This is a genomic window from Streptantibioticus parmotrematis, assembly GCF_019890615.1.
GTDB lineage: Bacteria > Actinomycetota > Actinomycetes > Streptomycetales > Streptomycetaceae > Streptantibioticus_D > Streptantibioticus_D parmotrematis.
Window position 1 is genome coordinate 1 of record NZ_JAINVZ010000039.1, and the last position, 42,836, is coordinate 42,836.

The window sequence follows — 42,836 nt, forward strand, 5'->3', positions numbered from 1 at the left end:
CACCCCCGGATCAACGGCCCCAGAGCGATCCAACCATCCAGAAGATCATTTCGTTAGGAGTTCTAAGACGTGGTTTCTAATGGCTCGCCGATCGGGGCAGGTTCGTTCAGCGGGCCATGAAGCGGCTCAGCTCGCGGGACTGAGCCTGGAGCCGGTCCAGGCGCGTGCGTTGGTTGGCCGTGTCCGATGCGGGCCCCGACACCTGCACGTCCCTGGTGCTGCCCCAGGTCGCTGGGTCACCAGTAGGCAAGGCGAGTTCGATGCCGGCTCGTTCGGACAAGACCAGCATGGTCGCAACGAAGCCTTCGGAGAGGGCGATCATGACGGTGTGGCTTGTTCGCAGATGCTGCTCCAGCAGGGCCTCAGCGAACGTCTTCAGGGCTGCGGGGTCGATCTGGCACTCGTCATCGCGCATCTGCCCGAGGCCGGAGGGCAAGCCGAGTTCCGCCTCGAAGACGTAGACCTGTCGCAGGAAGAGCCTGGCCGCCCCGTTGGACGGGTTCCAGAGCGTCTGCTTGCCCAGGTCGAAGTACTGGCTCACCGCTGCGTTTCCCTGTTGTCCACGACGGAATCGTAGTCAAGCCGCCGCGAGGCGCCGGAAGCAGATGAACGCGGCGGCGATGCCGACGAAGCCGAGGAAGTGCTCGGCCTTGCGCTCGTAACGGCGGTGGAGCCGTCGACATCCGGCCAGCCAGGACACGGTTCGCTCCACCACCCAGCGATGCCGGCCGAGTCTCTGCGAGGACTCGACTCCCTTCCGGGCGAGCGGTGGGGTGATGTGGTGGCTGCGAAGCCACCGCCGGAGGCCGTCGTAGTCGTATCCCTTGTCGGCGTGGAGCTTGCCGGGGCGTCGGCGCCGCGGTCCGCGGCGGGAGCAGATCGGCGGGATGCCTCGGATCAACGGTTCCAGGGCCTGGCTATCGTGCAGGTTCGCGCCGGAGATGCCCAGCGACAAGGGCAGACCGTTTCTGTCTGTGACCAGGTGGATCTTCGATCCCAACTTTCCCCGGCCGGTCGGATTCGGTCCCGTTAGCTGCCCCCTTTTGCAGCTCGAAGACTCACGGAGTCGACCGCGCATCTCGACCAGTCCAGCTGGCCGCGGGCACCCAGCTCGTCCAGGATCACCCGGTGGAGGCGAGCCCAGACCCGATCTCGGCTCCAGAGGGCGAAACGCCGGTAGACCGTCTGCCAGCACGGGCCGAACATTGGCGGCAGCTGCCGCCAGGTACACCCAGACGTTGCCACGAAGACGATCGCGGTTAGAACCTCGCGGTCACCTGCACGACGTCGACCGCCGCCCTGCGGGCGCACCACTTCCGCCGGCGGAACTACCCGGCGGAATAGTTCCCACAGTTCGTCAGGCACCAGACGCTCAGCAAGGGTCGTCATGTCCTGTCAACGAACGCCACGACCAACAGAAACGACGTTCTAATGCTCAACGACATCTTCACCACGGCCACCGCCCAGGTCGCGGGGCCAGACCGAACAACTCCGCCTCGACACCACCGTCGACCCCGAACAGGTCACCGAGGACGACATCCTGCGCGTCCACGCCGGCCAGTTCGCACCCTACCTGCTCTGCTCTCTCCACCTCGCGCTCGCCCTTGCGGGTCACCGCGCGGTCCACCGGGACCGTGTCACCACCGACCTGACGCCGATGTGCCAGGCATACCATGTCCACAACGACCTGACCGGCTACCAGGAACTCGTTCGAGTGCTCGCCACGCGTGACGACGAGGGAGCCGTGTTGACTCTCGCGAATACCAGCGACCTCGCCCGCCGCCGCCTCACCCTGCTCGCCCACACCGTCCACCGCCTCGCGCCCCCGCCCGACCGCCGCTGGCTCCACGCCTTCCTCACCGGGCTCACCGACGACGACCTGGTCTCCATCACGGGCCTGATCGCCGACACCGGCGTCCCCGACCACATCACCTTCCGTGTCCCCGAACTGCACCAGCAAACACGCGGGTTACTCGATGCCGACGCGCGCCTTCCCGCAGCGCTACGGACAGCGCTGGCCGCCACCGTCCGGTACATGGGCGACCTGTACGATGCGGACACCCCGACGAGTCGCCTCTACCTCCAAGCCCGCGACGACCTCGCCCTGGCGATATGCGAAGTGGATCCGGTCTGCATTCCCGCCACACACAAGCCGGCTTCAATCGGAGGTGTAACTAGCTCGTTGCGGAGCCGGAACACCAGGCTTGGCGGCTGGTGAATCTGCAGCGACGAACACGATTCATCGCATACCTCATGAAACAATTACTTCGACCACTGTCCTGCTGCGCCCCGACTGGAGTAGACGCCCCAGAGATTTGCAAGGCCTGACTGCATCTATACTGCGCCAGTAGCCCTGTGCCAGCGCTCTTTCGAGCAACTGTCACCGTCAGGAGTTCACCCTGCTCCGGAGGTTCAAGCGAGCCAAGCTCTGGTTGTACACGTCGATGGGCAATGATTGGCTGCGTACGCCCGAACAACGACACGCTTGAAGCTCTGGCGACGATGCCAGGAATCCTGAGCGAGCACGAATACGTCGCCTAGAAAACAAAGAGGTGGATATCGTGGGCATTACCGTGGCAGCGTCAGCAGCCGTGCCCTTTTGCCGACCTGAGGTCGTGGCGATGGAGGACAGCACGCATGACAGTAAGGCGCGGCGGACATGACGGCAGGTTCCATTCGTGGTCTTTTTTCTCGCACACGCTTGCCATTGGTACTCGGATTGACCGATGGGCTGCTCAACGCGCTGACGTTGGCAGCTGGTTCTCTCATCGGCGGTGGCGGGTCGATCAGCTACGGCCTCGCCGTCCGAGTCGCGTTCGTTGCGTTGGTAACGGCCGCCTTCTCCGTCTTCGTCTCAGACTATGCTGAGCGACGCGCACAACTGGTACGGGCATCACGAGAACTCAACTTGACATCTCGGGGGCATTTGGCAGCTACGCGGCTTGGCCGACTGGCGCTCGGCCGGTCGCTGCTCGCCATGGCAGTTGCTTGCCTTGCCAGCTTCGTCGGTTCTGTCGTACCGCTGCTCGCGGGTGCCCTGCTTCCCAATTTGTCTTGGCTGGTATTGGTATTGGCCATCGGCGCACTAGCCGTCCTCGGTGCGGCCCTGGGCCGCACCTTGTCCGCAAGTGCATGGCGCTGGTGTGTGTTGATGGGATGCGGAGGGATCGCGGTGACGTGGATCGGCGTATGGCTGCACATCACATAGGAGCACCGCAGTCGCGACAGGCTCCTTTCACTTGCGACCTGGCGGGTCGCCTGTGGAGCAGAGCACAAAAGCTGATCGCTGCGTGTGTTCCCATGAACCTGCTGAGCTTCAAGTACGGGCAGCCGTCGCAGGCTCGTGGACGGGCCACAGACCACAGCCCTCCCGCTACCGGGCCGGGTGAACGGGCCCCGGGTCCGAGCCGAATACCTCGCGATAGAGGTCCTCGCCGTAGCCGGTCGGCAGGGGCTCCCCGGGCTCCAGCCTGAAGGTACGGGTACCTTCGGCAGTGCGCTGTGCGCGCAAGAACACGGCATCCTCCGAGTGCTCCGTGTGGAGACGATGCGCGAGGTCGAACAGATGGGTGACGATGACGGCCTTGACGTCGGACTCGACCAATGCGCGCAGAATCTGGCGGGCCAGTTCCGACCCCTCGCGCTCATTGGTGGCTGCGAAGGACTCGTTGAACAGCACCATGTCGTGTGAGGACACCTGGTTCGCGATGGTGCTCATCCTCGCCAATTCCTCGTCCAGCTTCCCGCTTTCCATTTCGGCGTCCTCTTCGCGCCGATAATGGGTGAACATCTGCCCCCGCAGGTCCGTGGCGTACGATTCCGCACCCGCGAACATCCCAGCCTGTGCCATCAACTGTGCGAGGCCCAGGCTGCGCAGGAAGGTGGACTTGCCGCCTTCATTCGCTCCGGTGACCACCACCAACCTCGCGCCGGCCGCGTCGATGTCGTTGCCGACGACTCGCTCTGTTTCCCGCAGGCTGAGGCAGACGTCGTAGAGTCCACGAGCGATGAGGACAGGGGTACCGGGTGGATGCGGTTCAGGAGTGCAGAGTGGTTCGCCTTTGTCTCGCAGCCTCTCGTGGAGATTCAGGCAGCCCACGTAGAAGGCCAGTTCGCGAGCGAGCATCGTGAAGAAGCTCAGGATGTGGTCAGTGGAGCGGGACAAGGCGTCGGCGGCCAGAGCGATACCGCGATCCCGTAGTTCGGAGAGGGCTTGGGCACCCGCCTCGTCACGGTCGGGAACGCGGTAGCTGTAGGAGGGAGGGCTGTTGTGGGTGATGCGGTCCTTCAGAGCAGGCTTTGGGTGTGGGGTGCGCAGGGTGTAGTCGGCACCTCGACACCCAGGGCCCAGCTGTGCGCTGACCAGCACCCCGTTCTTGAACTTCAGCCGATGCAGGTGTTCATCGACGATGCCGAAGTAGTCATCGTCGAGTTCCCTCTCGACCATCTCGAAGAACTTGGTGAAGCCGGGAGAGGCCACTTGCGTGCCGTACTCGTCACCCAGGTTGCGCAGCGCGTGGAGACGCTCGATGAACATCTCCATCACCTGCACGGCCCGGTACATCGTCGATTCAGCGCTGCGCACGAGGCTGGGCCAGATCCTGTGCTCAGTGGCAATGGCATCGAGCGCGAGGTTGAACAGGTCCCGGGCCATGCGCGGCTGTTTGAGGCAGTCCGCGAAGACCTTTTGCCGGTGGCGCACGGAGTCAGGGTCGGTGAGAGGACGGAACAGTACGAGCCGGCAGACACCCCGCATGAAGGAGTCCTCACCAGCCATCGCGTCGAACAGTACGTCCAGGCCGAGGTCCCGAGTGAGGTCTTCGGCCTCGGGCGGGCAGTCCGCTTCCCAGAGGAAGTCCGCGTCCTCGTGGAGCAAGAAGGCTTTCATGACTTGTCCTTCGCCGGTCGAGAGCTGCTGCCGTCTGACGCGTCCAGCCTTTTGATCCGTTCGGCGAGCTTGTCGTGAGTGAGGCCGTACTTGTCCGCTACGGCCAGGGCGTAGGAGAGGCCGTCGGCCGGTTTGCGCACAATCCGAAAGGTCCGTCGGGCAGGGTCGTCCGGCACCACGGTGCTGACCATGCTGACGGTGGCCGGCCCGAGTTCGGACAGCTCATCCACGAATGTCACGCAGACACCCAGCGCACCGGCGTCGATGACCTGCCGAAGCACTTTTGTCCCGAGGTCGACCGCGTCGTGCAATGTGGTGGAGGTGAATACCTCGTTCATGATGACGATGCTGTTCTCAGTGACGCGCTCCAAGATGTCATGGATGCGCACCAGGTCATCCTTGAGCTTGCCGCTGAGGTCCTTGAGGTTCTCGCCTCGCTCGAAGTGAGTGAAGACGGCGTCGCACATCAGCAGGCCGGCTTCACGTCCTGGCACTGGGCAGCCGAGCGCGGCCAGATGGTGCAACTGCCCGATGGTACGGGCGAACGTGGTCTTGCCACCCTGGTTCGGCCCTGAGACCACCAGGATCCGTTCGGGGGCCTCGAGACGGAAGTCGTTCGGCACGACGGTGGTCCGCGTCCGGGCCAGGCGGTCAGCCAGCACCACGTCGAAGACCCCCTGGCCCTCCACTGTCGTGGCTCCCGCCATCATTCGCGGGTAGCAGAAGTCCAGTGCGGCTTCTTTGAGCGGCACGAGGGTGTCGAGGTAGGCGAGGTAGAACTGGGCCTCACGATCGAACGTGGCGATGGCCTCGGCCACGAAGTCGCCGTGTCGTTCGGCGTAGGCGTCCAGTTCCTGGAACTCCTCGGGGAAGAGCAACGCCACCCGGTCGAGCACAGCGGCCTCGACGGAGTTCAGCTCCACCGGCTCCCGGAACCGGACGGAGTGGTCCTGGGTCTGTCCCTGCGAGAACTTCTCGAAGCCGGCGACCACTTCGGCGCCGTAGTCCGGTTCGTCGTCGTAACGCGTCACCTTGACCTTGCCACCCGTGATCGTCAGACAGTAGCGGACCGCCGTGAGACGTTCTTGCGTCGTCGCCGTCTCCTCCAGCAACGTGGTGTAGGCGGTACCGCGTTCGTACTCGACGAGGTGGTCCCGGAAGGCGCGGAGCCCCCGTGAGCCGAGGTCGGCTTCTTTCAGCGTCTGCACCAGATGGGAAACGGCCTGCCGATAGGAGTCCACTGATCGCAGCAGCCAACTCTGCTGCTGGTAGCGGTGCCGAAGCCGGGCGCCCTGCCGTAGGCGGGCTCGTGTCTCACGCATCCGCTCAGCAAAGGCCTTCACGCCCTCGGCGAGCGCGGGATTCTCCAAGTCGCGGAAGACCTCCTGGCGGTAGAGCACGGCGTCCGCCGTGCGCAACCGTCGCCGGTACAAGGGCAGCAGGTCGTACCCAGGGCGATCTTCGGTGACGACCTCGAAGAGCTGGTCCAGGTTGAGGTCGGTGAAGTAGTCCGGGTCATGCGTCTCAGTGCTGCCCGCACCGCCGGCCCCCCGTGTGCTCGGGCTCTCGTCAGCGGTCTCGAACAGGATGCTGGGAAAGGTCTCGACCATCTGCGCCTCCAGGCTCAGTCCACGCGTACCCGCGAGACCGCGGTATCACGCGTGGAGGCGCGCCAAGGCACTCCTGGTAAGTGCTCCGTTCTGGGAACCCACCGGAAGCGCCTTGGCTCTCACCCGGGGCGGTCGGGGGGACGTTCACACGTCAGTGGTAAGTCGGCCGTCGCGGCGATGTCACTCCGCTGGGGCACTGAAGGAGGTGGCATCGACGTGGTCGTCGCCCGTTCACGGTACGGCTGACGAGAGTGTGTCAGCCGAGGGCTTCGTGCCCGGCGACCACAAGCAGCAGTAGCCCGCCCACCAAGGGAGCGTACGTTCCCACCAGCTTCGAGAGGAGGCCGATCCCCAGTACGTTGCCCAGCCAGATCATCACGTAGCCCCACGCGGTGATGGCGATCACGATCGACCACAGCGGCGCCGAGGAGGCAACGGTGGCTCCGAAGCCGTTGGCGACGTTGGTGATGGACAGGCCAAGCCCGAGGAGCACCCCTTGGCGCCAGCCGGGGTGGGGAAGAGACACATCCCGTTTCTGCTTCCGGAGTCGCGGGCGCACGTAGGCGGAGTACCAGTAGATGAGGCCCACACAGGCCAGCACAGCGCTCGCTGTCCAACGTGCCGCCGTTTGAGGAAAGTAGCCTGCAGTCGCGTCACCGACGTAGGCACCCAGAAACGCGCTGGCGAAGCCGATGGCGTTCACGAGGGCGTTGATCCGGTGGGGAAATTTGATTTTCGCGGTGCCGTAGGCGACTCCGATACCGGAGTTGTCGAAGTTGGTGCCGATGCCGATCAGGTTGGCGGTGATGAATCCGTTCACCCAGCTCATCGGCGCCTCTGCTTGCCGCGCGTCATGTGTGGACCCACCCTCTGGCTCGGAGAAAGCGCGACCAGGACGAACCCGCTGACCGAACAGGAAGCGATGGCGGACGGCGACCGTCGGCGGCTCCCATGGGCACTTCCCACGGGCCGAACGTCAACTTCGTCCGTGTTCCATGGTGTTTTGCCCAGGGGGGAGCAGGGGGCGGCCCGACGATAGTCGTCGGTCGTGGTGAAGGTGGAACGCACGAAACCGTTCCTCCTCGGTTCTTGGCCTGAGTCCACGACGGGGGCCGACGTACAGGGGTGGCGTGCACCTCGCCCGGCGCAGGGCTTTGGCCGCAGGCGACTCGAGCCGGCCGGACCGTTCTCCGGAACCCGAGGTTCTCTTCCAGTACCACGCCGCACGCTCAACTACTCCAGAGCACGGATCCCGGCTCGACCGGCTCAGGTAGGCCGAAAGCAGGACACACGCCTCCTGCGGTCCTGGCGGGGCATGGCGCGACGGCGTCTTGGCGGGTATCACGTGCGGGTAGGTGATTCGCTGGCACAGAAGGTGCAGGGAAGCCGGAGCGATGAAGGGGGCGGTGAGGCTCGGTGAGCGTCGACGACGGACAGGCGGACGTCAAACGGGACCTCGAGCGGGCGAGGTCGCGACTGCGCCTGCTGTCGGACGCCAGTGTGGCGCTCGCGAGCATTCTCGACGCGGACGAGGCGCTGGGCCGTCTCGCGCGGCTGATAGTGCCGCACCTGGGCGACGCCTGCGTGATCGACTTGGTGGAGCACGGCCGGGTGCGCCGGGTCACCACTGTGCACCGCGACACCGCGCGTCGTCTCCCGCGTCCCCCGCACAACCCCCCTCCCGGCCCCGGTGACTCACCCGCTCCGTTGGCCAGGGTGCTCAGGGGTGCCGGCCCGTTGGCGACTACCGACTTCGGGCCGCCGGCGGAACCCGGGTCGCTCCAGGCCGCTCAGCTGCGTCTGTACCGGGGACTGGACGCCGGAACGGTGCTCATCATTCCGCTCAAGGTACATCGAGAGGTTCTCGGCGCGTTGAGTCTGGTGCGGCCGGCGTCCTCCGGACCGTTCGAGCAGGAAGTGGTCGACATCGCCGGCGACCTGGCCTACCGCGCGGGCCTGGCTCTGGAGAACGCGCGCTTGTACGCCCTTCAGCAGAACACCGCCGAGCAACTGCAACGCTCACTTCTGCCGGAGCTCACCGACTTCAGCCGGCTCCAGCTGACAGCCCGCTACGTACCCGCCCGCAAGGGCGTCGAGGTCGGAGGCGACTGGTACGACGCGTTCGCCCTGCCCGACGGCTCGACGGTACTGGCGATCGGCGATGTCGTGGGGCACGACTTGACCGCGGCGGTGCGGATGGGCCAACTGCGCAACATGCTGCGAGCCCTGGCCTTCGACAGCGGCGACTCGCCCGCAGGCGTCATGCGTCGCCTCGACGGCACCATGCAGGGCCTGAGCAGCACCGAACTGGTCACCGCGGTCATCACCCGCGTCTACACCCCGCCCTCCGGGCCCTGGCTGGCCCACTGGACGAACGCCGGTCACCCGCCGCCCCTGCTGACCAGCCCCACGGAGGGCAGCCGACTGCTGGAAGACGGCTTGGCGCCGGTTTTGGGGGTGGACACGTCGATCGCTCGCGGCGATGCCCTCACTCCCCTTCCACCGGACAGCACGCTCTTGCTGTACACGGACGGGCTCATCGAACGGCCTGGTGAGAACATCAGTCGCGGCTTGACCCGGCTGCGGCAGCATGGCGCAAGCCTGGCCCACCTGCCGCTGGAAGAGTTCTGCGACGGCTTGTTGGAGCGTCTCACCGACGGCCACCAGGATGACGTGGCCATTCTCGCTCTGCGCGTGCCGGCTCAGACACAGGTCCTGTCCTGATGAAGATGAACGCTGTCTCCGCGCGAGCGCTTCCTGCTTGGGTGGGCGGGTTGCCCGACGTACGCGTCGGCCGCTGGCAGCCGGTGAGCTGGCACCCCACCGACAAGTGGCTGCATGACGGCAAGTCCTTCGAGATCGGCGAACTGCTCTACGAGGACGAAGGCGGCCGGCCCCTGGGCGTTCGCCTGCTCGTGGACCCGGGCTCCGAACGGATGCCCCTCCCGGACGTGTACCGGGGGTTGGACCTGTTGTGGAGCTCGGGGTTTCGAAGCCCTTCGCCCTACCGCGTGCCCCGGCCATTCACGTACGACCAGGACACAGGCGTACTCGTCCGGGAGTTCATCCCGGGTAGCACCTGGGCCGACACCGTCCTGGGCGGCGACGGGCGGGACGCGGCCTCGGACGGTGTGGCCCGGTGGCTGTGTGCACTGCAGCGACTCCGCGTGACGCCTTCCGTCGCCGAACTCCCCAGGACGCCATACCCGTATCGCACAGCCGAACAGGTAGCGGAGCTGCAGGACCAGATCGGCGACAGGGCGGCAGAGCGCCGCGTCGAGGCTGTCGGGCGAGAAGTACGCGAGCGGCTCGCCAGTTCGGCGGGCAGGCCGTTGGTGGTCTCGCACGGGGACCTGCACCCGAAGAACGTCCTCATCAGTGGTCACGCCGTCGTGGCCATCGACACCGACAGGCTGGCCCTGCGCGACGAAGGCGCCGACCCAGGCCGGGCCATGGCGCAATTGATCAGCATGTCCGTCGCACGACGGGGACACGCCAGAGCCGGCGAAGCCGCCGCCGGAAGATTCTGGCGTTCCTACCGACGGTCCGGCGGCGCGGCAACGTGGCCGAAGACGGCGCCTCACGTAGTGGCCACACTCATCGAGTGCGTCCATTACCGGGTCGCGCTCGGTGACAACACATGGCCAGGACCTCATCACGGGTGGATCGCCTCCTGGGAACGCATCCTCCGTGGGGGCAAGCCTTGGTGAGCTGAAGACGCCTGTCTTGAGAGCCGCCTACGGCAGGGAGGCCTTACGGCGGAGCGGAGGAGCGGGGGGATGGGATTTCGCGATGGGCGGTTTGCTGAGCACGGTGGCGAGGTACGCAGCTAAGTGGCGGTGGGGCCCGCCTTCAACCGCGGAATGTCCGCCAACGGTCCCTGCACTCGTGATTCGGCGTGCAGGAGGACGGGTTGGTCTCGGGCCGGCAGCAGCGAACAGAACTCATCAGGACGCTCGACGAGCTCGGGCAGCTTGACGGCACCCAGGGGACCGCGACAGCAGGAAGACTGCTCCGCCGACTGACGACAGACTGCCTGCGGGTCCTGGTCGTCGGCGAGGAGGAACGGGGCAGAGGAAGCCTCGTCGAGGCGCTCGTCGGGCGGGCTGCGGTGCTCACGAACGCCTCGACTTCCACGTCGATATCGGCCACGGTGCCGGTGGGCTCCCCCGAGGGCGTCAGCGGGAGTGTGGAGCTGATCGTCGCGCCGCCCGCCGACTCCGTCTACGACGGCGCACAGGCAAGCCAGGCGTGGGCGGCTGTGGACGTCGTGATCGTCGTGCTCACCGCGGACTTCCCTCTGTCGGCCACCGAACGCTCACGGCTGACCAAGGCCGGCCAAGCCGCGGTACCCGCGCTGGTCGTGCTGAACAAGGCAGACCGCCTTGGCGCCGAGGAGTTGGCCGAGACGGTCTTGGTCGCCAGATCCTGCGTGGAAGCCGCCTACGGTCGTGAACTGGCGGTCTACCCGGTCTCAGCCGAGATCGCGATGAGCGGCGGCGGCCGCGACACCCTCTCTGCCCTTCGCTGGTCCGCTTTCATGACAGCGTTCCACGAGAAGGTCCCGGCGGATCATGGTCGGCAACTGACCGACGCCGTCGCTGCCCAGGCGTATCACGTGATCAGCACGCTCCTGGACGAGACCCGACTGCTGCTTCGGGCCCATGCGCTGCGAGAGTCCGGCAACGGGGCACAGGTTCGCCACTTTCAGGCGCAGTTGACGAGAATCCGTGCGTCTCGCCGGAATGTCACCGAGGCCATCACCGAGGAGGTCAGGCGCCTGTCCGAGGAGACGGACGCGGCAGCGAGAACGCAGGCCCAGCGCCTGCGAGTAACGATCGAAAGGTCCTTGGACACACGGCTGTCCGGAGACTGGCAGGACCTGCCGACGGGAGAGCTGGACGAACAAGGCTTGGCCTTTCTCACGCGCACGGTCGCTGAGGGTACGAACTCCTGGTGCCGTCGGCAGGCCGTACGGCTCCAAGAAGCCATGCACGAGCTGGCGCGGGCGGCCGAGGCAGGCCAGGAGTCCCAGTTGACGACGGTGAGAGCAGCGGCCCGAGACCTACTGGACCTGGATCTGAGGATTTCTGCCGAGCCGATCGAGCCGGACGACAACGGCTGGTTCGCCTACTCGCCACCGGATACGAACAGTCGGCCGAACTTGCTGGCTTACGTGGCCCGAGGCCATCTTCCCGGACGGCTCGGACGTGGCCACGTCTCACGTCATCTGAGCGACTTGGCCCGTGACTTGACGGAGCAACAGGTAGGGCGGGCTCGGTCCAGCCTTCGACACCAACTCTCCGAGGCCGCGCAGAACCTCTCCCAGGCCCTTCTTCGACGCGTCACCGCCTGCGTGGCAAGTCTGGAGGACGCTCTGACGGAAGCCGCTCACATAGCCGCGCTGCCGAAATCCCAGGCCGCCACGCGACTGACCGCGGCCGAAAGACGCGAGAAGGCGCTGGGCGAACTCGCCCAGCGCATCCAGGCGCTCCGCACACGCTCCTGACCGCGTGTTGCTCTTCGCGCCAGGCACGGACGCGCACTCATACCGACGACTCGAAAGAGACCGAGGAAAGACAGGAACAGCCGTGACCACAGACGAATCGCGAGACGCCAAGAACCGGCAGCTGGATGGCTTCCGGGCCCATCCCGAGCACAGCGCCCTCACCACGGACCAGGGGGTGCGTATCGACGACACCGACAACGCGCTGCGCGCCGGGACACGTGGGCCGACGTTGCTCGAGGACTTCCACAACCGGGAGAAGATCACCCACTTCGACCACGAACGCATCCCCGAGAGGGTTGTGCACGCCCGCGGTGCCGGCGCTTACGGCTACTTCGAGGCCTACGAGTCACTGGCCGAGTACACGTGTGCCGACTTCCTCGGCGAGGCCGGGCGGCGGACGCCGGTGTTCGTGCGCTTCTCCACGGTGCAAGGCCCACGGGGCTCGGCCGACACCGTGCGAGACGTGCGCGGTTTCGCCACCAAGTTCTACACCCGGGAGGGCAACTACGACCTTGTCGGAAACAACTTTCCCGTGTTCTTCGTCCAGGACGCGGTCAAGTTCCCGGACTTCGTGCACGCGGTGAAGATGGAACCGGACAGCGAGATGCCCACCGGCGCCTCCGCTCACGACACGTTCTGGGATTTCTGCTCGCTTCAGCCTGAGTCCACCCACATGCTGATGTGGCTGATGTCGGACCGCGCCATCCCCCGCAGCTACCGCATGATGCAGGGCTTCGGGGTGCACACCTTCCGCTTCGTCACCGACGACGGTCGCGGCACGTTGGTGAAGTTCCACTGGAGGCCGAAACTCGGCGTGCACTCACTGGTGTGGGACGAGGCTCAGATCGCGGCGGGCCGAGACCCTGACTTCAACCGGCGTGACCTGTGGGAGGCCATCGAGTCCGGCGACCACCCCGAATGGGAGCTGGGTGTGCAGTTGGTACCAGAGGGGGACGAGCACGCCTTCGGCTTCGACCTGCTGGACGCAACGAAGATCATCCCCGAGGAGCAGGTGCCGGTGCGTCCGATCGGACGCATGGTGCTCGATCGGAACCCGCAGAACTTCTTCGCCGAGACCGAGCAGGTCGCCTTCCACACGGCCAACGTGGTGCCGGGCATCGACTTCACCAACGACCCGCTGCTCCAGGGCCGCAACTTCTCCTACCTCGACACCCAACTGATCCGGCTCGGCGGCCCCAACTTCAGCCAGATTCCCATCAATCGGCCCCTCGCGGAGGTGCACCACAATCACCGCGACGGCTACGGCCAGCAGGTCATTCACCCAGGTACCAACTACTTTCCCAACTCGCTGGGAGGCGGATGCCCAGCGCACGCCGGGGCGGGCGGCGGTGCCGGAGTGTTCCGGCACTACCAGGAGCGAATCGACGGCGAGAAGATCCGCGTACGCAGCGCCAGCTTCGACGACCATTACAGCCAGGCCGCTTTGTTCTGGAACAGCATGGCCGACTGGGAAAGGCGCCACATCGTGGAAGCGTTCCGCTTCGAGCTGGGCAAGGTCGAATCCGCCGCTGTGCAACAGCGGATGGTGGACAACCTCGGCAACGTCGACCCCGAGCTCGCCGCTCAAGTGGCCGACGGCCTCGGCATGACTGCACCTACCCAGTCGCGACGTGGGAGCGAGGAAGTCTCGCCGGCCCTCAGCCAGGAGAACCTGCGCGCTCCCGGTATCTGCACCCGCAAGGTGGCGGTGCTGGTGGCGGAAGGCACAGACGCAGCCCAGACGGATGCCATGCGGGAGCGACTGGCTGACGAAGGGGCGGTTGTGGAGGTGTTGGCTGAGAAGGGCGGCATCGTGGGCGGCGCCGACGGCACCGCGATCGAAGTGGACCGCGCCCTGCGCACGGCGGCCTCGGTACTCTACGACGCGGTCGCGGTACCGGGAGGAGCCGAAGCGGTCGAAACCTTGGAGGCCGACCCTGCCGCGGTGCGGTTCGTGGCCGAGGCTTACCGGCACGGGAAACCGTTGGCCATGCTGGGCGAAGCCAGCAGGCTCATGCACGCCGCCGGGCTCCCTGTGACCGTCGTGGACGATCCCGCCCCGAGCCAGGGTCTATGCGTCGGCGCGGGTGAGGTCGCCGACAGGGTCACCAGGGAGTTCGTCTCCGCCATTGAGCAACACCGCTTTCCCGTGCGGCCCGGTATGTTCGGCTGAACGACGGCGCTCCCGACGGGGACCGTTGTGCTCGCGGTGCCGCTCGGTGGGCTGTGGTCGAGGATCAGCGTCGCCGTTTGCCACGCTCACCGGACCACAGCCCGCTCTCCTTGCCCGGGGGCCAGGGAGGGACCACCCCGTCGGGCAAGAGCAGGAACCATTGGCCGCAGTCGGCGAGGAGGACCGCTTCGAGGCGGTCCGGCGGGTTCCAGCGCCAATTACCAGGATACCTCCAGCGGCTTCGGGCAGAAGGGCGTTGCCTCGTGCCTCGAGCAGCCGGACCGACCGCACGCCCCCGGGCGCCGCAGTCTCCCGACCTCATGGTGTATTCGGGTGCTCTCCGTGGTACCGGGAGGCATCGACCGTTTCCGAGCACCATTCCGACCGGAGGCACTATGCCGATCCGCCGTCTCGTCCTCGACATCGACAAGACCGTCCAAGAACCCGATCTCGTCCTTCTGGCCCGTACGATCGAGGCGTCGGAGGGCGTTGACGCCGTGAGTGTCATCGTCACCGACATCGACATCGAGACGGTCGGAACGGACGTCACCGTGGAGGGACCGGACATCAATGTCGACGTGCTGATCCATTCCATCGAGCACATCGGAGCCGTCGTGCACAGCATTGACCAGGTGGTCGCCGGTGACCGCCTGATCGAGGGCAGGCTGCGGCGGCGGTGAGCCGCGAGACGGAGAAGCGGGCGGGACGGCCGGACCTCGGCTCCCCCGTCGCAAAGAGCGGCTCACAGGAGGCATACACACGGACGAGGCCGGGCAGACTCCTGGCGGCGATGAGGCTCGCCGTTACCCGCACCAGCCGGTGCTGATGGCCTCTACGAGGAACGCCGCAAAGTCGAATGGGCTCTGCGGCCGATCACCGTGGAGGCCATTCGTATGTACCCGCACACGCCATTCGGTGTGCAGATAGCATCCACCTCTCGACACCCTGGGCGCGCGGCATCCTTCTGTGCCCCGCAATGGCGAGGGCTCACTGCCCTCCTTCGGGACCAAGCAGTACGCCCGATACACGTGGATGCCCGCGCGATGCATGCGCTGGGTGGCTGAGGTGGCTGCCACCGAGTACGAAGACGCGGCAGCGGCGATAGTCAGGGTTGCGCAATGCACGATTGTGAACGCCAAGTGGCATCTGTGTCAGGAGTGGGCGATCGCCCGTTTGGCCAAGCACCGTGGGCTCGCCTGCGTAGCGCTCTTCCCCGACCACCCGGTCGTCCAGCTCATTGCATACAACGGGCAGTTGCTCGGCCGCGCCCGCTGGCACCGAACCGGGACCACCGCTCGTTGGATCGCTACACAGGAACCAATCGCACACGAAATCGGCAACTACCGTTCCCTGCACGGTGCGGCACGAGCACTGGCCCAGGCAGCCGGCATGCCACACCGCGTGGTCACCTGCCTGCCGGATCAAGCGTGGGAGTGAGGAAAACTACCTGTCACCCGGTCCACGCCTCTCCCGCCCGGCCGGGCGGCGGCACGCTCGCCGGATCAACGGCGCCGCAGTGGCGGGCGCCCAGGGAGGACGACAACGGCCCAGCCGCCGTACTCGGGCCGGAACACCACTCGCGCGGTCGTGCCCGACTTCCACAGCTCGTCCGCCCGGTGCTCTGCCGCCCTACGCGCCTGCGGACCGACACCGAACTGCTCGATGCGTCGTGACTCCAGCGGACCAGCCGCAGAGCCCCCGCGCCTTGAACCCTCGTCAGCCACCGTGCGCCTCGTTCTCGCGGTACGCCGCAAGCACTTCCGGTACGCCGCCGTCCATACGCACACGACCCGCTTCCATCCACACCGCCCGCCCGCAGCTCTCCTCGATCGCCGCCAGCGAATGGCTCACCAGGAACACCGTCCCCGCCTCCGCCCGCATTTCCTCGAGCCGCCGCGCGCTGCGGTGCCGGAACTCCGCGTCCCCGGTGGCCAGTGCCTCGTCGATGAGCAGCACTTCATGCGGCGCGGCGGTGGTGATGGCAAACCGCAACCGCTGTGCCATGCCGGTGGAGTACGTGCGCAATGGCCGGTCCAGTGCCTCGCCGAGCCCCGCGAACTCGGCGATCCCGGCGAAGGCGTCCCGCACTTGGCGCGCCGACATTCCCATCGCCAGACAGCCGAGCACGATGTTGCGTTCACCGCTCAGGTCGCCCATCAGGCCTGGATCAACGCCCAGCAGCGACGGCCGCTCCCGCACGTAGACGCGTCCCGCGTCCGGCGGCAGAAGACCGGCGATCGCTCGCAACAGGGTGGACTTGCCGGAGCCGTTACGGCCGATCACGCCGATCACATCGCCACGGCGGGTCATCAGGCTCACGCCGCGCACCGCCCGCACCGTACGCGTTCCCGCACCGCGTTCACCGTGCAGCATCCGCCATACGGCCCCGGGGGCACCGCCCCTGCGTCCCCCTGCCATGGGCACTCGGTAGGTCACATGGAGATCGTCCACGAGCACGGACAGCTCGCCCGGCGCGGCCGTGGCCGACCCGGCCGGGGGCGCCGACGACGTCGGGGACGTCGTGGTCGTGCCACCAGGCCCGCCCGGGACCTGGATCGAGCCGGTCGCGTCACCCGGGTCGTTCGCGGCACAAGTGCTCATCCGGTTCCCGCCTCTCAGCAGGGACCGTTGGCGGCCTCCGGCCGCGGTTCGGCGGTGAGCCCCTCCACCGTCTTGGACACCACGGTAAGCGTGCCCCACGGTGCCTTCCAGCCGAAGGCGTACGAACGGGCCCATTGGCCGGCTCCTCACGCCTTCGTGCCCATGTACACCTGTAGCCCGTAGGCGGCTGCTGACGCGGCAGCGATCGCTGCGACGAGGCAGGGTCGTGGCCGCGGCTCCTCGTCCGTTCGGACATCCGGTGTGCCGTGGCGCACAATGGAGTTGTGCGTGGCGAATACCATCCGGTGGTGGTTCACCCGCCCGGCCCGAAGGGGCGGCGTGTGACGGTTGACGGTGTACAGGCCGGGTACGCGCTTTCGCGGATGGACGTCCTGTGGATGTTGTGGGAAGCCGGGTACGAACCGGATGACATCGAACTGGATGACACGGAACTCGTCGATTGGCGCGGCGGCGGCCCTGACGCATGGGACGGTCCGCCGGGTGTCGCGGCAGCCGGATAGCCCGCCCCCGCGTCCAGTGTGAGAGCGGGTCCGGCGCGCAGGGCGCCGGGTTCACACCGCCTTGTCCGCCGCGAGGCCGAGCGCCTTGGCGGCTGCCTTGGGGCTGTGGAAAGTGCCTGCCGTCATCAGTTGTCCTTCAGGCACCGCGACCCAGCTCGCCTGCCGGGCAGGTCCGCCGGCCAAGCGGATCGATCCGAGGTACTCACCGTCGTACGTGACGAGCTGGATCGCGTCGCTGTGCGGGTACAGCTTGCTGCGCACCAGCCCTTGGGTGTCATGAGCCTTGGCGAGTACCGAATCGCGCTGTGCGGCCGCCGCGTCCGCCCGACTCTTCGCCGCATGGGTAGTGGCTCCGCTGGTCATGACCGCCTCCCAGGATCTCGCGCCTGCTGGGTAGGACGCGGCCGACCTCGCGGGACCGCCTCGGGCGTCCGATGAGGTGCGCCCTGCGGCCGGGCCACGACCTACACCCCCACCTACGGGCGGTCCAGGAGCTACCGCCGCCCGGGGCAGGCCAGGAACCATCGGCCTTACGGCGTGTCGACCGCTCATCCGCGGTCTGGTGGGATCCACCACCACTTCCAGGATAGCCGCGCAGACGACCACGCGTGCCGTGCTGCGACGGCGGTCTTCGTACGGATCCAGCGATGGCGCTGCTCAGCCATGCACCCCGGCACCCTTCACGTAGGACTCGTAGCCCTCCTCCTCCAACTGCTCGGCAAGTTCAGCACCGCCCGATTCCACGATCTTTCCATCGGCGAAAACGTGGACGTAGTCGGGCTGGATGTAGCGCAGGATGCGGGTGTAGTGCGTGATCAGCAGCGCAGCCACCCGGCCGGTGGAGCGGACCCGGTTGATGCCTTCCGAGACGATGCGCAGCGCGTCGATGCTCAGCCAGGGGCTGTGAGTAACCGGCCGGCGAATCCCGCCTCCAGGGAGCAGCATCTCGGCAGAAGGGGTCTGGCTGCGTTCAAGGCCTGCGTAGGGGTGACTGCCTCGACGACGAGAGCCGTCGACCACCCGTAGTTCCGTCAGCGCGACGGCTACGTGTGTTGTCCCGGCGTGGCGGGCGGCGGATGCCCTGCCGCGAGGGCACGCGGGTTTACGCTCCTGGTGGGCGTGCGGTCCGCGGGCCCTGGGCGGTGGGGCTCGCCTGCCTCGAACCTCGGCATCTGATGCCGACAACGGTCCCTACTCGTCAGCACGCGCTCGTCGCGGGCGCAGGACGAGTGGGAGCGTGACATGCGAACGTTCAGGCAGGCGGTGACGTGCGAGTGACCTCCTATGCGCATCGCCAGGGCGAAGAAGGTTCCGTTCTCGACGCTGATCAGTGCGCCGAGCTCATCAGCAGCACCGTGCCCGAGATCGTCGTGGGGCTGTGGAGCCTGGACGAGGTTGCGGTGACCAGCGTCGAGGATCATGCCGGTACGTGGCTCATGTCGGTACGCGCCGGGTTGACCGACCACGTCGTGGGAGTTTCGAGAGCGCAGGACCTGGTGATCAAGTTCGGTCACCGTAAGGAAGGATGGCATGCCGACCGCGCCTCACGACTGCTGCACGCCGAGGGCCTGGGGCAGCCGCCGAACATGGTGGTCCGGAGCCTGGGCGTCGGCAGCGGGGGCGTGTTGGTGACCGAGGCCGCCACCGGGCGTCCGTGGGCCGACTGCCTGGCCGGCCCTGACGCGGGCCGGACAGCGGACGCCGTCGCCCGTTTCCTCCTCGCTCTGCAGAACGCGGACGCCTCCTTGCCGCTACCGGCCGGAGAGCAAAGCCGCACCACCATGGAGATCAGTGCTCTGCTCAGCCTGGCGGGACGTGAACTCCCCAGAGTAAGTGGGTACTTGGAGGAACTAGCGGGTCGCCTGGAGCGTGCGCTGGTCCCAACCGCAGGAGAGGCTCCCGTTGCGAGCCATGGCGACTTTCATCCGCGCAACGTGCTCGTCGACTGGTCGTCGAGCACGGACCAACCATGCGTCACGGCCATCGATCTCGATCACGCCGGTCGACGCGAACCGGCCTTCGACGTCGGGTACGCCTTGTGGCAAGTGCTGGTAACCGCCCATCACCTTGGCCTGGAAGTGGAACAGGCAGCCCCCGCGGCACATCGCTTGTGGACCTCCTACCGGGATGGCGGCGGTCTTGCCACGGAGGAACGAGTAACAGTGCAGATGATCAGGGCCTTCGTCCAGGTCACGCACTTCGAGCACCTGGGATTCGGAGGTGCGCCATTGGCCTCACTCCTCGAGTGGGCCCGGATCGCCGCGCGGATCTCGCGGCATGGCCCAGACATTCTCGCGAATCCGGATATCGGTGCGGGCCGTGACAGCGCAGGAGCACGATGAACCGCGAGGACAAGCAGGCCATGGCCTTCGTCCACCACGCCAACCAGTTGGTCATCGGAGACGGATACGCCGATCGCGATGGCATCAGTGAGATCTGCCGGGGGTACGAGCGGGTCCTCACCCTGCACCACGACCATGGCGTTCCCGCGGCCCTGCATCTGTCGGGGACGTTGATCGAGGCTCTGGCCTGGCACCGGCCGGAGTTCCTCCACCGGGTTCGTCAGGCCGTCGCGGAAGGGTGCCTGACCTTGCTCGGCGGTCCCTACTCCGAGCCCATCATGCCCTTGCTCGCGGCTGAGTCGAACCGTCGGCAACTGATCACCATGGCAGACCTGCTGGAACGTCACCTCGGCGTGCCGGAAGGCGCCGTGCCCACAGCGTGGCTTCCGGAGCGAGTGTGGCACCCCAGCCTCATGCGCGTGCTGACCGACCCCGGTCTGCCAGGAGGCGGATACCGGCGCGCCCTCGTGGACGACCGCCTCTTCCATGACGATGTCGGCGGCGGCGCACGATCAGCGGCCGAGAACCCCGGCCCCTACGAGTGGCACAACGCACTTCCGTCCAGCGTCGCCGGGCTGGTCGACCCCGCCCTCACCGTCGCCCGCACGGTGCCGGGGCCTCGCCCACTCGAACTCATTCCCATCAATTCCTTTCTTCGCTACCTCATTCCGGCCCGCACTCCTGACCACCTTCGTCTCCTCGACGAATTCGTCGAAGACCTGAGGGGCAGGGCAGCCGACCCGGGGGCGTCGTTGTTGGTGTACGCCGACGATCTGGAACGCACGGCGGGGGTCGCCGGCTGGGAAGCGGCGCTGGATTCCTATGAGCGCGTCGTACGGTGGGCCGCAAGCCCTGCCGGACCGGTGCACCCAGTGCACTTGGACACCTGGCTCGACAAGCATCCGCCGCCGGTGAACCCCGTTCCGTCCGCGGGCAGTTACCACGAGCTCGCGGTCGCCTGGAGTGCCGGGGAGACCTACCAGGGCTGGGCCGGCAGTCCCGAATGGCAGCCCTATCAGCGGTTGATCGATGACACTGGGGCACTGGTCACGGCGGCCCGGGACCGCCCGGCTGACTCCCGTTTGCTCGATCTCGCGGAGCGTCTGGTGATGGTCGGGATGCATGAGACCGCCTGGCGTGATGCTTCTCCGGAGGGACGCCACCTCGCGCCCTGGGTGAAAGCCGTGGCCTCGCACAGCAGGCTTGCCCGCCCGCTCGTGGCTGCCGCACGCTGGTCCGCCGCACAGGCACCGTCGATGCCTTGCGCGGCCTTGGTCGACGTGGACGGAGACGGCGATGAGGAGCTACTCCTCGCCGGGCAGACCGTCTGGGCATTGGTGTCGCCCGGCGAAGGTGGCCGCGTCTGCCTGCTCGCGCACCGCCCTGCGTCGCACCCCGGTGACCAGTCCGGTAACAAGGCCGCGTTGATCGTGGGCAATCCCATCGACCACTGGAACTTCCAGGAAGAACTCCACCGCTTCATGGACGTCCCACCCGGCCACCCGGGGGCGCTGACCGAACCCACTTTCCGTCATCTGGCCTGGGCACCGCGGCAGCCCAAGCGCCACGCGCATGCGGTCACCGTGGACCTGCACCCGCGCAGCGACACCCCTCAGGCAGGCACGCGCCGATACGCGGTGCTCGACGGCGTTCCCGCGCTGGCTGCCTGCCTCCGCGCCGGGAGCGCGAGTCGGCCGCTCGACGTGGAGAGCGCTCTGGTCCCCGATTACCTGCGCGCGCTGCTCAACGGCCGTGCGGGTTTGCGGCGGACCGGCGGCCACGGCTGGGCCGGATGGTCACTCGGAGACCGCACATGCTGGGTCGGCTACGACCCGCTGCAGGCGTGCTCGATCCCGCCCCGCTGGACGGCAGCCGGGCACAGCTGCCCATTCGCGCTGAGGTCCTGCACGGGACACCTGGACGTGCTCATCGGTGCCGGGCCGGTCACCGATTCCCACCTCGCCAGTTGGCTCGACACCAGTCGAGCGGTTCTCCACGCGAGGTGACGTGGCAGGTAACCGCACCGGAGGGACGTGCTTCGGTGGCCAGTTCACCGCAAGAGGCACGTTCATGGTGGCCAATCAGTCACGACGAGCGAAAGGGAGGTACGTGAGCACCAGAAGCGCGTAGCAGAACAGGACCGTGACGCCGATGGCGACGAAAGAGTCCATCCCGATGCAGATGCCGATGACGAGCATCGCGAGACCTGCGGCGAGCGGCACCATGGCCGCGGCGACTCGGACGAACGGCACCAGTCGGCGCGCCCTCAACCGGCCCCTGAGCCAGGCCATGGTCACGGCAAGACGCAGATCGTCCTGCAGAAGTTGGCTCTCCAGCCGATCGAGCGCACCGCGTTCCTCTTCGGACAGCCCCATGTCAGCGGGCCCGCAGGCTCAACGCGCACCCCGCAGTGGGCTGTCCCGCGCGAGGCGATGACGTGACGATGAGCATGCCTGTCCCCTGTCTCCGTTGGACAGGGACCGTTGGCGGTGTTCCTACCGCGGATATCGGCGAGCCCCACCGCCGTTCGCGCTGCGTATACCTATCACAATGATAGGAGCTCGCGAGGGAAACCGGCCCGGCCGCGACGGTGGATGTCCTCTTTGTCGGTCATGCGCGACCTACGGCTGGAGGGGCGCGGGAAGCAGCGCGCCCGCGCCGAAACGTGGGTGCAGACGGGCAAAGGCGAACACTTCTGTGAAGTGATTCATTTCAGGACACCTTGGCGGGGCGGCCGCACGTCCCCCCGCTCGGCGCCTAGACTACGCCCAGGCGATGGAGCCCGCCTGGCCCCCGGGATTCGGGGCTGCCGAACTGCCGTTGAGTTGCTGATGGCGCCTGTCACTTGCTGTGGCCTTGAGGCCACCACTGTGCCGGGAGTGCCTCGTGCCTGGATTCGCCCCTTCAGCAATGCGCCCATGGGTGTGCACCGTTGACGACGAGAACAGCTCAGTCGTGAGCCGCGTCTGTCATTCGTACGTCTGCGAACGCCTCTCGGTGGCGGAGATCGCTCGCAGGACCTGCTTGTCGCGAGGTGAGGTGACGAGCATCTTGCTGGATGCCCACATCACCGTGGCGCCACGTGGTGCGGGCCAGCGCCACGGCGCGGGCAGTTCAACGGCGTTCGGCGAACTCCTGGTCGAGCTGTACGTGGAACGGGGCCTCAGCAGCGCGGAGATCGGTGACCTGCTGGGCATGAGCGGCCGTGCGGTGAGAAGACGGCTGGCAGAACACGCAATTCCACGACGGCGCAGAGGACGCCCCGGTCTGACGGGGCGTGCCCAGCTCCCCGGTCAGGACCTCACCGCGCTGTACGTGGAGGCCGGGATGAGCGCGGAGCAGGTCGCCGCCAGACTCGGCAGCACCCGGGGCGTCGTGCTGCGGAACGCGCATGACCTCAACCTGCCGGTGAGGCTCGGCGGGTCCGAGCCCCGTGGAGAGCCGGCGACCATCCAGCTGGTCACCGCACTCTACGCCGACCCGTTGGTCGCCGCCGCACTTCGACGGCATCGCGTCCCTGTCGTACCTGCTGAGCGAGGGCGTCTGCATGACCGCTTCCCAGTGCCGGTTCCGCTGACGAAGGACCTGCTCTCCGACCTGTACCTCGAATGCGGTGTGGCCAACACCCACATCGAGCTGCTCACCGGCCAACCCGCTGTCACGGTGGGGCGACGTCTGCATCGCGCCGGAATCCCCGTGCGAGGACGCGGTGGACGGTGCCCGTTTCTCCGTCGCTGGCGAGCCGCGTTGTAGAAAGCGGGCCAGGCAAGTGGAACAAGCAGCCTGCGGCGCCTTGACCTGATGGGTGGCGAAGCTGTTCACTCTCCCCAGGTGATGGACCCCACCCGGGTATTCGAACCCGAACCGCCCCCCACGGGCTGATGGCTCCTGACAGTGTTCGCCCATGTCGGTCGGCGCACGTCGGAGGTGCCCATGGATCCATCCCAGCCCGCCCTCGCTCTCTTCACCCCAGGGCTCGGCGCGCCTCGTACGACGACCGCCTCCTCGCTCCCGGTCGCTCACCGCGCCGGAACGGGGGCCGGCCGATGAACTGCTACGACTGCGTGCTCGACGGAACCATCGCTCCGGCGGTGGCCGTGTGCAGCCGCTGCGGCTCAGGCGCCTGTCTCAACCACGTGCGCGTGACAGCCGAACATCCGCACCGCGTGACCGGCACCGGTGTGGCGACCATGCCGAGAACGGCCCGCCGTGCCACCTGTCCCACTTGCTACGCGGCGGAGCGTACCTGACCCTCTCCTGCGCGGGTCGGCATGCCCCGCAGCGGCGCCGTCCGCACAATGGATTCCACAGAGGTGATGGGGCTCACCTGACGAACCGCGGTCAGCCGCTGACGGTCCCTGGGAGATGCGACCAGGGAGAGGTGTGCATGCGATCTGCCGGTCCCCGTGTGGTGGCATCGCGCCCAGCCGTGGCATTCGCCCTACTCCTGGTGGCCGCGCTCGGCATGGCCGCGCGCCCCACCGCGCCGCGCCGGACACACGCTCTCGACGGCACCGCGCTCGGGGTGGTGGCGATGGGGCTCGCCGTGGTCCAGATGGGACTGCTGGTGTGGCTGGTGCTGTCCGGACGGCGCTGGCGCAGGCGCCGGGACGACGAGAACGAACGGCTGCCTCAGCCGGTGCCCATGAGTCGTTGGGCACGGCCGACGGCGCTGCTGGGCGTTCTCGCGATGCTGGTGGTGCCGTGGGTTGTCCTGGTGGCGATCGGCCGACGTACGGGTGCCGGAGGCAACGCGGTGGTGCCACGACGGCCGGTCTCGTCGCCCGTACCCACGGCCGACGCCTCCCCGGCTCCCCGTATCCCCTCGGGGCACCATGTGGCCTCGGCGCAGGAGACCGGGTGGCTGCTGTGGATCCTGGCGTTGAGCGCGGTTGTGGTGGTGTCGGTGGTGGTCGGATTCCTGTGGTCGCACGGCTGGAGGAACGTCCATGTGGAGGGCGCCCCGGGTCGGCGGGGCGCCCGATCGGGTTTGCTGACTCCGGCAGTTGACGGCACCGCGGCGCCCACGGGGGATCGGTCCGATCCCCGCCAGGCCGTCATCGCCTGCTGGAGCGTGCTGCGCGACGAAGCGGCCCGGCGCGGCGCACGCCCCTCCCCCGCCGACACCCCGGAGCGGCTGTTGCGCCGAGCCGGGGACGTGGGACTCGCAGGCGGGGAGGCGGGACCGCGGCTGGCCGGCCTGTTCCGCGAGGCACGTTTCAGCACGCATCCCATCACCGAGGAGCACCGCGTGCGCGCCGAGGACGCTCTGCGCCGAATCACCAGGCATCACGCCGACGTGGACGTGGATGGGCACGATGCCCTGTGAGACGCGGACTGCTCGCCATGGGGACGTGCGCGGCTGTCGTCGCCTGTGCCCTCGGCGGCACGCTGCTGGGCCTGTTCGGCTTCGTGGTTGCCGTGGACCTGGTCGCGGTCGTGGTGCTGCTGAGTGTCCGTCTCACTGTCGCTCCCGTTCCGTCGGCCCGGCCGGTCCCGCAGGCGACGCCGGGGCCGGCGCCTCCTCCGCGGGAGGACCCGGACCTTCCGTTCCGCGATCACCGCGACATCGAACTCGCCCTCGGCTGGGCCGATTCGTCGGCACGGATCTACGATCACGCCGCGCGGCCATTGGTGCGCGACATCGCCGACCGGGTGCTGGCCGCCCGCCGTGGCATCGACACCCGCCATGATCCTGACGCCGTTCGAGCGCTCGTCGGCGAGGAGTTGTGGCCGCTGCTCGACCCCTCCCGGCCCGTCGCCGACGACGACCGGCTGCCGGCGCCGGGGCTGACCGCGTTGGACCGTCTCGCCCGTCGATTGGAGGAACTGTGACCCCGCAGGAGACCCACGTGCGGTCGGCGGCCGTGCTGGACGAGCTGGAGCGGGTGGTGGTGGGGAAGCGCCGTGCCCTGGAGCTGGTGTGGTGCGGCATCCTGGCGTCCGGGCACGTGCTGATCGAGGATCTGCCGGGGCTCGGCAAGACCCTGATCGCCCGCTCGTTCGCCGCCGCGCTCGGACTCTCCTTCACACGCCTGCAGTTCACCCCCGACATGCTGCCCGCCGACGTGACCGGTGCGAGCGTCTACGACAGGGCCGAGGCGCGCGAGGTCTTCCGCCCGGGCCCGCTGTTCACGCAACTGCTGCTCGCCGACGAGATCAACCGCACTCCGCCCAAGACCCAGGCGGCGCTGCTGGAGGCGATGGGTGAGGGTCAGGTCAGCGTGGACGGCCACACGCACGCGCTGCCCCGGCCGTTCGTCGTCCTCGCCACCGACAATCCCATCGAGTACGAGGGCACCTACCCGCTGCCCGAGGCACAGCTCGACCGGTTCGCGCTCCGCGTCCGGCTCGGCTACCTCACGGCTGACGAGGAACGGGCCATGCTCCGTCGCAGGCTGGAGCGCGGGACCCCGGAAGGTGAGGTCGCGGCGGTGACCTCGGCGGAGGAACTGCTCGCCATGAGGGAGTCGTTGGAGCGGGTCGAGGTCGACGACGACCTGCTCGCCTACGTGGTGGAACTGCTGGCCGCGACCCGCGATCACCCCGAGGTCGCGGTCGGAGCGAGCCCGCGCGGCGGCCTGGCCTTGGTCCAACTTGCCCGCGCGCACGCCACGTTGGACGGCCGTGACTTCGTCGTGCCAGAGGACCTGCACGCCTGCGCCGGGTCCGCGTTGGGCCACCGGATCAGCCTGCGGCCCGAGTTGTGGGTGCGCCAGGTGACGGGCGACGACGTGATCCGGCGGCTGCTGGAACGGCTGCCCGCCCCCGGGCCGGAGCGCGCCCGGTGAGCACCCTGCGCCTGCGGCCACTGCCCTCCCCCTACGCACGAGCCCTGCTGACCGTGGCCGTGGTCGCGTTGGCACTCGGCATCGTGCTCGGGAGACCGGACGCGGCGGTGCTGGCCATCCCGCTGGTGTGGACACTCGCCCTGAGTGGCCACCGGGCGCTGCCACGCGAGGTGACGGTCGTGGCCCGGGTCGAGCCCCCGGTGTGCTTCGAGGGCGAGCTGAGCGTGCTGCACGTCACCATCGACGGCTGGCCCGGTCCCTGCCGCATGGATCTCGACCTTCCTTCCGGCCTGCGCATGCCACCGGACGAGCGGCGTACGCGCAAGTGGCTCGGCCTCGCGCCGCGCGCGAATCCACGACAGACGTACGGGCCACGCGGTGAATGGCATCTGCGGTCCACACGGTGGGGACGCTGGTCGGCAGGTCCGCTGACGCTGCGGCTACGCAGCCCGGACCGCCTGTGGCAAGCCCGGTTGAACCCTGCCCCGGCGGTGCTCACGGTCTACCCGCACGCCCAATTCGCCGTGCTGGCAAGGGACATGGCAGCAGGCACCCATCCACGCGCCGGCGAGCACACGACACGGCTGCCGGGCTCAGGGGTCGAGTTCGCCGCAATCCGTCCCTGGACGCCCGGCGAGTCCCTGCGCCGTGTCAACCGCCGCGCCAGCGAGCGTTCGGGACGCCTTCAACTCAACGCCTTCGCGGACGAGCGCGCCGTCGACCTCGTGGTGTGCGTCGACGCCTACCAGGCCGTCGGCCCACCCGGTCACACCACGCTGGACGTCTCACTGCGTGGCGCGGCCGGACTGGCGCAGTCCTACGTGCGGGCCCACGACCGGGTCGGTGCGGTGGCGTTCGGCGGAGCGCTACGCTGGCTCGGGCCCGACGTGGGCGACCGGCAGTTCTACAGACTGGCGGGCCTGCTGCTGGACGTCCGGCGCGACGAGACGTTCCTCGACCCGGACGTCGGACGCATCCCACGTACCGCCCTGCCTCCGCGGGCCCGGGTCGTGGTCTTCTCTCCGCTGCTGGACCCCAGGGCGGTGGCCGTCCTGCGCGACCTGCGCATGCGCGGCCACTCGGTGGTGCTGGTCGACCCGCTCGTCACGCGACCGCACGGCAGTGGGCAGCTGCGGCCGGTGGCACTGCGCTGGTGGCGGTTGCACCGCACGGGTCTGGAACACGAGATCGCCAGGCTCGGGGTGCCCGTCGTGCACTGGGACGGCACGAGACCGCTCGAACTGCCCTTCCGGTACGTTGCGGTGGCCCGGCGGTGAGGAGTGCGGTGGTACGGCTGGCGGCCTGCCTGACGGGAGTGTCGGCGGCGGCGGTGGCCGCCGCTCCGTGGCACGGTGTGTCCCTGGCTCCGGCAGCGGCGGGCGCGGCACTGATGGCGACGGCGACCGTGCTGGGAGGCCGCTCCGCGGAGGCGGTCAGCCGGGCCGCGGGCACATCGGGGGCGTGCCTCGTGGCACTGGCTCAACTGCTTTCCGGCGGTGGCGTACACCACGCCCTGAGTGGCGGCGACGCGTGGCGGGCCGCCGTCACCGCCTCGGCACTCTTCGCGTTCCTCACCCTGCTCGACCAGGCGAACGTACCAGGACCGACCCCGGGAACGGCTGTCCTGGTCGGCGCCCCGGCGGCCACCGCCGGGGTAGCGGTGGTCGCATGGCTCGGCTCAGGGTACCGGTGGTCCAGCTGGGTGGCAGCCTGCGCGGTCATCGCGGCGACGGCCGCCATCGTGTGGGTCAGGCCTGCGTCCCCTCGCCAGCAGGGCTGAGTTCTTCCTCGTTCACACCGGAAACCGGGCAGGCACTCGGGACGGGCTTCGATCCCGTCCGCATCTAGGCAGCGATCCGTCAATGCGCGACACGGCGCACTCATCGTTCGGACGGTGGCGTGGCCAAGCGCGCGATGACCGGTCTCGTGTCCTGGCCCGCGGCTATGGTGTTGAGGAGCCAGCCGATTCCAGGGGCGAGGACGTCGTAGAGGAGCACGGTCTGGTCGTCGTCCGCGGGCGGCTCGACGGGGAGTGCGCCGAGGCCCACTTCGTGCCATCGGTACCGGCGTCCGGCGAAGGCGTGGCGTACTTCCTTTGCCGTGACCTCCAGCACGCCTTTCCCCTCGGTGACCACGCGGTGGGCCAGGGCGATCGCGGGGTCCTCGCTCTCTGTCGAACGGAAGGGTCGGCACCGCGCGAAAATGGGCCGTGCGGCCAGTTCACGTGCCCACAGGGCGAGTTGTGCGGTGTCTCCTCGACCGGTCGAGACCTGCCGGGCGAGCGCTTCGACCAGAGAGACCAGTTGGGGTGTTGAAGGCGATGTTCCCGGGGCGTCTTCGTGCGAGGGCATGGCGTGCTCCGTGTTCGCGTGCGGTCGGTTCCCACCCACCCCTCGGCAGGCGGGACTTCTAGCGATTCGCCGGTGCCGTGCCGGGGCCGGGTGTGCCGGAGGCCGCGTAGATCGCCCACGTCACCCAGCCGTGGGTGCGGGGAGCCGGCGTGAGGGAGACAGTTCCCTGCTGGGGTAATCGGCCTCTGTAGAGGGCGTCACCGCAGGTGATGCGGTGCGGCTCGGGGCTGCCGGGAAGGACGGCGTCCAGCGAGCCGGTGCCGGTGCACGCCACGAGGATGCTGTACGGGACGTCGCCGTCCGAGGGGTTCCAGGCGATGCGAGCCGGGCGCGCGGCGTCCGCGGTGCCGTACCGCAGGAGCTTCCAGGTCGCGGGCACGCTGTGGCGCAGCCGGCCCGCGAACTCGTTCTCCGCCTGTCGGGAATCGGAGGGTGATGCGGGTGGCTCGATGAGACCGCGCGTCGGGCTGCGGTGGTGTGCGACGAGGAGCAGGTAGGCGTCGGCCACGATCAGCAGAGCGACGGCGATGACGTACCACGGTCGGGTCAGCCGGAAGCCGCCTGCGCGCCGTTCGCGTCGGTAGCGGTGCTTTTCCCAGTGCTCCACCACGCCGGGGTATGGCTCTTCGTGCGGGGCCCGAGGCTCGCGCGACGGGGTGCGGCGTAAGGGGAAATGCATGTCCGACTGACCCTCCGAGCATGTCGCGGTCGCATCGAAGGGGAAAGTGCGCGCGTTTCAGAGGTGGTTGAGCGCCCCCGAGATCAGGTGGTCTCGTTCCGGACCATAGATCGCGAGGGATTGCAACTCTGCGAACGCGTCGGCGTAGAGCTTTACTTCGGGCGACTGGGAGACGGTGAGAAATGCCGATACCAATTCGACGTGGACGATCGCGTCGTCGTAGATCCAGAAGTCCTCGACCGGCCAGAAGTGCGTACGGTCGGCGGTGCGAGGGATGATGCCGATACTGACGTAAGGACGGTGGGCGAGACTGAGAAGGTGGAGAAGCTGCTGCCGCATGACCTCGCGGTCGCCGATCCGGTGCCACAGGACCGACTCCTCCAGGACCACGAAGAAGCGCCGGTCGTACAGCAGTCGCGTCTTCTCCATCCGCGACTCCACCGCGGCTTCCAGGCTCCCCTTGGTCTTCCGGCGTCGGCAGAGGGTGCCGAGGACCTGTGTGACGTACGGGCGGGTCTGGAGCGGGCCGGGAACGAGGGAAGCGGAAAAAGCTCTGAAGTGCTGGGTGTCACGCCACAGGGGCAGGACGGATTCCTGCACGTGGGGCAGTCCCCGCTGCTCCTTCCGCTCCCAGTCGACGTACATTCCCTCGATGTCGTGTGCCGCGGCGATCAGCGCGTCCGCCTGTTCCGGAACGCCGCAACGCTCGGCCCACACGCGAATCGTCGCGTCGGAGGGCACCGTCTTCCCGTTCTCGATCCGGCTGCATTTCGAACGGTCCCACCCGGCTTGTTCAGCGAGGGCTGTCGCTGTGAGACCGGCCCGGCGCCGCAGTTCACGCAACTGCCGTCCGAAGTCGCGTTTGGCTTGCTCGATGCTGTTCAAGGTGTCCATGCCGTCCAGTCTGACGGCAGCCACCTCCAACGGACGGGAAGCTAACCGTCGTTGCCCTGCTCGACCGGGGCTATCGCCTGGACTAATGCCCCATCACACGAGTAGTACTCGCCGTCCTTGAGCTGCGGGAATAGCCCCAACAAGCGCTTGGGGAACTCGATGATGGTCTCGTGCTCCGGGATACTGATCCCCGAGATGCGTCGTGCGTCCTGAATCTTCCACGACTGGAAGAGGAACGTGTCGGCTTCGTCGTCGTAATACAACGTCGGGCTGCCGTTGTTCGGACTTTCCGGATCCTTGCACAGCTGATGAATCGTCACGCCGCCTCCATTCGGGCTTGGGGCTACCGGAATCGAGATTGCTTCAGCACTGCGCGTGACCGCTACACCTGTGCACACACTTGCGGGCGACTGCGACATTTGACAGCTTTACCCCACCAGGCTGCTCATATGAGCGTCCTGCTGAGCGTGTCGACTGGGTGCGTGCGTGCGGTGCCAGGCCGCATCGCGCAGCAGCCGCAGTCCGTTCAGGCCGACGATGACGGTGGAGCCTTCGTGTCCGAGGACGCCGAGCGGCAGCGGCAGGTGCCCGGCGAGGTCCCAGACCGTCAGGCCGGAGATGAACGTCGCGGCGATGGCGAGGTTCTGCACCACCAGGCGGCGGGCGCGGCGGGAGAGGGCGACGACGGTGGGAACCGCGGCGAGTTCGTCGCGGACGATGACGGCGTCGGCGGTCTCCAGTGCGAGATCGGAGCCGGCCCGGCCCATGGCGATGCCGGTGTGGGCGGCGGCCAGGGCGGGGGCGTCGTTGACGCCGTCTCCGACCACCAGCACCTTGCGGCCGGTCTCCTGGGCGTTCCGCACGGCGGTGACCTTCTCCTGGGGCAGCAGCCCGGCACGGACGTCGGTGATGCCGACCTCGGCGGCCAGGCGGGCGGCGGTCGTGGGATTGTCACCGGTCAGCAGCATCGGGGTGGCGCCGGTCAGGTGCCCGAGGGCGGTGATGGTGGCGGTGGCGTCGGGGCGCAACCGGTCGGCGATGCCGAGGACGCCGACGGGCACGCCGTCGCGCTGGACCAGCACGGCGGTGTGCCCGCTGCCCTCCAGCTCGTCGACGGTCCGCGCGGCGTGGGCAGCCGCGTCGGCGTCGTCGAGTGCGGTCGGCAGGCGGGCCGGGGCACCGACGGTGATGGTGGCGCCGTCGAGGGTGGCGGTGACACCGACGCCGGGGGTGGCGGTGAAGTCCCGGACGGTGGGCGCCTCCGTGCGGCGGTCGCGGGCGGCGTCGACGACGGCACGGCCCAGGGGGTGTTCGCTGGGGTGCTCGGCCGCGGCGGCCAGCCTCAGCAGGGCTTCCTGGTCGAGGCCGCTACCGGCCAGGGGGCGGATCGCGGTGAGGCGAGGGGTGCCTTCGGTCAGCGTGCCGGTCTTGTCCAGGGCGACCGTGTCGACCTGGCCGAGGCGTTCCATCACCACGGCGGACTTGACCAGGACGCCGTGGCGCCCGGCGTTGGCGATCGCGGACAGCAGCGGCGGCATGGTGGCCAGGACCACCGCGCACGGCGAGGCGACGATCATGAACGTCATCGCGCGCAGCAGCGACCCGGCCAGTGCCGCGCCGCACGCGACCGGCACGAGGAAGACCGCGAGGGTGGCGGCGACCATGCCGAGGCTGTAGCGCTGCTCGACCTTCTCGATGAACAGCTGGGTGGGGGCCTTGGTCTCCGAGGCTTCCTCGACCATGGTCACGATCCGCGCGATGACCGAGTCCGACGGATCGCGTTCGACCTTCACCCGCAGCGCACCGGAACCGTTCAGCGTGCCGGCGAAGACCTCGTCCCCGACGCCCTTGGCAGCCGGGAAAGGCTCACCAGTGATGGTCGCCTGGTCGACGTCACTCGCCCCGTCCAGGACCCGGCCGTCGGCGCCGACCCGCTCGCCCGGCCGCACCAGAATGACGTCGCCGACGGCGAGGGCGGCGGACTCGACGCTGGTCTCGCTGCCGTCGTCGGCGAGACGTGTGGCGGTGGCGGGAGCGAGGTCGAGCAGGCCGCGCACCGCGTCCTGGGTGCGGGCGGTGGCCAGCGCCTCCAGGGCGCCGGAGGTGGCGAAGATGACGATCAGCAGCGCACCGTCCGTGATCTGCCCGATCGCGGCGGCGCCGAGCGCGGCGACGATCATCAGCAGGTCCACGTCCAGGACCTTGCCCCTCAGGGCCTTCAGCCCGGCCCAGCCCGGTTCCCAGCCACCGGCGAGGTAGACCAGCGCGAACAGCGGTGCCGACGCCCAGGCGGGAGCGCCGGTCAGTCGCACCGGCAGCGCGATCAGGAACAGCACCAGGGCGGTCGCGGCCCAGCGCGCCTCGGCGAGCGCGAGCACCCGCGTACGCCGACGCGGGGTGGAAGCGGGCGTGCGTGTCGGCGGAGCCTGAGGCGGGCGGTGGGCAGCGGCGGAAGGCATGACGGCAGCGGTCCTTCACATGAGGGCGGAGCGACCTCCTCACGGTAACAGGAACACTTGAAGACTCGTTCATGGGTTCATTTCGTAGGATGGGGCCCATGGGCCACGCAGCGAACGCCTCCGACAGCGCCACGCCCCCGCGCACCCGCCTGACAGCGGCCAATGCCGGGCAGGTCGCCACCACGCTTCAGGCGCTCTCCACGCCCTCGCGGTTGCTGATCCTGGCCCGGCTGCGCGAAGGGCCGTGCGCGGCCACCGAGTTGGCCTCCGCGGTCGGGATGGAGCAGTCGGCCTGCTCCCACCAACTACGGCTCCTGCGCAACCTCGGCCTGGTCACCGGCACCCGCCAAGGCCGCTCCATCGTCTACGCGCTGCACGACGACCACGTCGCCGCACTGCTCGACCAGGCCGTCCATCATGTCGAGCACCTGCGCCTCGGCATGATCGACGCTCCGGCGTCGGCCGGTGGCCCGGTCGAGCCGGAGTCCGCCCTCCCCTGAGCCGCCGGCCCATCCGACGAGACAAGGCCCTGGCGCGACTTCACGCAGGCCGTCCGGCCCACCCCTCGCGAACGATCGGGCCCCGGCGGAGGCACCTCGGCCCTGTGCGAGCGAGATCGATGGACAGGAGGGGGTTGCCAGAGATCAGCAGACGGCCTTCGCAGTGACGCCCCAGAATCCATCACTCACTGTGAACGCGGCCGCTGGCCGACGAGGACCGCGGGAATGCGCTGCTGGACGCCGACTGCTCGGGCATCGCCCGACAGGTGGAAAAGGTCGCATCGTCGCCCTGGCCACCGGCCGTTACCTGCTGCCACGCGCCCGGAAGCGCGATCCGGTGCGGGAGTTCGACCTCGCGGGTGCCCTCCTGCTGGCGACGGTCACCACCTCCGGGCTCCTCGGGAGCTCCGCCGTGATGGTCAGCGCCAGACTCTCCGCGTTCGTCACCGGGTCACCCAATCAAACGGACCGGGTGCCGGGGCCCGAGGCACCCACCATGCCCTGCGCGCCCCGCCCTGGTGAGTTCCTACGCGACGTCGCCGTGCTCGGAGCCGTCGATCGGCTCGGGCCAGTCCTCGGTGAAGCGCTCTGTTTCCGGGAAGACATGCATGACGCGATCCTCACTTCCGGAGACGGGTCCACCACGGGATATCCGGGGCACACCGGTGGACTCCCGTTCACGCGCCCCTGATTCGGGCCCGTTCGTCACTTCGGCGGGCAGACGCGCGACGGCCCGGCCGCGGGCCCTGGTGGGGCGGGTGCGGCCGGGCCGTGCGCAGGTGCCGGGGTCAGGCGGTGGTGGTGGCCTTGGTGAAGCGGTCGGCGACGTCGGTCCAGTTGCCTCGGGCCCCGGTCGGCAGGCGGCACACGCCGCGCCGGCCGCGGCCCGCGCCGTGTGCGCCGGGGTACGAGACACCACCCGGTCTTATTGCACAATGGTTGCAGGTACTCATTGAGCGCATTAAGTCAGAGGTGTCGGGAGGCCGTGGTGGCGGGTTCGGATTCGCCGGTGGTGCTGGGGATCGAGTCGTCGTGCGACGAAACAGGGGCGGGCCTGGTGCGGGACGGGGTGCTGCTGGGGCACGCGGTGGCGTCCAGCATGGACGAGCACGCGCGGTTCGGCGGCGTGGTGCCCGAGATCGCCTCCCGGGCGCACGTGCACGCCATGGGCCCGGTGGTGCGGCAGGCGCTCGCGGAGGCGGGTCTGCGGCTCGCCGACGTCGGCGCGGTGGCGGTGACCACGGGTCCCGGCCTGTCGGGGGCGTTGCAGGTGGGCGTGGCCGCGGCGAAGTCCTACGCGTACACCCTGGGCGTCCCGTTGTACGGGGTCCACCACCTCGCGGGGCACGTGGCCGCCGACACCCTGGAGCACGGCCCGCTGCCCGACCCCTGCATGGTCCTGATCGTCTCCGGCGGCCACACCTCACTGCTGCTCGTACGGGATCTCGCCCGCGACCCCATCATCCACCTCGGGGACACCCTCGACGACGCCGCCGGGGAATGCTTCGACAAGGTCGCCCGCGTGCTCGGCCTGCCCTACCCGGGCGGCCCCGCGATCGACCGGGCCGCACGCGAGGGCGATCCGGACGCCATCCGCTTCCCGCGGCCCCTGACCGGGCCGCGCGACGACCGCTACGCCTTCTCCTTCTCCGGCCTGAAGACGGCCGCCGCCCGCTGGGCGGAGGCTCACAACGGCGGATCGCTCCACGTCGCCGACGCGGCCGCCTCGTTGCAGGAGGCGGTCGCCGACGTCCTCACCCGCAAGGCGGTCACCGCCTGCCGCGACCACGACGTGAAGACCCTGGTCGTGGTCGGCGGAGTGGCCGCCAACTCCCGCGTACGGGCACTGGCCCAGGAGCGCTGCGCGGCCGCCGGCATCGAACTGCGCGTCCCGCCGCTGAAGTTGTGCACCGACAACGGCGCGATGATCGCCGCCGTCGGCGACCTCCTCGTGCGCGCCGGGGCCCAGCCCGCCCGGCTGGACGTCTCGATCGACCCTTCCGCACCCCTGGAGCACGCCACCCTGCACCCCGTCGCCGCCCCGGCCGCTCCACGAGTCGCGTGATCACGGTGCGGACCGTCCTTCTGTGCGGCCGGGAGGTGCTGCCGCACGCCGCCGCCCTGCGCGAGGTGTACGCCGACGCCTTCGGCGACGCGCCCTGGCACGAGGATGACACGTACGCCGACGCGTTCCTGAGCCGACTGGAGGGCCACGCCGACCGGCCCGGGTTCCATGCCGCGCTGGCCTTCGACGGGCAGCGGCTGCTGGGCTTCTGCACGGCCTGGCTCACCCCCGCGCCGTTCCCCGGCGACCGCTGCTACCCCCAGGTCGCCGCGGCGCTCGGCCCCGAACTGACCGGCTCCTGGCTCTGCGGCAGCCAGGAGATCGACGAACTCGCCGTGCGCGCCGAGGCCAGGGGCCGCGGTCTGGGCACCGCACTCCTCGATGCCGTCACCAGCAAGGCGCCCGACGACTCGTCGTGGCTGATGACGTCGGTACGCGCCCCGGACGCCGTGCGCTTCTACCGGCACCTGGGCTGGCGGCAGATCGTCCACCCAGCTCCGGAAGGCCGTGGCATGGCGGTCTTCCTCGCCCCGCGCCACCCCGCCATCCCGTCCGACTGAGCCGATTCGGAGCACCTCCCCTTGCGCACCGCCGAGATCCGTACCCGTTTCCTGGACTTCTTCGCCGCCCGCGGTCACACCGTGGTCCCCAGCGCGCCGCTGCCCACGCCCGATCCCACGCTGCTGTTCGTCAACGCCGGCATGGTCCCGTTCAAGCCGTACCTGACCGGTGAACGCACGGCGCCGTGGCCCCGGGCGACCAGCGTGCAGAAGTGCGTGCGCACCCTGGACATCGAGGAGGTCGGCAGGACCACCCGGCACGGCTCGTTCTTCCAGATGAACGGGAACTTCTCCTTCGGCGACTACTTCAAGCGCGAGGCCGTCGCCTTCGCCTGGGAACTGTCCACGACGCCGGTCGCGGACGGCGGCTACGGGCTCGACCCCGACCGGATCTGGGTGACCGTCCACCACTCCGACAGCGAGGCGCGCGGCATCTGGCGCGAGGTGGCGGGGCTGCCGGAACGGCGGATCGTGGCGCGTGGGGACGAGGACAACTTCTGGTCGATGGGCGTGCCGGGCCCGTGCGGTCCGTGCTCGGAGCTGTACTACGACCGCGGCCCGTCGCTGGGCCGTGAGGGCGGACCGGCAGTCGACGAGGACCGCTACATGGAGTTCTGGAACCTGGTCTTCATGCAGTACGAACGCGGCGAGGGCGCGGGCAAGTCCGGGTATCCGGTCCTCGGCGAGCTGCCCCGCCGCAACATCGACACCGGCATGGGCCTGGAACGCATGGCCACCCTGCTCCAGGGCAAGGACAACCTCTACGAGATCGACGAGACCCGCCCGATCCTGGACCGGGCCGCCGAACTCGCCTCCGTGCGCTACGGATCCGACCCCCAGGCCGACGTACGGCTGCGGGTGGTCGCCGACCACGTGCGCACCGCGTTGATGCTGCTGGCCGACGGCACCGCGCCCGGCAACGAGGGCCGCGGCTACGTCCTGCGCCGCATCATGCGCCGCGCCGTCCGCTCGATGCGCCAACTCGGCTACCAGGAACCGGCGTTGCCCGAGCTGCTGGCCACGGCCCGGGACTGCATGGCACCCGGCTACCCCGAGGTCACGGAATCCTACGCGCGGATCAGCGACCAGGCGTGCGGCGAGGAGGACGCCTTCCGCGCGACGCTCAAGCAGGGCACCACCGTTCTCGACACCGCCGTGTCCCAGGTCAAGAAGGACGGCGGGCGCACGTTGCCGGGAGCGCAGGCGTTCCTGCTGCACGACACGTACGGCTTCCCCATCGACCTGACCCTGGAGATGGCCGCGGAGCAGGGTGTCGAGGTGGACCGCGAGGGGTTCACGGCCCTCATGGACGACCAGCGCGAGCGGGCCCGCGCCGACGCCCGCGCCCGCAAGTCCGGTGGTACGGCGGACACTTCCGCGCTGCGCGCGCTGCTGGACGCGAACGGCCCCACCGACTGGCGGGCCTGGGACACGTTGACGACGGAGTCGCGGGTGCTGGGCGTCCTGGGCGCCACCGGGCCGGTGCCGGTCGCCCGTGCGGGCGAGATCGTCACCGTGGTCCTGGACCGCACCCCCTTCTACGCCGAGTCCGGCGGCCAGGACAGCGACGCCGGACGGATCTCGGGGGCTGGCGCGGAGGCCGAGGTCCTCGACGTCCAGCGGCCCCTGCCCGGGCTGGTCGCCCACCAAGTACGCGTCACAGCGGGCGAATTGGCGGTCGGTGACTCCGTGGTCGCCGCCGTCGACCCCGAGTGGCGGCTCGGCGCCCGCCAGGCGCACTCCGGCACCCACGTCCTGCACGCCGCCCTGCGCGAGATCCTGGGCCCCACGGCCCTGCAGTCCGGCTCCTACAACCGTCCCGGCTACCTGCGCCTGGACTTCCCCTGGCGCGGCGCCCTGTCCCCCACGGTCCGCGGCGAGATCGAGGAGGCCGCCAACCGCGCCCTGCGCGGGGACCTCCCGGTCGGGGTGCGCTGGATGACCCTGCCCGAGGCCAAGCAGATCGGCGCGCTCGCCCTCTTCGACGAGACGTACGGGGAGAAGGTCCGGGTCGTCGAGATCGGCGGCGCGTGGTCGCGGGAGCTGTGCGGCGGCACCCACGTCGCGCACGCCTCCCAGATCGGCACCGTCGCCCTGACCGCCGAGTCGTCGGTCGGCGCGGGCATGCGGCGCGTGGAGGCCGCCGTGGGAATCGAGGGCTTCGGCTATCTCGCCCGCGAACGCGACCTGGTCTCCCGCATCTCCGACCAACTCGGCTCACCGCGAGGGGAGTTGCCCGAGCGTATCGCGGGCCTCCTGGACCGGCTGAAGGCGGCGGACCGGGAGAACGCCCGCCTGAAGTCCGAGGCGACAACGGTGCGGGCCGCTGAACTGGCCGCCGGAGGCGTCGACGCGAACGGCTCCCTGGTCGTCACCACGACCGTGCGGGGCACCGCGGCCGACGCGCGGGCCCTGGCCCTGGCCGTCCGCGACCGGCTTCCCACCGGGCAGGCCGGTGTGGTGGCGGTGGCCACCGAGGACGGCGGCCTCGTCGTCACCCTCAACCGTCCCGCCAAAGAGGCGGGACTCGACGCCTCCGCCCTCGTCAAGCGTCTGTTGAACGGCCGCGGCGGCGGCTCGGCGCAGATCGCCCAGGGAGGTGGCGTGCCACGCGACCGGCTTCGCCAGGTGCTGGCCGACGTGCCGCGCGTCGCCTCGACGAACTGAACGGATCCGTAAAGACGCGACCAGGATTTTCTTGCCAAGAGCTTGCAACTGGGACCACTTGTCAGTGGCTCGATCCGGCCCCTAGTCTTGCCGGGCCGTGGTGTTCGGGAAGACCGGTGGGATACCGGAGCGGCCCTCGCCACTGTGATCAGGGAGTCACCGCGTCACTCCGCTCCGGCCCGGCCGGAGCGGAACGACAAGCCACTGGGCGCCTCGGCGTTCGGGAAGGCGGACGCGGCGGCGTTCGACCTGTCAGCCAGGAGACCGGCCACGGCACCGCATGACGAACTGTCCACGAGGTGCTGGAGAGGCTGCCCCGACATGGCCCTGCCCGAAAAGACGTCCGCGTCCCCGGACGCACCCGCGATCCCCCAGCGCTTCGGCCGGGCCGACTGGATACGCACCGCGGTCCTGCTGTCGGTCATCGCCGCCCTGCACGTGCTGGCCTTCGCGATCCTGGTGATGATGGTCGCGCCGCACCACTACACCGTGGGCAAGCAGGCGTTCGGCGTCGGCCTCGGGGTGACCGCGTACACCCTCGGCATGCGGCACGCGTTCGACGCCGACCACATCGCCGCCATCGACAACACCACCCGCAAGCTGATGGCCGACGGGCAGCGTCCGATATCCGTGGGATTCTGGTTCGCCATCGGACACTCCACCATCGTCGTCGCGATGGCCGGACTCATCGCCGCCGGGGCCAAGGTCGCCGGGACCCTCGTCGACGAGAACTCCTCGGCGCACGTCACCCTCGGCGTGATCGGCACCACGGTGTCGGGCACCTTCCTCTACCTGATCGCCGCGCTCAACCTCGTCGCCCTCGCCGGCATCTACCGCGTCTTCAAGGCCATGCGCGCCGGGAACTTCGACGAACACGAGCTGGAGAAGCACCTCGACAACCGCGGCTTCATGAACCGCCTCCTGGGCCGCCTGACCAAGTCGATCCGCCGACCCGGCCAGATGTATCCGGTGGGCGTGCTGTTCGGGCTCGGCTTCGACACCGCCACCGAGGTCGCCCTCATGGTGATGGCGGGTTCGGGTGCGGCGGCGGGGCTGCCGTGGTACGCGATCCTGTGCCTGCCCCTGCTGTTCGCGGCGGGCATGAGCCTGTTCGACACCCTCGACGGCACGTTCATGAACTTCGCCTACCACTGGGCGTTCTCCAACCCGGTGCGCAAGGTCTACTACAACCTCACCATCACCGGCCTGTCCATCGCCGTCGCCTTCGTCATCGGCACCATCGAACTCGTCGGCGTCCTGCACGACAACGTGGGCCTCAGGGACGGGCTCACGAACTGGATCTCCGGCATCGACCTCAACAACGTCGGCTACGTCATCGTCGGCCTCTTCGTCGTCGTGTGGGCCTGCGCCCTCGCCTACTGGCGCATCGCCAAGGTCGAACACCGCTGGGGCACCAAGACGGAGGCCACGGAAGCGGGCTGACCCGCCGGTCCCCCGCCCACGCCTCGCACGGCCGGAAGGCGGCCGCGCGAGGCGTGGGCGTTCGATGCAGGACGCCCGACGGCGGGCGGACCAGGTGAGGTGAGGAATCCCATGTCCACACACGCGCCGAAGCCGACTCGGATGCGGCTCAACGGCCGGGAGATCGTGCTTCTTGCACAAGAGGAGTACGAGCGGCTCGACGCCAGCCGACGACAGGTCGGCGCCCAGCACACCCGTCTGAGAAAGGCACGTCAGCAGCTCGACACCCTGGAGGAACTGGTGGCGCAGGCGCGCGCCTTGCTCGCGACGCGCGCGCCGCACACCTGCTCCGGTTCGCTCCGGGAATCGGATGCCACGAGGCCGGAGTGCCCAGCCTGCCGCTTCCTCACCCGCAGCCGGGACGAAGGACAGCCGCGGTAACGAGCCGTTCGTCACGGCGCCCCCTTACGGCCTGGGAACGCGCCCGCTGCGTGAACGCCTTCCACCGGGCTCAGTCCGTGGCGGTGAGCGGTGCGTAGGCGTCCGGGCGGCGGGTCGTGAGGAACGGGAACAGCTCCAGCCAGTCGCGCCGCGCGTCCAGGTCGAGGTCCGCGACCAGCACGGCCGCCTCGTCGCGCGGGGCCTGGGCCAGGACGCGGCCGTAGGGGTCGGCGATGAACGAACTGCCGTAGAAGGTCAGGCCGTTCTCGGAGCCTATGCGGTTCGGCACGACCATGAACGTCGCGTTGGCGGCGGCGTTGCCGGTGATCACCCGCTGCCAGATCGGCTGGGTGTCGAACCCGGGGTGACCGGGCTCGGAGCCGATGGCCGTGGGGTAGACGAGGACGTCGGCACCGGCCAGCGAGTAGGCGCGAGCCAGCTCGGGGAACCACTGGTCCCAGCAGGTCGGCAGGCCGAACCGCGCGTCGTCCACGGTGACCAGGGGAAAGGCGTCGTCGCCCGCAGGTCCCTGGCGGAACCAGTGGTCCTCGTAGTACCCCTCGGAGACCGGGATGTGGGTCTTGCGGGTGCGCTGGACCAGCGTGCCGTCCGGGGCGACCAGGATGGCCGTGTTGTAGCCCAGGTCGTCCTCCCGGCCGCCGGGCGCGGGCGCCTTCTCGTAGAGGGAGGCGTGCACGTGGACCCCGTGCGCGCGGGCCGCCTCCGCGGCGAAGGCGAACGTCGGTCCGGTGGTCAGGTCCTCGGGCTCGGCGGGCTCCGGGTGGTCGGCCTTGCGGACGACCGCGAAGTACGGGGACAGCGTCAGCTCCTGGAGACACACGACCCGCGCACCCTCGGCGGCGGCGAGGCGGATGCCCTCCAGCAGGGCGGCGCGGTGCTCGGCCGGGTCGCGGTGCCAGCGCTGCTGGACCGCGGCGACGCGTATCGGGGAGCGGTCGGCGGGACGCGTGCGAGCCGGGGACGCGGGCGGGTGGTAAGCGGTGATCAAACGCATGGTGGTTCCAGACACTGGGTGGCGAGACGTTTGCCGGAACGTTCCGGCAGCACGACGGTAGCCCTTGCCGGAACGTTCCGGCAAGAGCAGTCCTGGGGTTAGAATCCCGAAGCGTGACCACCCGTACCGTGACCCTCCTCGACGTCGCCCGCGCCGCGGGGCTGTCCAAGAGCACCGTCTCCGACGCGCTCCAGGGCTCCGGACGGGTGGCGGAAGCGACGCGTGAGCGCGTACGCGAGATCGCCGACGGCCTCGGGTACCGCCCCAACAGCGCGGCCCGGCGGCTGCGCCGCGCCAGCACCGGGGCGATCGGCCTGCATCTGCCGCACACCGCGACCCGCCTCGACTACTACATGAACCTCGCCTTCGGAGCCGTCGAACGTGCCCAGGAGGAAGGGCTGGACGTCGTCCTGCTCGGCACGCCTACCGCGGCACACGGCCCGCTGGCCACCCGCGTGGACGGGCTCCTCGTCATCGACCCGGAGGCCGGTGACACCGCGGTCCCGGGCCTGCTGGACGCCGGGGTGCCCGTGGTCACCGGCGAGCGCTATCCCGGCCCCGTCCTCTGCGGCGCGGTGGTCTGCGACAACGCGGCCTCCCTGACCGCGCTCCTGGACCACGTACGCGGCAACGGCGCCCGCCGGCCGGGCCTCCTCGCCCCCGAAGGCGACTCCGCCTGGGCGCAGGCACTGCGGTCGACGGCCACCTCCTGGGCCGCGAAGCACCGGATCCCGGTCGTCGTGCGGTCCGTGCCCTTCGTGGCGACGCCCGGCGAAGCGGCGGAGGCGACCCGGCTCCTGCTCGCGGAGGACCCCGCGATCGACGCGGTGATCTGCGGCCCCGACGGCGCGGCTCCCGGTGTCCTGGGCGCGGCGATCGCGGCGGGCCGCGCCGTCGGCCGCGACTTCCTGGTCGCCTCCTGCGTGGACGGCGTGGCCACCCGGACCAGCCACCCGCCGATCACCGCCATCGACCTGCGCCCCGCCGACTACGGCCGCGCCTGCGCCGCCCTCCTGTGCGACATCCTGGCCGAGCGCACACCGGCGGACGCGATCCGCCACCACGACTGGGCACTGGAGACACGCGCCTCCACGCTGCCCGGCTGACGCCGTCCCAGGCCGCCGCCATGTGTCGCCCGGCGGTTCGCCGGGCGACACATGGCGGCCCTGTCGATCAGGCGGCGTTCCGCCGTCCCCTGACCAGTGCGAACGCGGCGGCGGCCAGGCCCAGGACGCCCACCGCGAGGCCCGCGATGCCGAGGTCCCTGGCGGTGGAGTCGTCCGCTGTGGCCGCCTTCTGCTGCTGCGCGGGAGCGGGGGACGCGTCGTCGCTGTCGGCGGAGGCCGGA

Annotated in this window: 40 protein-coding genes, 1 pseudogene and 3 riboswitches; of the genes and pseudogenes, 25 read left to right on the forward strand and 16 right to left on the reverse strand. The window is 69.2% G+C overall.

Annotated features, from left to right (window positions below; genetic code table 11):
- Nucleotides 1-106 precede the first annotated feature (106 nt).
- From K7472_RS31035 to K7472_RS31045, 3 genes are all read right to left on the reverse strand, one after another.
- A complete protein-coding gene (locus tag K7472_RS31035; RefSeq protein WP_222982403.1) occupies nucleotides 107-541 on the reverse strand; it encodes a DUF6086 family protein in 435 nt (144 codons plus the stop codon).
- 36 nt (nucleotides 542-577) lie between these two features.
- Nucleotides 578-1,389, reverse strand: a protein-coding gene (locus K7472_RS31040; RefSeq protein WP_222982405.1) for an IS5 family transposase whose coding sequence is annotated in 2 segments (ribosomal slippage) — nucleotides 578-1,039 and nucleotides 1,042-1,389 — 810 coding nt in all. Because the reading frame shifts where the segments join, the coding sequence is not laid out codon by codon here.
- A gap of 58 nt (nucleotides 1,390-1,447) precedes the next feature.
- Complete coding sequence (locus K7472_RS31045; RefSeq protein WP_222982407.1) at nucleotides 1,448-1,615, reverse strand: hypothetical protein; 168 nt, start codon at nucleotides 1,613-1,615, stop codon at nucleotides 1,448-1,450.
- A 42-nt stretch (nucleotides 1,616-1,657) separates the two neighbouring features.
- On the opposite strand from K7472_RS31045, the gene K7472_RS31050 reads away from it, so the two are divergent.
- A complete protein-coding gene (locus K7472_RS31050) occupies nucleotides 1,658-2,218 on the forward strand; it encodes a hypothetical protein (RefSeq protein ID WP_222982409.1) in 561 nt (186 codons plus the stop codon).
- A gap of 441 nt (nucleotides 2,219-2,659) precedes the next feature.
- Nucleotides 2,660-3,208, forward strand: coding sequence for a hypothetical protein (locus K7472_RS31055; protein ID WP_252396533.1), 549 nt, complete (start codon nucleotides 2,660-2,662; stop codon nucleotides 3,206-3,208).
- 165 nt (nucleotides 3,209-3,373) lie between these two features.
- Here K7472_RS31055 and K7472_RS31060 read toward each other — a convergent pair whose 3' ends face one another.
- From K7472_RS31060 to K7472_RS31070, 3 genes are all read right to left on the reverse strand, one after another.
- Nucleotides 3,374-4,888: a MutS-related protein gene (locus K7472_RS31060; protein WP_222982411.1), complete on the reverse strand. Its 1,515-nt coding sequence runs from the start codon at nucleotides 4,886-4,888 to the stop codon at nucleotides 3,374-3,376.
- Nucleotides 4,885-6,498: a MutS-related protein gene (locus K7472_RS31065; protein ID WP_222982413.1), complete on the reverse strand. Its 1,614-nt coding sequence runs from the start codon at nucleotides 6,496-6,498 to the stop codon at nucleotides 4,885-4,887. Before K7472_RS31065 ends, K7472_RS31060 begins: the two co-directional genes overlap by 4 nt.
- 256 nt (nucleotides 6,499-6,754) lie before the next feature.
- Nucleotides 6,755-7,327, reverse strand: a complete 573-nt coding sequence (locus tag K7472_RS31070; protein WP_222982415.1) for a manganese efflux pump MntP — start codon at nucleotides 7,325-7,327, stop codon at nucleotides 6,755-6,757.
- 587 nt (nucleotides 7,328-7,914) lie between these two features.
- Between K7472_RS31070 and K7472_RS31075 the strand changes: the two genes are divergently transcribed.
- From K7472_RS31075 to K7472_RS31100, 6 genes are all read left to right on the forward strand, one after another.
- Complete coding sequence (locus K7472_RS31075; protein WP_222982417.1) at nucleotides 7,915-9,222, forward strand: PP2C family protein-serine/threonine phosphatase; 1,308 nt, start codon at nucleotides 7,915-7,917, stop codon at nucleotides 9,220-9,222.
- Complete coding sequence (locus K7472_RS31080) at nucleotides 9,222-10,208, forward strand: phosphotransferase family protein (RefSeq protein ID WP_222982419.1); 987 nt, start codon at nucleotides 9,222-9,224, stop codon at nucleotides 10,206-10,208. Before K7472_RS31075 ends, K7472_RS31080 begins: the two co-directional genes overlap by 1 nt.
- Before the next feature lie 188 nt (nucleotides 10,209-10,396).
- On the forward strand, nucleotides 10,397-12,007 hold the full coding sequence (locus tag K7472_RS31085) for a P-loop NTPase family protein (protein ID WP_222982420.1): 1,611 nt from the start codon (nucleotides 10,397-10,399) through the stop codon (nucleotides 12,005-12,007).
- Nucleotides 12,008-12,089: 82 nt separating this feature from the next.
- Nucleotides 12,090-14,180: a catalase gene (locus K7472_RS31090; RefSeq protein WP_222982421.1), complete on the forward strand. Its 2,091-nt coding sequence runs from the start codon at nucleotides 12,090-12,092 to the stop codon at nucleotides 14,178-14,180.
- Between the two features lie 395 nt (nucleotides 14,181-14,575).
- On the forward strand, nucleotides 14,576-14,860 hold the full coding sequence (locus K7472_RS31095; protein ID WP_222982422.1) for a DUF211 domain-containing protein: 285 nt from the start codon (nucleotides 14,576-14,578) through the stop codon (nucleotides 14,858-14,860).
- Between the two features lie 97 nt (nucleotides 14,861-14,957).
- A riboswitch (Fluoride riboswitch) is annotated at nucleotides 14,958-15,022 on the forward strand.
- 223 nt (nucleotides 15,023-15,245) lie between these two features.
- A complete protein-coding gene (locus K7472_RS31100) occupies nucleotides 15,246-15,617 on the forward strand; it encodes a hypothetical protein (RefSeq protein ID WP_252396534.1) in 372 nt (123 codons plus the stop codon).
- A 279-nt stretch (nucleotides 15,618-15,896) separates the two neighbouring features.
- Here the strand turns inward: K7472_RS31100 and K7472_RS31105 are convergent, their stop codons facing one another.
- On the reverse strand, nucleotides 15,897-16,598 hold the full coding sequence (locus K7472_RS31105; protein WP_372458146.1) for an ABC transporter ATP-binding protein: 702 nt from the start codon (nucleotides 16,596-16,598) through the stop codon (nucleotides 15,897-15,899).
- Nucleotides 16,599-17,065: 467 nt separating this feature from the next.
- On the opposite strand from K7472_RS31105, the gene K7472_RS31110 reads away from it, so the two are divergent.
- Nucleotides 17,066-17,302 carry a hypothetical protein gene (locus tag K7472_RS31110; protein ID WP_222982425.1) on the forward strand — a complete coding sequence of 79 codons (237 nt, stop codon included), beginning with the start codon at nucleotides 17,066-17,068 and terminating at the stop codon, nucleotides 17,300-17,302.
- A gap of 51 nt (nucleotides 17,303-17,353) precedes the next feature.
- Here the strand turns inward: K7472_RS31110 and K7472_RS31115 are convergent, their stop codons facing one another.
- Nucleotides 17,354-17,665, reverse strand: coding sequence for a hypothetical protein (locus K7472_RS31115; RefSeq protein WP_222982427.1), 312 nt, complete (start codon nucleotides 17,663-17,665; stop codon nucleotides 17,354-17,356).
- Between the two features lie 294 nt (nucleotides 17,666-17,959).
- A pseudogene (sufC, locus tag K7472_RS31120) lies at nucleotides 17,960-18,196 on the reverse strand (Fe-S cluster assembly ATPase SufC); the annotation flags it as partial.
- A 380-nt stretch (nucleotides 18,197-18,576) separates the two neighbouring features.
- Between sufC and K7472_RS31125 the strand changes: the two are divergent.
- Both K7472_RS31125 and K7472_RS31130 read left to right on the forward strand, forming a co-directional pair.
- Entirely contained in the window at nucleotides 18,577-19,644 is a 1,068-nt protein-coding gene (locus K7472_RS31125) for an aminoglycoside phosphotransferase family protein (protein WP_222982429.1), read from the forward strand.
- Entirely contained in the window at nucleotides 19,641-21,650 is a 2,010-nt protein-coding gene (locus tag K7472_RS31130; protein ID WP_222982431.1) for a polysaccharide deacetylase family protein, read from the forward strand. The genes K7472_RS31125 and K7472_RS31130 overlap by 4 nt, the downstream gene beginning before the upstream one ends.
- Before the next feature lie 75 nt (nucleotides 21,651-21,725).
- Here the strand turns inward: K7472_RS31130 and K7472_RS31135 are convergent, their stop codons facing one another.
- On the reverse strand, nucleotides 21,726-22,019 hold the full coding sequence (locus K7472_RS31135; RefSeq protein WP_222982433.1) for a DUF3040 domain-containing protein: 294 nt from the start codon (nucleotides 22,017-22,019) through the stop codon (nucleotides 21,726-21,728).
- 547 nt (nucleotides 22,020-22,566) lie between these two features.
- Between K7472_RS31135 and K7472_RS31140 the strand changes: the two genes are divergently transcribed.
- The 7 genes from K7472_RS31140 (at nucleotide 22,567) to K7472_RS31170 (ending at nucleotide 28,215) form a co-directional block, all read left to right on the forward strand.
- Nucleotides 22,567-23,397: a hypothetical protein gene (locus K7472_RS31140; RefSeq protein ID WP_222982435.1), complete on the forward strand. Its 831-nt coding sequence runs from the start codon at nucleotides 22,567-22,569 to the stop codon at nucleotides 23,395-23,397.
- Between the two features lie 68 nt (nucleotides 23,398-23,465).
- Nucleotides 23,466-23,542: riboswitch (Fluoride riboswitch) on the forward strand.
- Between the two features lie 148 nt (nucleotides 23,543-23,690).
- The gene (locus tag K7472_RS31145; protein WP_222982437.1) at nucleotides 23,691-23,894 is read left to right on the forward strand and encodes a DUF2180 family protein; all 204 of its coding nucleotides are present in this window, start codon (nucleotides 23,691-23,693) and stop codon (nucleotides 23,892-23,894) included.
- Between the two features lie 179 nt (nucleotides 23,895-24,073).
- Nucleotides 24,074-24,973 (forward strand): DUF4129 domain-containing protein, encoded by a 900-nt coding sequence (locus K7472_RS31150; RefSeq protein WP_222982439.1) that lies wholly within the window; start codon nucleotides 24,074-24,076, stop codon nucleotides 24,971-24,973.
- The gene (locus K7472_RS31155) at nucleotides 24,970-25,479 is read left to right on the forward strand and encodes a hypothetical protein (RefSeq protein ID WP_222982441.1); all 510 of its coding nucleotides are present in this window, start codon (nucleotides 24,970-24,972) and stop codon (nucleotides 25,477-25,479) included. Before K7472_RS31150 ends, K7472_RS31155 begins: the two co-directional genes overlap by 4 nt.
- On the forward strand, nucleotides 25,476-26,435 hold the full coding sequence (locus K7472_RS31160; protein WP_308014168.1) for an AAA family ATPase: 960 nt from the start codon (nucleotides 25,476-25,478) through the stop codon (nucleotides 26,433-26,435). Before K7472_RS31155 ends, K7472_RS31160 begins: the two co-directional genes overlap by 4 nt.
- Nucleotides 26,432-27,712 (forward strand): DUF58 domain-containing protein, encoded by a 1,281-nt coding sequence (locus K7472_RS31165; protein ID WP_222982443.1) that lies wholly within the window; start codon nucleotides 26,432-26,434, stop codon nucleotides 27,710-27,712. Before K7472_RS31160 ends, K7472_RS31165 begins: the two co-directional genes overlap by 4 nt.
- The gene (locus K7472_RS31170) at nucleotides 27,709-28,215 is read left to right on the forward strand and encodes a hypothetical protein (protein WP_222982445.1); all 507 of its coding nucleotides are present in this window, start codon (nucleotides 27,709-27,711) and stop codon (nucleotides 28,213-28,215) included. The genes K7472_RS31165 and K7472_RS31170 overlap by 4 nt, the downstream gene beginning before the upstream one ends.
- Nucleotides 28,216-28,315: 100 nt before the next feature.
- Here the strand turns inward: K7472_RS31170 and K7472_RS31175 are convergent, their stop codons facing one another.
- The 5 genes from K7472_RS31175 to K7472_RS31195 all read right to left on the reverse strand — a co-directional run bounded on the left by K7472_RS31175 (nucleotide 28,316) and on the right by K7472_RS31195 (nucleotide 32,818).
- Nucleotides 28,316-28,786 (reverse strand): hypothetical protein, encoded by a 471-nt coding sequence (locus K7472_RS31175; RefSeq protein ID WP_222982447.1) that lies wholly within the window; start codon nucleotides 28,784-28,786, stop codon nucleotides 28,316-28,318.
- Between the two features lie 58 nt (nucleotides 28,787-28,844).
- Nucleotides 28,845-29,393, reverse strand: a complete 549-nt coding sequence (locus K7472_RS31180; protein WP_222982449.1) for a hypothetical protein — start codon at nucleotides 29,391-29,393, stop codon at nucleotides 28,845-28,847.
- 129 nt (nucleotides 29,394-29,522) lie between these two features.
- Nucleotides 29,523-30,359, reverse strand: coding sequence for a helix-turn-helix domain-containing protein (locus K7472_RS31185; RefSeq protein WP_222982461.1), 837 nt, complete (start codon nucleotides 30,357-30,359; stop codon nucleotides 29,523-29,525).
- Between the two features lie 41 nt (nucleotides 30,360-30,400).
- Nucleotides 30,401-30,679 carry a hypothetical protein gene (locus K7472_RS33090; RefSeq protein WP_308014169.1) on the reverse strand — a complete coding sequence of 93 codons (279 nt, stop codon included), beginning with the start codon at nucleotides 30,677-30,679 and terminating at the stop codon, nucleotides 30,401-30,403.
- A 108-nt stretch (nucleotides 30,680-30,787) separates the two neighbouring features.
- Entirely contained in the window at nucleotides 30,788-32,818 is a 2,031-nt protein-coding gene (locus K7472_RS31195; protein ID WP_222982450.1) for a heavy metal translocating P-type ATPase, read from the reverse strand.
- Between the two features lie 98 nt (nucleotides 32,819-32,916).
- On the opposite strand from K7472_RS31195, the gene K7472_RS31200 reads away from it, so the two are divergent.
- The 6 genes from K7472_RS31200 to K7472_RS31225 all read left to right on the forward strand — a co-directional run bounded on the left by K7472_RS31200 (nucleotide 32,917) and on the right by K7472_RS31225 (nucleotide 40,473).
- Nucleotides 32,917-33,318, forward strand: a complete 402-nt coding sequence (locus K7472_RS31200) for an ArsR/SmtB family transcription factor (RefSeq protein WP_222982452.1) — start codon at nucleotides 32,917-32,919, stop codon at nucleotides 33,316-33,318.
- Between the two features lie 988 nt (nucleotides 33,319-34,306).
- Nucleotides 34,307-35,383, forward strand: a complete 1,077-nt coding sequence (gene tsaD, locus K7472_RS31205; RefSeq protein WP_372458145.1) for a tRNA (adenosine(37)-N6)-threonylcarbamoyltransferase complex transferase subunit TsaD — start codon at nucleotides 34,307-34,309, stop codon at nucleotides 35,381-35,383.
- Between the two features lie 5 nt (nucleotides 35,384-35,388).
- A complete protein-coding gene (locus K7472_RS31210) occupies nucleotides 35,389-35,943 on the forward strand; it encodes a GNAT family N-acetyltransferase (protein WP_222982453.1) in 555 nt (184 codons plus the stop codon).
- A gap of 21 nt (nucleotides 35,944-35,964) precedes the next feature.
- Complete coding sequence (gene alaS / locus K7472_RS31215; protein WP_222982454.1) at nucleotides 35,965-38,610, forward strand: alanine--tRNA ligase; 2,646 nt, start codon at nucleotides 35,965-35,967, stop codon at nucleotides 38,608-38,610.
- 81 nt (nucleotides 38,611-38,691) lie between these two features.
- Nucleotides 38,692-38,897, forward strand: a riboswitch (cobalamin riboswitch).
- Between the two features lie 34 nt (nucleotides 38,898-38,931).
- Nucleotides 38,932-40,053, forward strand: coding sequence for a Nickel transporter NicT (gene nicT / locus K7472_RS31220; RefSeq protein WP_222982455.1), 1,122 nt, complete (start codon nucleotides 38,932-38,934; stop codon nucleotides 40,051-40,053).
- A gap of 111 nt (nucleotides 40,054-40,164) precedes the next feature.
- Nucleotides 40,165-40,473: a hypothetical protein gene (locus K7472_RS31225; RefSeq protein ID WP_222982456.1), complete on the forward strand. Its 309-nt coding sequence runs from the start codon at nucleotides 40,165-40,167 to the stop codon at nucleotides 40,471-40,473.
- Nucleotides 40,474-40,543: 70 nt separating this feature from the next.
- Here K7472_RS31225 and K7472_RS31230 read toward each other — a convergent pair whose 3' ends face one another.
- Nucleotides 40,544-41,488 carry a nitrilase-related carbon-nitrogen hydrolase gene (locus K7472_RS31230; RefSeq protein ID WP_222982457.1) on the reverse strand — a complete coding sequence of 315 codons (945 nt, stop codon included), beginning with the start codon at nucleotides 41,486-41,488 and terminating at the stop codon, nucleotides 40,544-40,546.
- A gap of 113 nt (nucleotides 41,489-41,601) precedes the next feature.
- Between K7472_RS31230 and K7472_RS31235 the strand changes: the two genes are divergently transcribed.
- Nucleotides 41,602-42,594: a LacI family DNA-binding transcriptional regulator gene (locus tag K7472_RS31235; protein WP_222982458.1), complete on the forward strand. Its 993-nt coding sequence runs from the start codon at nucleotides 41,602-41,604 to the stop codon at nucleotides 42,592-42,594.
- Nucleotides 42,595-42,836: the final 242 nt, after the last annotated feature.

Bases quoted from the DNA above. Each gene is read 5' to 3' on its own strand.
- K7472_RS31050 (WP_222982409.1), top strand. From the start codon at position 1,658: ATGTGCCAGGCATACCATGTCCACAACGACCTGACCGGCTACCAGGAA.
- K7472_RS31055 (WP_252396533.1), top strand. From the start codon at position 2,660: ATGACGGCAGGTTCCATTCGTGGTCTTTTTTCTCGCACACGCTTGCCA.
- K7472_RS31060 (WP_222982411.1), bottom strand. From the start codon at position 4,888: ATGAAAGCCTTCTTGCTCCACGAGGACGCGGACTTCCTCTGGGAAGCG.
- K7472_RS31065 (WP_222982413.1), bottom strand. From the start codon at position 6,498: ATGGTCGAGACCTTTCCCAGCATCCTGTTCGAGACCGCTGACGAGAGC.
- K7472_RS31070 (WP_222982415.1), bottom strand. From the start codon at position 7,327: ATGAGCTGGGTGAACGGATTCATCACCGCCAACCTGATCGGCATCGGC.
- K7472_RS31080 (WP_222982419.1), top strand. From the start codon at position 9,222: ATGAAGATGAACGCTGTCTCCGCGCGAGCGCTTCCTGCTTGGGTGGGC.
- K7472_RS31095 (WP_222982422.1), top strand. From the start codon at position 14,576: ATGCCGATCCGCCGTCTCGTCCTCGACATCGACAAGACCGTCCAAGAA.
- K7472_RS31105 (WP_372458146.1), bottom strand. From the start codon at position 16,598: ATGGCAGGGGGACGCAGGGGCGGTGCCCCCGGGGCCGTATGGCGGATG.
- K7472_RS31115 (WP_222982427.1), bottom strand. From the start codon at position 17,665: ATGACCAGCGGAGCCACTACCCATGCGGCGAAGAGTCGGGCGGACGCG.
- K7472_RS31130 (WP_222982431.1), top strand. From the start codon at position 19,641: ATGAACCGCGAGGACAAGCAGGCCATGGCCTTCGTCCACCACGCCAAC.
- K7472_RS31135 (WP_222982433.1), bottom strand. From the start codon at position 22,019: ATGGGGCTGTCCGAAGAGGAACGCGGTGCGCTCGATCGGCTGGAGAGC.
- K7472_RS31145 (WP_222982437.1), top strand. From the start codon at position 23,691: ATGAACTGCTACGACTGCGTGCTCGACGGAACCATCGCTCCGGCGGTG.
- K7472_RS31175 (WP_222982447.1), bottom strand. From the start codon at position 28,786: ATGCCCTCGCACGAAGACGCCCCGGGAACATCGCCTTCAACACCCCAA.
- K7472_RS31185 (WP_222982461.1), bottom strand. From the start codon at position 30,359: ATGGACACCTTGAACAGCATCGAGCAAGCCAAACGCGACTTCGGACGG.
- K7472_RS31195 (WP_222982450.1), bottom strand. From the start codon at position 32,818: ATGCCTTCCGCCGCTGCCCACCGCCCGCCTCAGGCTCCGCCGACACGC.
- K7472_RS31200 (WP_222982452.1), top strand. From the start codon at position 32,917: ATGGGCCACGCAGCGAACGCCTCCGACAGCGCCACGCCCCCGCGCACC.
- nicT (WP_222982455.1), top strand. From the start codon at position 38,932: ATGGCCCTGCCCGAAAAGACGTCCGCGTCCCCGGACGCACCCGCGATC.
- K7472_RS31225 (WP_222982456.1), top strand. From the start codon at position 40,165: ATGTCCACACACGCGCCGAAGCCGACTCGGATGCGGCTCAACGGCCGG.
- K7472_RS31230 (WP_222982457.1), bottom strand. From the start codon at position 41,488: ATGCGTTTGATCACCGCTTACCACCCGCCCGCGTCCCCGGCTCGCACG.